Raw genomic sequence first — 56,888 nt, 5'->3', positions numbered from 1 at the left:
AGCCCATGGCCGGACGGCCGGAAGCAGGAAATACCCTGGCGGCAGCCATGCCGGCGTTAGCCGAGGAACCCCAGCCAGCCCATGTGGGCCTGGTGAAGGAAGAAGCTCCGCTGTTTACCGGGGGAGACCGGGGACGGGAAGGCCGGAACCAGTCCTTTGGCAGCAGCACCTTTGCTTCTAGTTCCTTCCCCAAGAACCCGGCTTTTGGCCAGCAGGTGTGGAAAACGCCGGACGTGACCCAGGAGGAACGGGAAAATCTTTATGCGGCCCAGCGTCGGGACGAGTATGCACCCAATAGCAGCCAGCCCCTTCCCAGCGCCTACGAAGCACCTTTGGCCCAAAGCCAGGGAGAGCCCGGGGAAGCACTGCCCCAAGGGACTTCCGGCGTGGACGTCATCTGGCCCCTGGGCCAGGTGGACCGGGTATTTATCATCGCCCAGTCGGAAACGGCTTTGTACCTGATTGACCAGCACGCTGCCCATGAGCGGATTATGTACGACCGGTTTATTCGGCAGCAGCAGGAAATTCCCAGCCAGCAGCTCCTGATTCCCCTGTTTCTCAACGTTACCAAACAGGATGTGGATGCAGTGGAAGAATACCGGGAAGAATTTCTGAAGCTGGGGGTGGATGCGGAGCCCGCTGGGGAAACGGTACTCCGGGTGTCCGCCCTGCCCGCCGATGTGGAAGGCAGCCAGGCGGAGGGCTTTATCGACGATATTTTGAAGCTTCTGTCGGAAAACAAAACCATCCGGCCCAGCGACCTGCGGGAGGAAGTGCTGCATTACGCCGCCTGCCACAGCGCCATCCGGGCGGGAGAAATCCTGAATATCCGGCAGATGCGCCAGGTAATCCTGGAACTGCTCAATACGGAGCACCCCTTTACCTGTCCCCATGGACGGCCCTGCATGATCAAACTGACCAGCCAGGAGCTGTACCATATGTTCAAACGGACGTAAGGAGGCAGCTGTGGACTATGCAGTAACAGTGGGCCGCAAAGGCGGCACGGACCAGGTGCTGGAAGCCCAGGCCTGGGCCAAAGAGCTGCACCTGCCCTTCCTGGAGAGGGAAGGGGGCCTGGAAAAAATGCTCCGCCGGTACGGGCTGAAGGCCTTATTGGCAGCCACCCGGCTGGGACCCCAGGTGTATACGGAGCAGGGGGTTATGCGCTACCATCCCGGCATGGCCATGCTCCGCATCAAAGTGATTAAAAGAGGGGAGCCGGACCATCTGGCGCGAGCCTGCCAGTTAAAGCCCGGAGATCGGTTCTTTGATGGGACTCTGGGCCTGGGGGCGGACGCAGCGGTGGCGTCCTTTTTGGTAGGACCTACCGGGTATGTGCTGGGAACGGAGGCTTCCCCGGTTATCTACAAAATGACCTCCCTGGGTCTTAAAAACTACAGTGAAGGAGAATCTGACTTTTTGGCAGCCCTGCGGCGGATAGAGGTACGTCACGGTATTACGAAAGACCTTTTGCGGCAGCTGCCGGACAATTCTTTTACGGTGGTGTACCTGGACCCCATGTTCCAGCGGCCGGTGGAGGGTTCCTCCAGCATGACTTCCCTGCGGCCAGCTTCCTACAAGCACCCTTTGGACTGGGAAACCGTGGAGGAGGCTCTGCGGGTGGCACCTCGGGTAGTGATCAAGGAGCGCTTCCGGGAAGTATTGGAAAACCTGGGTGCCCAGGAAATCCAGGGCGGCCGCTACAGCAAGGTAAAATACGGAATTGTCAGGAGGAATCATGGAAACTAAACCTAAGGTGATTGTTATCACCGGCCCTACGGCTACCGGCAAAAGCCACTGTGGCATCCGTTTAGCCCAGGAGCTGGATGGAGAAATCATTTCCGGGGATTCCATGTGCGTTTTCCGCCGGATGAATGTAGCTACGGCTAAGCCTACGCCGGAAGAACTGGCCCTGGTGCCCCACCATCTTATTGATATTTTGGAACCCAATGAAAAATATTCGGTGGTGGATTTTCAGCAGCAGGCCGATGCCCTGATTAGAGATTGCCAGGCCAGGGGCAAGATGCCCATTATTGTAGGGGGAACTGGGCTCTACATCAAGGCACTGCTGGAGAAGTACGAATTTTCTTCGGTGGATGAATCTGCCAAGCTACGCCGGGAATTAGAGGAGTTTGCCGAACATAACGGCAATGCAGCCCTTTACCAGCGCTTAAAAGAACTTGATCCACAAGCCGCTGCACAATTGAAGATTAACGACAGAAGGCGTATAATAAGAAGTGTAGAAACCATACTGGGCGGAGACAGGGTTTCGGTGGAAAGGGCCCCGGAAAGCCCCTATGAAGCCGCTGTCTATGGCTTGATTATGCCCAGGGAAATTTTGTACCAGCGGATTAACCGCCGGGTTGACATCATGGTGGAACAGGGTTTGTTTGAGGAAACCAAGGAACTTCTGGAGGAAGGCGTCGAGGGGGATGCCCAATCTATGAAGAGCATTGGCTACAGACAGGTCCTGCGCTATTTTGATGGGGAGTGGAGCAGGCAGGAATGCATTGACAAAATCAAGCAGGCCACCCGCAACTTTGCCAAACGGCAGATTACCTGGTACAAGAAAATGCCCTATATCCATTGGTTTGAACTGACAGAACCACCCTGTTATGAGGCTTGCATCAAAGAAATGATGGAGGACTTGCACCAAAAGAACTTTTACTAAGGGGAGTAAAGAATTATGACAACAACCACCAGCAAACCGCTAAATTTACAGGACAGCTTTTTGAACAAAGTCAGAAGTGAGAAACGGTCCATTGTGATCTATCTGCTGAACGGCTTTCAAGTAAGAGGAAAAGTATGGGGATTTGACAACTTTACTGTCATCATGGAGTCCGAGGGAAAACAGCAGCTGATCTATAAGCACGCTATTTCTACCATCGCACCCTTGGAGGCAGAACCTGTCTTAGTCCTAAAAAAAGGGAATGATTAGGGTGACACTAAAAAACAAGCTGGAAAAAGAGATCGAAACCTTTCTGGACTATCTGACCGTAGAGTTGGGGCTCTCGGTAAATACCAGAGAGTCCTACGGCAGAGATTTGCGCCTGTTTGCAACCTGGACCAAGAAAAGCCTCTCGGAAATTACCCGGGATGATATCGTCCAATATTTGCAGGTGCTGAAAGCTGAAAACTATGCAGCTACTTCTTCCGCCCGGAAACTGGCCGCCCTGAAGTCGTTTTTCCGTTTTATGGTAACGGAAGGCTACATCAAGGATGACCTGTCGGAAGTGGTAGAGGCTGGCAGCCGCGGTATGTTGCTGCCCAAGGTCCTGAGCCTGGACGAAGTAAAGCGTTTGTTTGCCCAGCCCAACCTGAGCCAAAACGAGGGCTTTCGGGACCGGACCATGCTGGAGGTCATGTACGCCACCGGCATGCGGGTCACAGAATTGCTGAGCCTGACGGTCTCCAGCGTAAATCTGCAGACCCATTACGTCATTGCCTATGGCAAGGGCTCTAAGGAACGGCTTATTCCTTTGGGGAAATATGCTGTGTCCTATTTGGAAGAGTACATCAACCGGGTGCGTCCTCATTTTCTGAAGGCGGGCCGGGAATGTGATCTGCTGTTTCTGACGGTGCGGGGTACCGGCATGACGCGGCAGCGTTTCTGGCAGATCATCAAAACCTACGGGCAGCAGGCTGGCATCAACAAGTCCCTGACGCCCCATATCCTGCGCCACTCCTTTGCCACCCATATGCTGGACAACGGAGCGGATCTGCGTACGGTGCAGGAACTTCTGGGACATGCGGATATTTCCACTACTCAGATTTATACCCATTTGACCAACAACCGCCTGAAGGCTGTGTACGACAAGGCACACCCCAGAGCGTAAAGGACAGATTATGAAAAAAAGAGCCACCAGAAGAAGCCAGCGGGGGAAACGGGGTCCCTTCCGCTGGCTGCTGGGACTGGCCGTATGTGCCGTCCTGGTGGGAATGGTGTATGCAGCCACAGGGCGAGGAACGGAGACGGTTCCTGGCTCTGCGGCCAAAACCATTACCGATACCGTGAAAAAGAATCTGCACCCGTCAGAGAAAACCCCGGAAACCAAAACCGAAAAACCACCGGCCAAGAAGACGGAGCCCCAGCAAAAGGCTTCGCCTTCTTCCGCTACAAGGGAGGAAGGTCCCCTGGCAGCGCTGTCCGGTCAAAAATATCACGGGAAACTGGCCGTCATTATCGACGACTGCGGCTACGCCCTGGATCCGGTACGGACCCTGACCAGCCTGCCTTTTCCGTTTAGTTATGCCGTGATTCCCTTTAAACCCAACAGCAGTGAGGCCCTGTCCATCATTAAGGGCAGCGGGCACATTGCCATGCTGCACCTGCCCATGGAACCTGTCAGCGGCGGCAGTTCTGAGACCCGGGCTGTACGGGTGGGGATGACCGCTGAACAAATCCAAAATTATACCCGCGAAGCCATCGACAGCCTGCCAGGAATCCAGGGGGTCAACAACCACCAGGGTTCCAAAGCCACCTCCGATGGGCCTACCATTCGGGCGGCGCTGAAGGTTATTGGCGGGGACGGCCTGTTCTTTGTGGACAGCCGGACCATCAGTACTTCGGTGGCAGAAAAAATTGCCCGGCAGGAAGGGATTCTTACGGGGCATAATAGTATGTTCCTGGATAACAGCAGCGATATTGCGGCCATTCAGGAGCGAATTGCGGAAGCCATCAAAGACGCGGACCGCTACGGAGCCATGATTGTCATCTGCCACGCCCGCCCCAACACGGCGGAGGCCTGGCGGCGCAGCGAAGCCGCAGTAAAGACTTCCGGCATTACCCTGGTCCCGGTAACGGACCTTTTGCAATAGGAGGAATCTGCAATGCTGAAAACGACCCTGCTCATGGGCTTTCTGACAGCCCTGATGCTTTTGATTGGTGATTATGTGGGAGGAACCAGCGGCATGACCTTTATGCTGGCTTTTTCCCTGTTGTCCAACGTACTGATGTATTGGTTCAGTGACAAAATGGTCATTGCCCAGTATCGGGCCAAACCGGTGGACGCCCAAAGTGCCCCCATGCTCTACGGCATTGTAGCCCGTTTGGCTGAGCGGGCTGGACTGCCCATGCCCAAAGTGTACGTGGTGGATACGGCTCTGCCCAACGCCTTTGCTACCGGCCGAAACCCGGAACACGCAGCGGTCTGCGTGACCACGGGCCTAATGGAAACCCTGGAACCCCGGGAAATCGCCGGCGTTCTGGGCCACGAAATGAGCCATGTCAAACACAACGATATCCTGATCAGCACCATTGCGGCCGGCATGGCCGGGGTGATTTCCCTGCTGGCCCGTTTTGCCTATTGGTTCGGCGGCAGCCGGGACGATGACCGGAGAAACCCGCTGGGGGCCATCCTGATTCTGGTGCTGACACCTTTGGCAGCAGCCATTATCCAACTGGCCATTTCCCGGACCCGGGAATATATGGCGGACCATACCGGGGGTGAGCTCTGCGGAGATCCTGACGCCCTGGCGGACGCCCTGGAAAAGATTGACGGCTACGCCCATATGCGTACCATGCCCCGGGCTACGGAAGCTACAGCCCATATGTTTATTATCTCGCCTTTTAGTGCCCGGGATGCTAAGGCCCTGTTCAGCACCCATCCGTCCACGGAGCAAAGAATCCAGCGGCTGCGGGCAGAAGCGAAAGAAATGAAACAAAAGGGCCAGATTGATCCCATTGTTTGAAAAGTACACCATTACAGAATCATTAAGAAAAAATTATAGGTGCAAATCTTCTGATAATTGCATTGAAATTTCATATGCAACATGATACAATAACCCTCAAGAGAAAGTCATGCAACTGGAGCGCTACATGATTTTCCAAAGAGGGTTTTTATTATTAGAGGGGGTATTATTTTATGGGACCTATGGTAATCAAATTATCCATGTTCCACACACTGGCTTTGGCTGTATTGTCTATCTGGTTTGGTAACTGGCTGAGAAGCAAGTTCTCCATCCTGAAGAAATATTGTCTGCCCGGTGCTGTAGTAGGCGGTACGATTTTTGCAATCATTTCTTTGGCACTGTATGAATTTGGCGTTTGTGAACTGAACTTCGATTACAAAGTAGCCAACAACCTGTTCTACTGTATCTTCTTCGCGGCTTCCGGTGCTGGAGCAAGCTTGTCCCTGCTGAAAACCGGTGGTAAGTATGTTGTCCTGTTCTGCATTTCCGCAGCCGTCCTGTCAGCCCTGCAGAACGCTCTGGCCATTGGCCTGGGCCAAGTTCTGCACGTTCCGCCGCTGATTTCTATGATGACCGGTTCCATTCCTATGACCGGTGGTCACGGCAACGCTGCTGCTTTTGCTCCGGTAGCTGTTAACATGGGCGCTCCGGCTGCCCTGGAAGTAGCTATTGCAGCTGCTACCTTCGGCCTGATTTCCGGTTCCATCATCGGTGGTCCGTTCGGCCGTTTCATTATCAGAAGACATCACCTGGAAGATCCTTCCCAAGATGGTAAGGGCCTGTCTGCTGAAGAAACTGGTAATGCTACTGGTTTAGCCATCTACAAAGGGGACGTTATTCAAGCTATGTTCCTGATGATGCTGGCTCTGGGCGTTGGTGACGTTTTCATGGTAATCCTGAAACACTTCTCCATCAACTTCCCGATTCACGTATGCTGCATGTTGGGTGGTATTCTGGTACGTCTGTACTACGATTCCAAACCTGGCAACCATGACCGTCTGTACGAAGGCATTGACACCGTCAGCGACTTCTCCCTGGGTCTGTTCGTAGCTATGTCCATCATCTCCATGAAACTGTGGCAGCTGTCCGGTTTGGGCCTGCAGCTGTTCATCCTGTGCATGGCACAAGCTGTGTTCATCATCTTCTACTGCTACCTGGTAGACTTCCCGCTGATGGGCAAGGATTACGATGCAGCTATCATCTCCGTTGGCCATACTGGTTTCGGTCTGGGCGCTGTGCCTGTATCCATGACCACCATGACCACCGTCTGCGATACCTACAGATACTCCAAACTGGCATTCTTCGTAGTGCCCGTTATCGGCGGTTTCTTGAGCAATATCACCAACGCAGTGATCATCACCTGGTTCCTGAACTTTGCTCACGGCCTGATGTAATCTGGCCAGTTTCGCAGTCTTGGGTTTGCTCCAGAAGGCCTGCCAAGCAGCTATTCCGGTTTTCCGGAATGGCTGCTTTTTTACGTTGGAACCTGGGGAGAAGGGGAAGCCGGCAGTAAACTGCACAGGCTGGGTATTTGTCTGGAGGGTTCCCCGGGGGCGCGCCAGGTACTTTCGCGGGGCCGGGAATGGGAGACGTTTGGCTGGGCTGCGGGAGTGCCTGGCAGGTGACCCGCGCGGCTTTTTTGCAAACCACAAATTATGATTGAATTACTTAATGAATGAATATTCCAAAAATACCGACATAGAAAAATAATTATGCATATTGTATTATGTACACAAGATTGCTAGCTTGTAGAACTATAAGAAAAACTGAGGATTTCGGAAAAGCTGCAGCAAAGGGTCCGATTTGTGGTATCATAGGGAAGGTTATGTGCCGGAACTGGCAATGTGGTCCGGCACAGTATTAAACAACGGGCGAAGGGCTTTCCTGTCTGGGCAGGAGCCTTTTGCCAAAGCAGCGCGGCAGGCTGGGCTGGACTTAGGCCCGTCTGACACGCAGCAGGAAATTTTGAAGGAGGCATGGCATATGTTCATTGCGGGCTGGCAAAAACTCAGTCTGGTGGATTATCCGGATAAGGTGGCTTGCACCCTGTTTACCGGCGGCTGCAACCTGAGATGCCCCTATTGCCACAATAGTGAGCTTCTGGACGCCCAAATCCCGGCCCTTCATATCCCAGATATCCTGGAGTATTTAAGAAAACGACAGGGCATTTTGGACGGTGTGGTGGTTTCCGGGGGAGAACCCTGTATGCAGCCGGACCTGGCAGATTTTTTGGGAGAGCTGAAACAACTGGGGTATCTGACCAAACTGGATACCAATGGCTGCTATCCAGCGGTGCTGCAGGAACTGCTGGACAAAAAGCTGGTAGACTACGTGGCCATGGACATCAAGAATTCTCCCCAGGGCTATGCTGCAGCCAGTGGGGTGGAGCAGGTGCCCTTGGACCTGATTTTGCAGAGCCTGCGGCTGCTCTTTTCTCATAAAACGGCCTTTGAGCTGCGTACCACCACTGTGGCACAGCTGCATACCAAGGAACGGTTTCAGGAACTGCAGAAGGCGTTTTTGCCCCTGGTAGAGGCCTACGGCAGGAAGATTCCCGCCTACTACCTCCAGGCCTTCCAGGACCGGGATACGGTACCCTTTGCCGGCCTTTCTGCTCCCACCAAAGAAGAACTGGAAGCCTATGCGCAATTGCTGCGGCCGGTGGCGGACAAGGTGGCACTCCGGGGCGTTTAGCAGGAACCTGGCGGAGCAGCTGGCGGACAACCGCTGGCTGCTTGACTTTTGTGAAATTATTTTTAGACAGCGAATATTTGTTTATGCTGCTTGGACAGGTGTTTTTGAAAAAATTCGGAAAATTTTCCTCTTGACACAAGATACAGGTCAAGAGGAACGCAAAATTTCTTTTTTCCAGGGACCTGACCTTACACTCAGAACGGGAGAGAACCCATGTACTGGGGCTTTGGGAGATTTCCGTGAAAAATTGTTAAAAAGCGTAAACATACTATATATAGTATTTATTAAAATAAACAATACATCATATTGACAACACCCGGGAAACGGGGTAGAATAAACAAGCACACAGAAATTGCGAAATCGAAATGAAAGAGGGAATCAGCCATGTATTCGGTGGTAAAAAGGGATGGCAAAATCGTAGACTTCGAAATTGCCAAAATCAGTAAGGCAATTACAAAGGCCTTTGAGGCACTGCATAAGAACTATCATCCCAGTATTATCAATATGATGGCTCTGCAGGTGACAGCTGACTTTGACCCTAAGATCAAAAACGACCTGATTGGTGTGGAAAGCATCCAGGACAGCGTGGAAAAAATCCTGTCCGATGCGGGCTATGCTGATGTGGCCAAGGCGTATATCCTGTACCGGAAACAAAGAGAACAGGTTCGCAACGTGAACTCCGCTTTGCTGAACTACAAGGACCTGGTGGACAACTACCTGAAAGTCAACGACTGGCGGGTAAAGGAAAATTCCACTGTGACCTATTCTGTAGGCGGTCTGATCCTGTCCAACTCCGGTGCCATTACAGCCAACTATTGGCTCAACGAAATTTATGACAAGGAAGTGGCGGATGCCCACAAGAGCGCTGCCATGCACATCCACGACCTGTCCATGCTCACCGGCTACTGCGCCGGCTGGAGCCTGAAACAGCTGATCCAGGAAGGCCTGGGCGGCATCCCCGGCAAGATTACTTCTTCCCCGGCCAGCCACCTGTCCACCCTGTGCAACCAGATGGTAAACTTCCTGGGGATTATGCAGAATGAATGGGCAGGAGCCCAGGCGTTCTCTTCCTTTGACACCTACCTGGCACCCTTTGTAAAAGTGGACCACCTGTCCTACAAAGAAGTGAAGCAATGCATCCAATCCTTTATTTACGGCGTGAACACTCCCTCCCGGTGGGGCACCCAGTCACCGTTCTCCAACATTACTCTGGACTGGACGGTTCCCGAGGACCTGAAGGACGTGCCGGCCATTGTAGGCGGCAAAGAATGCGACTTTACCTACGGCGACTGCAAAGCCGAAATGGATATGGTCAACAAGGCCTTTATCGAAAACATGATTGAAGGGGACGCCAACGGCCGCGGCTTCCAGTATCCCATTCCCACGTACTCCATCACCAAGGACTTTGACTGGAGCGACACGGAAAACAACCGGCTGCTGTTTGAAATGGCCGCCAAATACGGTACCCCGTACTTCTCCAACTATATCAACTCCGACATGAAACCCAGCGACGTCCGCAGCATGTGCTGCCGTCTGCGCCTGGACCTGCGGGAACTGAGAAAGAAGTCCGGCGGCTTCTTCGGTTCCGGGGAATCCACCGGTTCCGTAGGGGTTGTCACCATCAACCTGCCCCGGATTGCCTACCTGGCCAAGGACGAAAAGGACTTCTATGGCCGTCTGGACCATATGATGGATATTGCCGCCCGGAGCCTGAAAACCAAGAGAACGGTCATCACCAAACTCCTGGAGGCCGGCCTGTACCCCTATACCAAACGGTACCTGGGCACCTTCAACAACCACTTCTCCACCATTGGCCTGATTGGTATGAACGAAGTAGGCCTGAACGCCAACTGGCTCCGGAAAGACCTGACCCATCCGGAAACCCAGAAGTTTGCCAAGGAAGTGCTGCTGCACATGCGGGAGCGCCTGAGAGACTACCAGGAACAGTACGGCGACCTGTACAACCTGGAAGCAACCCCGGCAGAATCCACCACCTATCGGCTGGCCAAGCATGACAAGGAACAATATCCTGACATCATTACCGCCAACGAACACGGTACCCCGTACTATACCAACTCTTCCCACCTGCCTGTGGGCTACACCGAAGATATCTTCTCCGCCCTGGACGTCCAGGATGAACTGCAGACCCTGTACACTTCCGGTACCGTTTTCCACGCCTTCTTGGGCGAGAAACTGCCGGATTGGAAATCCTCTGCCGCCCTTGTGAAGAAGATTGCCGAAAACTACAAGCTGCCCTATTTCACCCTGTCTCCTACCTATTCCATCTGCAAGGAGCACGGCTATTTGGACGGCGAGCAATACACCTGCCCGTACTGCGGCGGAAAAACCGAAGTCTACAGCCGGATCACCGGGTACTATCGGCCGATTCAGAACTGGAACGACGGCAAGGTACAGGAATTCAAGGACCGGAAGGTTTATGACCTGGCCCATTCCTACCTGCACAAAGCAGAACCCAGTAAGGCAGAACGCCCTGTATTTATGGTAAAGGAAGAACAGGCTCCCAGCACGGCCCAAAGCAACTGGATTCTCTTTGGTACCCATACCTGCCCCAACTGCAAGCGGGCGGTACAGGAACTGAAAGCCAAGGGAGCTGATTTCCGGGAAATCTTCGCGGAAGAACATCCTGAACTGGCAGAGAAATACCAGGTGCAAAGCGCACCCACCTTGCTGGTAAAGAGCGGCGAGGAACTGTCCAAGATTGAAGGCTTTGGCCCCATTCGGGCATTCCTGCAAAAACAAAGCCAGTAAACTTAACTAGGAATGGAAGAAGACCTGCTGCGGCAGGTCTTCTTTTAGACTGGGCAGGGAATTTTATCAGCTTTACAAAATAGGAAATTCCATGCTATAATAAATTATTACAAATACCCTTGGGGATGTACCGGTTTCGACGGGGGTAGATGTGGTGTGATAAGCGAGCTGGGATTCCATCAACCCCATTAAACGGTGGAAACGCGTTATAAACGCAGACGATTCTTACGCTTTAGCAGCTTAAATGCTAACGTCTCCCTTCTTCATTCCTGCTGAAGAAGAGCAGACGACACTTGCAGGATACCCATGGACCAATTCTCGGAGGCCTGTGGGGAAACCCATCGAGATAGCAGCTGATTAGCCCGCCGTTAGGCGATGAGGCTGCGAAATAAAGTATGACGGATGCGCTCGGAGAAAGTTGCATGACAATGCTTTCGGACAGGGGTTCGACTCCCCTCATCTCCACCATCTTTCGGATTGAAACCGTGACGGTTTAGCAAGAACCGCAGCAAGCCTGAATAAGGCTGGCTGCGGTTCTTTTTTGTTTGCGGAAAAGGGGCGCGGAGGAGTATCCTGCCAAAAGTGCACATATTTTGCACACAGGCCATTTCAGGTTTCCCTCAAAAAGTGGAATTGCACACAGCTTGCTGCAGGAACTGACCGTTCTTTTACCCATACTTTCTGCTATACTGATATTAGAAGAGCAAAGAGAAGAAAGTTTATAAGTTCACTAGCACTGCAACAACCAGGGCACAGCAATCAACTGAGGAGCAGTCAAAGGCAGAATATAATCTCTGTAAAGGAGCTGATGCCAACTGGAAAAATTTAAAAGATCGACAGGAGTCGATGTTTAGGAACACGGTTTTTTGAATTCAAGAGATGAATATACTAAAGAAGAAATTGAAGACCATAAAAGTGACAATAGAACAACACAAGAAAGACTGCTTCCAAAAGGGTGAGATATATCGGCAATGAGAATAAAGAAATTGTTGGAAAAACAACAAGATAATTGGCCGATGAGGAAAGAAAGGAGGGTGTGGATATATTATGAACAGCCAAATCTTAAAAGATAGAATCAGTTCTTTATTTACACACGTACTCTTTGATTACAAGGGTATTCATTGTGGGGTAGACCCATTTTCAGCACATGAATTCGACGTGTGGTATGGTGATAAATACGAAACAATGAAAAGCATTGAGGAAGTTATGAACAAACCTTTTTTTGATGGTAAAAGCCTGTCGGAAATATCTTCAGAAATAGAAAATGTTGAGTTATAGAGGCTGTGAAAAAATGAAAATAAACTTCCTCAGTCAGCCGTGCTGGCTGATAACTCCTTAGCAGTTCACCGTATCCAAAGCAGCTACGCACCAAGGTAATTTCTCTTTGGACGGCTGTTGTATGGCTCACATTAGACAAGAGCCTTGTAGTCCCCTGTTATGCTCTAGGATGTGAGCGAAATACTGAAGGGGCCAATTCGTACCCATAAGGTTTCCAGTGTTTATCAATAATAGCACTATAGTTCAGTCAGTAGTTGACCAGCAGGGGCTGTTTTACATATTAGAACTCGATTTATCAATGAAGTGGCATCAGCTATAGTTCACAAGGCCGATATAATCTTTATTGGAAGGAGGGATTTCGATGTCTGTACTGAAGTATTGGAATAAACGAATACCGGAGATTGAAAAATATTGTGCCGAACATCATCTTTCCGTCAAAAAATTTAGAGCCGCAAGAAAGTGTTTTGGGCCAGATGATTATTGCGTTCTTGCTGATACTCCTCCCAATTACGATGTGAATGCTCCCCTGCCTCCTGCATTGATTGTTAGAAGTCAAGGTGATGCGTTGACTTTTGAGCAGACCGAGTATACGCAGAAAACTTTGGGCAATGATGATGAAGACTAAAAATGGAGTGAAGGGTGCTGCAACCATTATTTCGGCGGCAGCGTCGCTGCTGGGCAGGTAAAAGCACTTCTGTTTTGGCAGGGTACGCTTTATGCCTGTATAAAATTTATGAGAAGGGATGATTTCGATGTCAGATGTTAAGTATTGGGAAAAACGAATACCGGAGATTGAAAAATATTGTGCCGAACATCATCTTTCCGTCAAAAAATTTAGAGCAGCAAGAAAGAGTTTTGGACCAGATGATTATTTCGTTCTTGCTGATACCCCTCCAAATTACGATCTGAATGCCCCCCTGCCTATTGCCTTGATTGTTATAAGTCAGGGTGATGCGTTGACTTTTGAGCAGACCGAGTATACGCAGAAAACTTTGGGCTATGACGATGAAGACTAAGAACGGATTTAACGTGTGCCATAATCGTTATCTCGGCGGCAGCGTTGTTGCCAGGCAGCTAAAAGCTCTTCTGTTTTGGCAGAGTACTTTTTAATACCGCAGGCGAAAAAGATTGTGTTTCATTGATTCTGCATGTATTGGAGTAATAAAATCTGATGCCTATTTATTTGCCCTTCATTGGTACAGAAATGCTAATATGAAATTCAATGTTTGATTTAAATCAAAAGTATTAAGAGAAGGTGATGTGCCGTGAAGAAAAAAATTGTTGGAAAAGTGCGTTATGTAGGTCCGGATTTAGGTGTTACTTTATTAAAATCTAATGTGATTTATGATGTGGTAGGCATTGAACCACCTTTCATTCGCGTAATTGATGAGTCAGAGGAAGATTATCTTTACTACATGTTAAGGCCGCAATCCCTTGATAAAGAAGGACTGTACGGGAAATTTGAAATCGTGGAAGATGAAGACGGACTACTTGCAGAGGCAATGGCTAGACAAGAAGAAATAAAAAAAGAGTATTTGAAAACGCACCCGCCTTTAGTGAGAGAAGAAAAATAAGCTGACGATTTTTATAGATGAAGTATAAAAATTAGTTAATAATTTCCATGGAATTGAATAAATTTTGCATAGTAATAACGGAGGATAGAATCGAAGAGGTTATAGAAGACACGGTAGTAGGTAGTTTGCCTTACATAACAACGAGAAGCAGGAACAAAAGGGTTTACAATTTACTACCCAAAGACAGAAACTCATGTCGTATCAAGGCGGGTGGAACGATAATGAAAAACATATATGAATATTTAGGCCGAAACGTGGAAATAATCGACGTGGACGAAAAGAGTTGGAAAGGTCACGTGTCCGGTTACTATCCAGCTGGTGAAATAGAAGATGATGAAGATGAATTTATAGTTTTAGACGTACCAGGAATTGAAAATAAGGGATTCACTTTTTACCCTTCTGAAATAAAATCAATAAGAGAGCTTGATTAAGCCCCTATTTCGGGTAATTGTTGCAGTAGCTGTTGTTGCTTATACTGCGCGGGAACCATTTGACGATATGCCTGCAAACGGGCATAATAAGAGCATAGATACATTTTGGGGGTGAATGGAATGTTGCTGGATGAGGTGATGACAGCTGCGGAAGCAGCGGAAATTTGGGGAAAATCTCCTGTTACGGTGCAGCAGGCATGTACGGGGTATAAAGGAAATGCTCCCCGGTTTTTGCCAACCGAAGCCAGAAAGGCTGGCCGGATTTGGCTGGTGACCCGGGAAGGAATGAACCGGCTGTATGGTGAACCGAAGAAATAAGCAACAAGAAGGGAGTCCCTGCGAGGGGCTCCTTTTTTGTTTGGTTCAAATTGTACTGGGCAGCCGGGAAGAAAACGACAGCAAAACTTCTGGGAGCTTTTTTGACCAGGACATCTGCTATACTGAAGGGAGAAGAAAAACTGGAGGGATTTTAAAAACTGCAAACGTTTTACAGTGTGGCTAGCTGTGAAAGAATCAGATCTTATTCAAGAGGCAAGGTCTTGTTTATGTTTCCAATATGTAAATGTATGACGTGCAAACATTATGCTGTTTATCCAAGGGAAGACATGATAGGCCGTCCTTATTGTGATGCTTTTCCTGAGGGAATCCCTAAGAAAATTTGGTGGGAAGAAATAAAGCACGATAAGCCGTATCCTGGTGATAATGGCTTGCGGTATGATGCTGCTTATGAATATACACGGCAAAAGCGTAATGGCAATAGGGCTTAGGGTGATTACGGGCTGTGGTATGAATCGTATGAGGAGGGGGGAGAAACATGGACAAATATATTTCTTATCTGGCACTGGCAATATCTCTGATTGCACTGGCTTTGGCAATTTTGAAGTAAAGACAGGAGGGATTTGATACTTTGCCAAGAAGCGACAAAATCTGTATAGCGCAGGCACCGAATGCAGGAGGTTTTATATAAGAAAAAAGGTAGTGATGGCGTTGGTGAGTATGCTTATTTTTCCTTCCAGTTATTTTGACCCTAAGAAAGTAGATGAGGAATTGCGAGAGGAGTACCTGGCAGCATTGGGTACTGGATTGTTTCGAGCGACTTTATTTGGGTATGATGCCTGGTTTGAGGAAGGCAGACTGATTCTATCCACTGCTCCCGCAGAGCTTACAAGGGCGGTTTACAGGGGGTGGATGATGAAACCGGAGCAATATGAAAAATTTTATAACCTGCTGCTGAAGGAGAATATCCAATTAATTACCAGTCCGGAACAATATAAGTTGCTGCATACTTTTCCCAATGTGTATCCATACGTGGAGGCAGATACAGCGAAAATGCTGATTTATCCACTTCATGCGGAGATTCCAGTGGCTGAGCTTCAGAAACAGTTCTCCCGCTTCATGGTGAAAGACTATGTGAAGTCAGTTAAGGGAACAAAGTTCCCCAAATATTTTGATGCAGCGGTAACTCAGCAGGAGTTTGATTATTGGATGGGAGAATTTTACAAGTACCGGGGAGACCTGCTGACAGGCGGTATCTGTATTAAAGAGTACCTCCCGCTAAAACGGTATGAAAATCATACAAACGAATATCGAGTGTTTTACATCAACCATATACCGGCATCAATCAGTCGCAATTCGGGCCAAGGAACAGCTACCCCAAGGCCTCCGCAGAAGCTGATTGACCACTATCGCAGGCTGGGCAGCAATTACTACACCGTGGATTATGCCGAGTTAGAAGATGGAAATTGGAAAATTCTTGAGACTGGGGACGGCGGCGTTTCCGGACTACCGGATTCTGTAGACTATGAAACATATTACAAGACGCTATATGAGTGTCTTAATGGCTGCTCTACATAAGGTGGAACATGTGATTGCTTCAAAAAGAAATGTGGATGTAGGGTAGGTATGGGGATTGGGGAATCGGCTTTTTCTATAAAAATTTATTTTAAACCTGAAATTTCCAGGCTTGAAATAAACGAAATGGTATTTTAGACAATTTGGAGGCGAGAGAAATGGGTAAAAACAGCAGCAGAGCGAAAGCGTTGATTGAGGACCTAAAGGATTATAATCCGAGACTCTTAAAAGAGCTGAAACATCCCCAGGCCAGTCTGGAGAAATTCCTTGACGATGTGGAAGAACGGGAACAGGAGACCCTGGAAATCCTGAAACGGGACATTCCGGAAGGGCTGGACGAGCAGGAGTATGCGCGGGAACTGAATTGGAGACGGCAGCAGGCGCAAGAACTGGCCAACGAAGAGATAAACAGCCTTCTGAGGGGCTAATTTTGGGTAAAAGCCGGCGCCTTGTGAGACCCCGGGAAAAAGCGGAAAATCAAAAAAGGCTGCCCAAGTACGGACAGCCTTTTATAGGATTTTGGCTTCAATAGCCCAGATTTTCTCCTACCAGAATCACTTTGATCCGGCCTTTGGGGCCGCCGTTGCGGCGGGTGTGGACCAACTGGTTGCAGATGCTGTCGGGGCTCAGGCAATCGGCACACATGCCATTGACCAGACAGGGTGTTTTGATGGCAAAGCGCTGGGTGTTGATGGGGGCAGCCACAGAACGGGCCCGGGCAATGGCGGCTTCCAGGGTGGGGGCAAATTTATTCATGCCCAAAATGACCAGAACCTGGTTGGGACCAAAACACAGGGCGGCTACCCGGTTGCCGTTGTTGTCCACGTTAAACAGCTGGCCGTCTTCGGTGGCGGCGTTGCTGCCCATAATGTAGGTGTCGCAGAGCAGGGCCTGGCGCATCAGCTCCCATTTTTCCGCAGGATTTTTGGCGGTATCCCGGTCAATCACCTTGTTGTGGGCCTTTACGTAGTCAAGCAGGCCGATTTGGGTGGCAGAAACGGTGCCGCCCCAGGAAACCACATCCGTGGCTGGAATCAGAGAAATGGCCTTGGACAGAGCTTCTTCCTGGGTGGGACAGTAATAGGCTGCAAAGCCCCGTTTTTCAAAATTCTTGGCCACCACAGGGCCCTTTTTGTCATACATGGTATGCATAGTATCAGAACGATCCATTTGAACTCCCCCTTTATAAGATGGATTGTAGCAGAGTGGGGGGCGTAGGGGCAACTGGAAGGCAGTAGAATTTTCAGCATTTTTTTAGATTGTACTTTCTATGTATGAAATGTTACATTTTATTCCAAAAAGCTTCCCGTAGGGGATTATTTTTGGAAAATGGTTCTCCGGGGTTGACAATATTTTCTCCCGTGGTATAATTAAGCCAATTTCAAAAGCCAAAGGTAATGCGAAGGACAAGCTGTCATAGATGCTGTACAGAGAAGTCGGAATGCTGAGAACCGACCCGGATAAGTGGCAGGTAACCACCTTCAAACCATCTGCTGAACCAATAGTAAGCCAGATCGTAATCCTGCGTTAAAGGGTCCGAGAGGGTTCGTATTGTCGAACCAATCAGGGTGGAACCGCGAGCTTAGGCCCGTCCCTATTACAGGGACGGGTTTTTTGTTTTGCCTGGCTAAGAATAGAGGAGGAACTATCATGTCAATGATTCAAGTAAAACTGCTGGATGGCAGTGTAAAAGAAGTTGAAGTAGGCAGCAGCTTGCTGTCCATTGCCAAGAGCCTGTCCCAGAAACTGGGCAAACAAGCCCTGCTGGCCAAGGTTGACGGTGTCAACAAAGATTTGAGCGATACCCTGGACCACGATGCCCAGGTGGAATTCGTTACTCCGGATTCTGAAGAAGGCCTCCATGCCATTCGCCATACGGCTTCCCATGTCATGGCCCAGGCCATTCAGCATCTGTTCCCGGGCACGAAGTTTGCCATTGGCCCTGCCATTGACAAAGGCTTCTACTATGACCTGGACAGTGAACACGTTTTTACGCCGGAAGATTTGGCTGCCATTGAAAAAGAAATGGGCAAAATCATCAAAGCCAACTATCCTCTGGTGCGCAATGAATTGCCCCGGGAAGAAGCTTTGGCCAAATTCAAGGCAGAAGATGAACCCTACAAGGTGGAACTGATTGAAGACCTGCCGAAAGATGCCGTTATCAGCACCTATACCCAGGGCGACTTCACCGACCTGTGTGCCGGCCCGCATTGCCCCTCCACGGGCCGTGTAAAGGCGTTCAAGCTTATGAGCATTGCTGGTGCCTACTGGCGCGGCGATGAACACAACAAGATGCTCCAGCGTATTTATGGTACGGCTTTTGCCACCAAAGAAGAACTGGAAGAATACCTGCATATGATGGAAGAAGCTGCCAAGCGCGACCACCGGAAACTGGGCAAGGAACTGGGTATCTTCATGCTCAGCGATTACGGCCCCGGCTTCCCGTTCTTCCTGCCCAACGGCATGATCATCCGCAATACGCTGATTGATTACTGGAGAGAAGTTCATAGAAAATATGGCTATCAGGAAGTTATGACTCCTATGATCATGAACCGGCAGCTGTGGGAAACCTCCGGTCACTGGGATCATTACAAGGAAAATATGTATTTCACCAAGATTGATGACCAGGATTACGCCATTAAACCCATGAACTGCCCCGGCGGCATGCTGGTTTACGCCAACACGCCCCACTCCTACAAGGAACTGCCCCTGCGGGTGGGCGAATTGGGCCTGGTACACCGCCATGAACTGTCCGGTGCCCTGCACGGCCTGTTCCGGGTACGCTGCTTCACCCAGGATGATGCCCATATCTTCATGATGCCCAGCCAGATTGAAAGCGTTATCCAAGAAACCATCCGGCTGTTTGACGAAGTATACGCTACCTTCGGCCTGACCTACCATGCAGAACTGTCCACCCGTCCGGACAACTCCATGGGTGACGACGCTACCTGGGAAATGACCACCGGCGCCCTGAAAAAAGCCATGGACGACTTCGGCCTGAAGTACACCATCAATGAAGGCGACGGCGCTTTCTACGGCCCCAAGATCGACTTCCATCTGAAGGATTCCATTGGCCGGACCTGGCAGTGCGGCACCATCCAGCTGGATATGCTGCTGCCGGAAAAATTCGATCTGACCTATACTGGCGAAGACGGGCAAAAACATCGTCCGGTTATGATCCACAGAGTGGTGTATGGGTCCATTGAACGCTTCATTGGTATCCTGATTGAAAACTATGCCGGTGCTTTCCCGGCTTGGCTGGCTCCGGAACAGGTTCGGGTAATGCCCATTACGGACAAGTACAATGACTACGCCAAGAAGGTAACGGACAAGCTGCTGGCCCTGAACGTACGGGTACATCTGGATGACCGGAATGAAAAGATTGGCTACAAGATCCGGGAAGCCCAGGTCAAGAAGGTTCCTTATATGCTGGTTATCGGCGAGAAGGAAGTGGAAAGCAACACGGTTTCCGTCCGCAGCCGCAGCGAAGGGGACCAAGGGGCTATGGACGTAGATGCTTTCACGGCCAAACTGTTGGATGAAATCAAAAACAAAAAATAAGAAATACGGTTGACAGTGGGGGGCCTCTGTGGTATTATAATCAAGTAACCAAGTAGAGGCCACCTGCTTCTCACCTTGCGGCAACGCTCGACAGGGTCATTGATACGTATTTTGAACGGGTGGACTTTGGTTCGCCCGTTTTTTATTTTTGAGAATTTGAGAAGTTGTGATTAACTGATGGAGGTGAGCAGTCATAGCGAAAGAAGAACTGCGAATTAATGAAGAGATTCGTGCTAGAGAAGTCCGCGTGAACTCTGCTGATGGTGAACAGCTGGGTATTATGTCCTTGAGTGAGGCCCTGAATCTGGCTGAACAACGGCATCTGGACCTGGTGGAAATTGCTCCGAAAGCAAAACCGCCGGTATGCCGGATTATGGATTATGGTAAGTACCAGTATGAACAGCAAAAACGGGAAAAAGAAGCCCGTAAGCGCCAGAGAGTGATCGATGTAAAGGAAGTTAAACTGCGTATCCGCATCGAAGACCACGATTTTGACGTTAAAACCAAAAACGCCGTCCGCTTCCTGGAAAGCGGTGACAAGGTAAAAGTGACCATTATGTTCAGAGGCCGGGAATTGACCCACCCTGAACTGGGTGAAGAATTACTGAATAAAATGGCGGATAAACTGCAGGAAATTGCTGTGGTTGAAAGAAAACCCAAACTCGAGGGCCGCAACATGATTATGATTGTGGCACCTAAAAGCGCCAAATAACAAGGAGGAAGTCAAATTATGCCGAAAATGAAAACCCGCAGATCCGCTGCGAAACGTTTTAAAGTCACTGGTTCCGGTGAATTCAAACGCGCAAAAGCCTTCAAGAGCCACATTCTGGAGCACAAATCTCCTGCCCGGAAGAGAAATCTGCGTAAAGCCACGCTGGTTCATAAGACTGACCATGAACGCGTAGCAAGAATGCTGCCTTACGCATAAGCACGATTAGAATCCAAGGAGGAGTAAGAGAATGGCAAGAATTAAAGTTGGTGTAACTGCTCATAGACGTCATAAACACATTCTGAAGCTGGCTAAAGGCTACAGAGGTTCCAAGAGCAAGCTGTTCAGAAAAGCTAATGAAACCGTAATGAAAGGCCTGATGTACGCTCGTCGGGACAGAAGAGCAAAGAAACGCGAATTCCGTCAATTGTGGATCGCTCGTATCAATGCTGCTACTCGTGCCAACGGCCTGAGCTACAGCCGTTTCATCTGCGGCCTGACCAAAGCTGGGGTTGAACTGGATCGTAAAGTTCTGGCTGACCTGGCTGTCAACGATGCTGCTGCTTTCGCAAAGCTGGTTGAAACTGCTAAAGCTGCCCTGTAAGACACACAAGATACTGTGGGAAATCCTACAGTATCTTTTTTTATGCCCAAAAAGTCGGAGAAAGGGGCAGAAGCGCTGGGGACGCAAAAAAAACGGCCCCCAGATCCCCGTAGGGACTGGAGGCCATGGTTAGGAGGTGCCTGGAATTAGAATACCTTTACCCGTTCATCAATGGGCAATTTGGTAATGGCATTGGGGGCCTGCAGGGCTTCCCCAAAGGGCATTTCGGCAATCAGCTGCCAGGAATCGGGAACCCCAAAGGTCTTTTTCACTTCTTCATCAATCAGAGGATTGTAATGCTGGATGTTGACACCCAAGCCCAAATCGGTCAGGGCCGTCCAAATGGCGAACTGCATCATCCCGTTGGCTTGTTGGGCCCAGATGGGGAAGTTGTCTGCATAGGCAGGGAATTGTTCCTGCATATTCTTTACGGTAGCTGTTTCGTCAAAGTACAGAATGGTACCATAGGCAGCGGCAAAGCCTTTGATTTTGTCTTCTGTGCGGCCAAAAGCTTCTGCCGGCACGATTTTCCGCAGGGTTTCCATTGTAATGTTCCAGATTTTGTCGTGATTTTCGCCGGTGGCAATGATAATCCGGCCGGACTGCATATTGAAGGCAGAAGGTACTTCATGGACCAGTTTCTGCACGGTTTCTACAACTTGTTCCTTGCTGACAGGGATATTTTTGCCCAGCGCGTAATTGGTACGGCGATTGGCAATGGCCTCTACAAAGTTTCTCATATATATTCCACCTTTCGTAGTTAATAATTATCCTTCTTTAATTATATAGGGTATATTTATAAAAAACAAGGGTGTAGGGAAATTATCTTGTATTTCCCTACACCTTCTGGTTTTTTGCTAGTCACTATGCAGTTTAGTTATGGTTTTGCTGGAGGGCGGCCATGATGCCGGGCCATTGGCTGTTGATGGCTTGGGCCATCAGCTGCTTGCCCCGGAAGTTCAGATGCAGCCCATCGGCAGCCAGACTGGTGGGCAGCTCCTGATTTTCGTCGATAACTCCGGACAGGTCAATGTGGTAGGGCTGGCTGCGGATCCAGTCGTTAACAAGCTTGAATTGGCTTTGCCAGTTGTCCGCCGTAGGCTCATCAAAGGCCTGCTTGATATTGGCCGGGTTGATGGGCGGCAAGGTCATGAAGATGGGAACAATCCCATTATCCGCACATTTTTGCCGGAGGGCATCCAGGTCGCTGATCACGGAATTGCCGCTGACCCAGCCCCGAAGGCTGTTGCTGCCGGTCATGATAATCAGGTATTTTACGTGGAAGGGCAGTACGTCCTTGTCAAAACGGTCCAGGGTAGCTGCGCTGGTATCGCCGCTTTCCGACAGATTGATGGAGTCAAAGTCCAGGTAGTACTGGTAGCTGTATTCCCAGTCGGAAGGGGAGTAGGACAGGTCGCCGCCCCCGTGGGAGATACTGTCGCCCAGGGTACCGATTTCCCAATTGTCATTGGGATTGGTGCGCAGGGGGAGAGGGTCGGTAAAGGGCCCCAGGGGCTTGTCGTTGTCGTCCATGGCCCGGACCCGCCAGTACATGGTATAGGGGGCGTAGTGGGAGCTGTCATCGTACCAGTCAAAGCCGGTGGAGCGGCCCCGCTCAAGCAGCTGCTTGTCCAAAGCCGGCAAGGTAGGGCTTACTTTGTTGGTTTTCAGAACTTCAATCTGGTAGTGGGCAGCGCCGTCCACGGGAATCCAGTTGTATACCGGGTAGAGCAGGGTGGTGCCGTTGCCGGTGTTGAAACGGGTCAGGGGCACCGGGGTCAGGTCCGGCTCCTCCTTGGGATTTACAAAGGAAACCTCTGTTTTGGACGGGGCGGATACCGGGTTGTCATCCAGGTCAAAGCCCTGTACGGTCCAGCGGATATTCCCTTGGGTACCCGGGGGCAGGATTACGTTCAGGCCTTCCACGTAGGCCCTTTGGGTGGGCATTTGGGTGTTGTTGGGCAGGGTAATGGTAAGGTCGTAGTAAACGGCGCCAACTACCTTGTTCCAGGTCAGGAAGGGCCGCAGGGAGGCGGGATCCGTCTGGGTGTAGTGGGACAGGATGGCGGGAATGGGCAGACCCGTAGCCGGGTCCACTTTGGCAGCGGGCTGCAGGGTGCTGTCCGCGTCCGTGGGCACGTCCTCATTATTGTCAGAATCTCCAGCAGGCTGTAAGGGGGCAACAGCTGTCTGCGGGGCAGCCTGAGTGTCAGTTGGCGCCGCAGCCGCTTCTGGAGCCGTCTTTGGGTTAGCCTGGGGCTGTTCTTTGGAGGTACTGGCAGCTTCTGGCTGAACCTCCCCCGGTTTTTCCTTGGCAGGGGGCAGCACCCCGTCTGCCGCTTGGGACGGTGCATCCGTTACCGCTGCGTGGACAATGGAGGGCAGAAGGAATCCTGTTTGGAGCAGAGAAGCCAGTACAAGCGTGGGAATCAATTTTCGTTTATGATAGGTCATAGTATCTTATACCTCAACTTTTTTAGAAATTGCGGGCAGTGTTTGTAAGACGTGTGCGTCAAGTACTGCTTAATATATTGTAGGAAATTTACCGGGAAAAAGCAAAGTTCTCCCCAAATTGTCACAAAATGGGCAAAAGGAGACAAAAAAACAGGCAGCGGCACAAGGCCAGCTGCCTGGAAAAGGGGCTGGAGAAAAGCCTCCAAAGCCTTTTGGCAAAAACTTATTTATTGACTTCAGCGTCTGCTTCCTGGTAGGCCAGGTCTTCTTCTTCGTCCTTGCCAATACAGTAGGAAGCATACAGGGAACCGCTGACATTGTGCCACACCGAGAAGATGGCACCGGCAATACCGCCCACTGCGGTGAAATACATCAGGGCCAGGGTGGAGGCCAGACCAGAATTCTGCATGCCAACTTCAATGGTCATAGCCCGGCATTGGGCCGTATTCAGACCAAAGCGCTTGGCGAAGAAACCGCCCAGCAGCATCCCGCACAGGTTGTGGAGAATTACCACTGCCAGGATTACCAGGCCATTTTCTACAATGGCTTTGCCGGACAGGGATACCACGCAGCCCACGGTGAGAATAACCACCAGCGCGGACAGCATGGGCATAATCCGGATGACCTTCTGGACCTTGGCAGGGAACAGGGTATTCAGGGCTACCCCCAGAATTAAGGGCAGCAGCACCATCTGCACGATGGAAAGCATCATGGAGACAAAGCTGATCTGCACCCAGGTGCCGGCTATCAGCCACACCAAAAAGGGCGTTACCACAGGAGCCAGCAGGGTATTGACCATGGTCATGGATACGGACAGGGCCACATCTGCATGGGCAATGTAGCTGATTACGTTGGAAGCTGTACCGCCGGGGCAGCAGCCGACCAGTACCACGCCAATGGCAATGGCTGGGGGCAGCTGGAACAGGTGAATCAGGACATAGGCTACCAGGGGCATAATGGTAAATTGCAGCAGGGAGCCGATGGCCACGCTTTTGGGCCGGGACAGCACTGCCTTAAAGTCGCTGGGGGTCAGGCTCATGCCCATACCGAACATGATAATGCCCAGGAACAGGGGAATCCGGGGAGCCAAAGGCTTCAGCAAAGCCGGCTCTACAATGCCCAAGATCCCAATGAGGATAACGCCAGCGGACATATAACGGGTACAAAAATGAACGAGTTTATCCAGCATAGGGGTCCTCCTTCCGGGCTCAGCTGATTTCCCGTTCGGCTTCCTGGCCCCGGACCTTTACCGGGTGATTGTTTTCGTCCACCATCACCACTTTGGGCACAAAGCTCCGGGCTTCGGCTTCTTCCATTTGGGCATAGGCGATAATGATTACCGTATCACCTACCTGGGTCAGCCGGGCCGCAGCCCCATTCAGGCAGATGACGCCGGTGCCCCGGGCGCCGGGGATGGTGTAGGTTTCCAGACGGGCCCCATTGTTGTTGTTGACAATCTGCACCCGTTCTCCGGGGAGAATGCCGGCAGCGTCCAGGAGATTCTGGTCAATGGTAATGCTGCCCATATAGTTCAGGTTGGCCTCCGTCACGGTAGCACGGTGGATTTTGCCATGGAACATTTGATACAGCATGACTTAGGCCTCCAATACTACGTTATCAATCAGACGGGTGGTGCCAAATTTCACGGCAACAGCCAGCAGCACACGGCCGGAAATGGTTTCTTCCACTTCGGTCAGGCCGGGCATACCGTACATTTCCACATAGTCAATATTGCTCAGGGGTTCAGCGGAGATTTCGTCTTTTACCTGCTTTAGGAGAGCAGCGCTGCTGCGTTCTCCCTTGTCAAAGGCTTCTTTGGCGTGTTTCAGGCTCCGGGACAGGACCAAAGCGGCCTTCCGTTCTTCCGGAGACAGGTACACGTTCCGGGAGCTCTTGGCCAGTCCGTCGGCTTCCCGGATAATGGGCATAATCCGCAGTTCTACCGGCATAAACAAATCTTCTACCATGCGCCGCAGCACTTCCGTCTGCTGGGCGTCTTTCAGGCCGAAGTAAGCCCGGTCTGCCTGGGACAGATGCATCAGTTTGGAAACCACCGTGGTAACGCCCCGGAAATGGATGGGACGGGTACGGCCGCACAGCACCTTGGTGACATTGCCGGTGACCTCTACCCAGGTCATATCCTTATGGGGGTACATTTCAGCGGGGGAGGGAGCAAACAGCACCGTGGCACCGGCTGCTTCTGCAACCTTGCTGTCCGCTTCCAGTTTCCGAGGATAGGCATCGTAGTCTTCGTTGGGCCCAAACTGGGTGGGATTTACGAAGTCACTGACGATAACCACCTGGTTTTCCTTGTGGGCCGCTGCAATCAGAGATGCATGGCCTTCGTGGAGGGCACCCATGGTGGGTACCAGGCCAATGGATTTCCCCTCTGCCTTACAGGTCTTGACGAATTCCTGAATTTCCTTTACCGTTCGAATCAGCTGCATTTCAAACATCCTTTCTGGTTGGGACGGCCTGGGGGCGAGCCTGCCGATCAGAGTCATTGTGGCTGCCGGTCCAGGCCTCAGTTTTATTTGTGCATTTCGGGAACGCTGCTTTAGAAATACACATTCACGGGTGCTATTGTACAACAAAAAAACAGGTTGTCAAGACAGTAGTTCGGGTTAACCATGCAGTTGTAGTTTACATAACTAAAATTAATACAAAAGGAGCCCTGGTATAGGGCTTCTACGATTGATTTTCAATTTTTTTCCGAACATTATAATCAAATTTTATCTTTTCCCTGGCGCTGGGCTTGAATCTTTGCGGTGGTCTGGGCATCGATGGCTTTTTTGAGCTGGGTCAGCTGGGGGGAAAACTTTACGTCTTCGGCCCCATAGGTGTATTGCAGGTCATATTCCTGGGGAAGCCAGGTATCCAGGTCCGACTCGTTGTGGCTGATTACCGCCTCCAGCCGGTCCAGGGCCTTATAAATTTTGGCTTCCTGCGTTTGTTTCTGCTCCATTTCTGCAAAGAGTTCCGTAAATAGGAGGCGCTGGGCCTGAGGCAGTTCCTGCACCCAGTTAGTCAGGGCAAAGGTTTCCTCGGTCCGGTCCTGCTCTGTCTTTACAAAGGTGGGAATATCTCCGGTAAAACTTTCTCCCAGGTCGTGGATCAGGCACATGGCTATGACTTTGTTCATATTGAGTGAGCTATACGGCGGGTCCTGGGCCAGCAAAAGAGCCATCAGCGCCATGCGCCAGCTGTGGTCCGCCACGCTTTCCTTGCGGCCAGGTGCTGTAAAGCAGTGGCGGGTGGTGGTTTTCAATTTGCCTGCCTGGGCAAGAATCTCCAATAATACTTCGGGTTTCATGAAAAAATAGCCTCCTAGGGAAAATATCTAGGTTAAGTATAAGCCAGCCTGGGCAAATGAACAAGCTCCGGCGGAAATTATTATTGAGTTATCTAAAACTAACTTTTTCGTTGACATTTCCCAGGAACCTACTATAATAAATACAGATACCCCGGGATGGTATAGGGTACCAAATAGTTTGGCCTTTGGGTCACACAAGGAGGATTTCCCATGGTAAAATGTATCGTAGGTGTGGAGGGTATGGCTTGCAGTATGTGCGAAAGCCATATCAACGACGCCATTCGCAATCACTTTAAGGTTAAAAGCGTTTCGTCTTCCCACACGAAGAAACAGACAGAAATCGTCTCAGAACAAGCACTGGACGAGGCAGCGGTCCGTAAGGTTATCGACGCTACCGGGTATCAGGTGACGGACATCAAGACCGTACCGTATGAACAAAAGAAGGGATTCCTGGCTCGTTTGTTCGGATAATCCCTGCCCGCTGCCCGTTGGTCAGAAAGAGGTGCAGTATGTACAAAGAACGCCGCAGGGCGCCTGCTGTCAGCACGGGCAAAAGCCAATTGGCCTTTCCTGACAATTATATTGTAGTGGACGTGGAAACTACCGGTCTTTACCCTGACCGGGACCGGCTTATTGAAATAGGGGCGGAGAAGGTGGTTCAGGGAGAAGTGGTGGATACCTTTTCTTCCCTGCTCCAGCCTAAGGCCCATTTTACAGGCCAGTTCGTTTCCCCCTTTATTACCCGGCTTACGGGGATTACCAACGCCATGCTCCAGGAGGCTCCGGCTGCCCAGGACGTGCTTGGGCAGTTCACCCAGTTTGTCGGAGACGGGCTGCTTCTCGGCTACAATGTGGGCTTTGACGCCCAATTCCTGGCAGCCCGGTCCCAGGCCCTTTTGGGAACGCCCATTTTAAATGACTACGTGGATATCCTGATTTATGCCCAGACCCTTCACCCGGAGGAGCAGGGGCACAGGCTGGCCGACATGGTCCGGCTCTATGGGCTCACCAACGAGAATGCCCACCGGGCCCTTAGCGACGTAGATGCCACCCGGCTGGTGTATGGCCGCCTGCGGGCGGAAGCCCTGGCCAAATTTGGCACGGAAGAAGCCTTTTTCAAGGAAGTCTGCCGGGCCGGGTATCATGCGGAAGAAGAACAATTGTCTTTGTGGTAAGAAATGGTCCGGCGATGCAAAATCATTTTGCATCAGCCGGACTTTTTATGTTAGAATACCTATATTATATTGAAATTCTAGGATTTACTGGGAAAAGAGGGCTTGTTATGGCAAACAAATATAATTTTGACCAGATCATTGACCGCAAAGGCACCAGCTGCCTGAAATACGACTTTGGCCTGCAGCGCAAGGGCCGCACGGACCTGCTGCCCATGTGGGTGGCAGATATGGACTTCGCCCTGCCTGAGGAAATTCTGGCAAACTTCCACCAACGGATTGACCATGGAATTTTTGGTTATACGGACCCGGACGCAGAATACTTTGCAGCCCTGAACCATTGGTTCTCCACCCAGCACGGCTACACCGTTGAACCCCAGTGGGTGACCCTGGGCTGCGGGGTGGTGTACGGCCTGGCTACGGCGGTGAAGGCCTTTTCCCAGCCCGGGGACGCCATCCTGATCCAGCAGCCGGTGTACTATCCCTTTAAAGAAGTCATTGAGGACAATGGCCGGGTGTTTGTGAACAACCAGCTTCATTATGAGAACGGCCGCTACACCATAGACTTTGCGGATTTTGAACAGAAAATTATTGACCACAACGTAAAGGTATTCCTGCTGTGCAATCCCCATAACCCGGTAGGCCGGGTGTGGTCTGCGGAAGAACTCCAGCGCCTGGGAGAAATCTGCCTGGCCCATCACGTGATTATCCTGGATGACGAAATCCATTGCGATTTTATTTATCCGGGTTTCCATTTCACCAGCTTTTTTACCCTGGACAAAAAATTCCACAAGAACCTGGTGGTCTTTACTTCTCCCAGCAAAACCTTCAACGTGGCCGGTTTCCAGCCTGCCAATATCATCATTCCCGATGAAACCCTGCGGCAGGCCTACAAAAAGGCCAACGCTGCTGCCGGCTACAGCCAGGGCAGCATCATGGGTCAGGTAGCCGTGAAAGCCTGCTATACCAAAGGCGCCCAGTGGGTGCGGGAACTGAACCAGTACATTTACCAGAACATGGTATTTGTCCGGAACTTTGTGCAAGAAAACTTCCCCAAGGCCACCTTTGTGGAGCCCGAAGGCACCTACTTGGTTTGGATTGATTTCTCTGGCTATGGCCTTACCGATGAGGAACTGGAACAGCTGGTGGTGGACGATGCCAAACTGTGGCTGGACTCCGGGAAAATCTTCGGACCTGCAACTGCCCAGTTTGAACGGTTCAACCTGGCTTGCCCCAAAGTGGTGGTGGAACAGGCTTTTACCCAGCTGAAAAACGCCTTTACGGCCAAAGGGCTGTAAAAGGGCCAGTAAATAAAAATGCTCCCTTCCGTCAGTTCCTGCACAATAGGACTGGGGAAGGGAGTTTTTTCAGGCTTTTTTCAGCGGCGTCTGCCACAGGGCCAGGACCCAGATGACGACGGCCAGAAGGCCGATAATGGAGTAGGTGTCCGTCAGGCCCCGTGTATCGGCGATTTTACCCAAAAGCGGTGCTACAATGCCGCCGATGCTGACCGCCAGGCCTAGGGTTACGCCGGAAGCCAGACCCATATGGTTGGGCAGGTAACGCTGGCCGGAGAGCACCAGGGAGCTGTAGCACAGGCTGATGCCCATGCCCATGGGTACCAGCAGCAGCCCTGCGGCGAGAACGCTGTGTACCCGGGGAAACAGCATCAGCCCCAGTGCCAGCAGGGTGCAGGAAAACACAATGGTTTTCTTTTCGCCCCACAGGTCCGCCAATTTGCCTCCCAGGAGGGAAGAGGCAGCAGTCACGGCGTAGTAGATGCTTAGCAGGGTGCTGCTGAAGGTGTCTGTCTGGCCCAGCACGTGGATGAAATACAGCACCAGGAAGGTGCTGACCCCGCTGTACACGATGGAGCGCAGGGTTACCAGCACGCTGAGTTTGGCAAAGCTCTTCACATCGTCCTGCTGGGGTGCCTGGTCCTGTCCCCGGGCTGCAGCCGTCCCGGTTCTGGCGTCTGCGGCTTCTTTGGGGAAGAACAGGTGCAGGGCCGTGCCGAAAAGGAGGGGACCCAGCAGGTAGAGCAGGGTTCCCTTCAGTCCCCACAGGGACATGGCCAGGGTGGTGAGAATGGGGCCCAGGGTAAAGCCCAAATTGCCCCCAAAGGAAAAGATGCCCATGCTGACGCCCTTTTTGCCGGTGCGGCTGGTGGCGTTTACCAGCTTGGCCGCCTGGGGATGGAACAGGGCTACCCCAATACCGCTGACCATTACCGCCAGGCACAGGCCGGCAAAATTGGTAACGTAACCGGTCAGGGCCATGCCGCCTGCTGCCAGGGAGACTCCCAGCAGCATAAAGCCTGGCCGGTTCTTCTTGTCAGACATATGGCCAAACACCGGCTGGATAATGGAGCCGGCCAGGTTGGAAACCATGACCAGGGTGGCTGCCGTGGTGTAGCTGTAATGGTGGGCGGCAATGAGAAAGGGCAGCAGGGCTGCCAGGGAGCCCTGGTTGATATCGGAACAAAGATGCCCCAGGGCCAGTACGTAGCGGGCCTTGGAGGTGGGGTTCTCAGCAGAGGAGGGCGGTGCTGCCGCCGTAAGTGTGGACATAATTTTAGCTTCCCTTCATGCAATTTTGATTATTTTATCTTATAATAGAGTATATAGCCCCTTAGGGGGAATCATCCTAGAAACGCAAGCCTAAAGCAGGCGGTATTTCTTTTATTGTAGCAGGCTGAAGGGAAAATCGCACCTGTTTCTTTAGGCTTATCGAGAAAGAGGGAAAATTCTTATGGAACCATTTTGGATTATGGAACAAAGAGAAAAACTGCGGGATATTGGCAAGAAGTATCCCAGCGTCTATGTGTACCACCGGGATACCATCTTGACCCAACTGGATAACCTGCAGCAGCATTTTCCCCGTTTTGGCTTTCTGTATTCCCTGAAGGCCAACCCTTTTCCGCCCCTGGTGAAGGCCATTGCCAGCCAAGGGGTGGGAGCAGACGCTGCCAGCGCCCGGGAAGTGGAACTGGCCGCAGCAGCGGGAATGCCGCCTTCCCAAATCTATTATTCCGCCCCGGGAAAAACCTGGGAGGATTTGGAACGGACCCTGGGCAAGGCCGTCATCATCGCAGACAGTCTGCACGAGCTGGAGCTTTTGGAAGCAGTGGCCGCAGAGCGCAGCACCACCTATGAAGTGGGGCTCCGCATCAACCCCAACTTTGCTTTTACCGGAGGCCCTGGGGTGGCCTCCAAGTTTGGGGTGGATCAGGACCAAGCTTTGGCATACCTGAAAAATCGGAAGCCCGGCCGGATTTCCGTTCAAGGCATCCACGTCCATCTTCGTAGCCAGGAACTGGATCCGAAGCTGTTGGCAGCCTACTATGGCCACGTACTGGAATTGGCCCAGGAGACCGCCAAAACGCTGGGTCGCCCCCTGGCTTTTGTGAATCTGGGGTCCGGCATTGGCATTCCCTATAACCTGTCGGAAAAGCCCCTGGACCTGGACGCCTTGGCCAAGGGGCTGGCACCCCAGGAAGAAGCCTTTGCCAAGGCTATGCCCCAGACCAAGGTGCTCATTGAAACCGGCCGTTACGCCGTAGGCCAGGCCGGGGTGTATCTGACCCGGGTGCTGGATCGGAAGGAATCCCACGGGAAAACCTTCCTGATTCTCAGCAATACCTTAAACGGCTTTATCCGGCCGTCCTTGGGCCAATTGGTCCAGAACTATTCCCCCAATCCGGAACCGGCAGCCTGCGAACCTCTCTACAGCGAGGCCGGCGCCTTCCAGTTCTTTACCCTGCGGGAGAAGCCGGGTGCCCTGGAAACGGTTACCCTGGTTGGGAACCTGTGCACGGCGGCCGATGTGGTGGCTGAGGATTTGGAACTGCCCCGGCTGGAAATTGGGGATGTGGTGGGCATCACCAACGCCGGTGCCTATGGCCGGGTTCTGTCCCCGGACCAATTTGCCAGCGTGGCTGACCTTCACGAAGTACTGTTATAAAGCAAAAAAGGAACCTTCTGTGCCAAACCTGAGGGCTTGGTGCAGAAGGTCCCTTTTATTTTGTCTTTTATTTGTGGCTGCGAATTCCCGTGCCGTCAAACAGGGGAATGAAGTTTTCATCGGCGGAGGCCGCTTCCTGGACGTACCCGTCTTCCAGGGGACTGTCCATCAGATAATTCTCCACGTCTGCGTATTCTTCATCCGTCAGGGTCCGGTTGATTTCCGGGAACTGGTCTGCCTGACCGCAGGGCACGTACTGTCGCATCAGGCTAAACAGCACCTGTCCCGGCCCAAAGGTGTCCGTAACCCAGTCAATAATCCGCTTGCTGTCTTCCGTCTGGCCTGGCAGGATCAGGTGGCGGATCACCACCCCTTGCTGTAAAATGCCGTCCTCATCCAGCTGATAGGGGCCTACCTGGCGGTACATTTCTTGAATGGCCTGGGTGGCAAATTGGAAATACTGCGGAGCGTTGCTGTAGCGGATGGCTGTTGCTTCCCGGTAATACTTCAGGTCCGGCAGGTAGATCTGGACCTTGCCTTCCAGCAGCCGCAGGGTTTCCACCTTTTCGTAGCCGCCGCAGTTAAAGACCACCGGCACTGGCAGTTTGGGCTCCAAAGATTCCAAAAGCAGCGGCACAAACTGGGTGGCTGTAATCAAATCAATGTTGTGGGCCCCTTGGTCAATGAGAGAACTGTAGATTTTCCGCAGGTCCTCCGGGGTAACCTCCCAGCCCTTGCCCTCCCGGCTGATTTCACTGTTCTGGCAGAACTCGCACTGGAGGGTGCAGCCGGAGAAAAATACTGCACCGCTGCCCCGGGTACCGCTGAGGCACGGCTCCTCCCACAGGTGGAGGGCGGCTCGGGCTGCCTTAGGCCGCAGGGCGCAGCGGCAGTAGCCCAGCTGTCCCGGTGCTCCTTCATATTCCGGACGGTTGACCCCGCAGTTGTGGGGACATAAATTGCAGATATACATAAAGACCCTTCTTCCGTTAGCGTGTAGGGCTATTATAGCACAACCCGGCACTTGGCGTCAGGTCCGGTTAGCTGACCGGCAGCTGGTCGTACAGGGCGTCCCGGAGAATGGCCACCGCCTTGTCCAGATCCTTTCGCTCAATGGTAAGGGGCGGGTTAAAGTACAGTACGTCCCCCATGTTTCGCAGCACCAGGCCCTTGTCCATGGCTTTGCGGAAAATTTGCCAGCCCAGCCGGCATTTGCTGGGGAAGGGCTCCTTGGTTTGTTTATTGAGAACCAGTTCCAGGGCGTTGATCAGGCCAATATGGCGGATTTCCCCTACGTTGGGGTGATTGCCCACCGCTTCCTGGAGTCTGGCGTGGAGGTAGGCCCCATTTTCCCGGACCCGCTCCAGCAGGTTGTCCCGTTCCAAAATGTCCAGTACCTTCAGGGCAATGGAGCAGGCCAGAGGATTGCCCGCATAGGTGTGGCTGTGGACAAAGGCCTTTTGGGTGCCGTAGTCATCATAGAAAGCGTTGTACACCTGGTCCGTGGTAATGGTAAGGGACATGGGCAGATACCCGGCAGTCAGACCTTTGGAGGTGCACAGCAGGTCCGGGCTGACCCCGGCATGCTCAATGGCAAAGAGCTTTCCCGTCCGGCCAAAACCGGCGGCGATTTCGTCGTCGATCAGCAGGACTCCGTAGGCATCGCACAATTTACGCAGCTTGATCAGGTAGGCCGGGGGATAGATCCGCATACCGGCTGCTCCCTGGAGAATGGGCTCCACCAGACAGGCCGCCGTTTCGTGCCCGTACTGGGCAAAGGCCCGCTCCGCTGCTTCGAAGCAGTCCGTGTGACAGGTTTGCCGGTTTTCCCCGTAAGGGCAGCGGAAGCAGTCCAGCCCTTCAAAATGTATATTATCCATGAGCATGGGGTGGAACAGGGCTGCATAGTGGTCCAGGGAACCTACGGAAAGGGCGCCGATGGTCTCTCCGTGGTAGGAGCAGGGCAGGCACATAAAGCGCTTTCGTTCCGGGTGTCCCGTCTGCACCTGGTATTGAAAGGCCATTTTCATGGCCGCTTCTACAGCAGAAGAACCGTTGTCGTGGAAGGTAAATTTGGTGAGCCCTTTGGGCAGCAGGGGCTGGAGCCGCTGGGCCAGTTCAATAGCCGGCTTATGGGTGAAATTGGTGAAAATCACGTGCTCCAGGGTGTCCACCTGCTCCTTGACCGCTGCGTTAAGTTCTGGATTGCAGTGGCCCAGCAGATTGCACCACCAGGAAGAAATAATGTCCAAATAAGCCTTGCCCTGGCTGTCGTACAGGTATACGCCCTTGGCATGGTCGATGACCACCGGCGGGAAAATCTCATTGTCCTTCATTTGCTGGGCAGGGTGCCAGATGAGCTCCTTGTCCAGTTGTTCCCAGGATTTTTCCATTAGTTCTTCACCTCCAAAGGCGCAAAGCAGGCTGCCAGGGTTTTGGGGTCGCAGTCCAGCGATGCAGCTCCTGTAGGAATTTTGGCCAGCACCGGTACCCCGGTCATTGCGGGAATCATTTTGAGGTTATCCTCTTCCAGGACACCACCCTGCCAATGGTTCAGCAGCACGCCCTTTACGGGAATCCCCAGCTTTTCACAGTAGGCAGCAGTGGTGACAATATGGTTCAGGGTGCCCAGGCCGGCCTTGGCCACAAGCAGGACCGGCAGCTCCAGCAGCCGGATAATATCCGTTAGGTCGATATGGGCCTTTGCATCCCGGCGGAGGGGGCAGGCGATGCCCCCGGAACCTTCCATTACCAGATAGGGATAGCGGGCCGCAGCCTTTTGAAAATCCCGGTGAATCACCGCAAGGTCCACCGGATTGCCCTCCAGCTGGGCCGCCAGGTGCGGGGATACCGCTGTTTTGTACAGATAGGAAAGCAGCAGGTCTTCCGGTTCCCCAATTTGGGCAAAACGGTTGACGAAACCCGCATCCGACTCCGCCACCGAGTCCGCTCCGCTGATAGCCGCCTTGTAGTAGCCCGTGTCATAACCGCCCTGACGCAGGGTCTTGATCAGCAGCGCTGTAACATACGTTTTGCCGATATCCGTGTCTGTACCGGTAATGAAAAGTCCGTTTGACATCATATATTCCCCCTAAACAGATTGGTGCGGCTCTAGTTGAGCCGCGGTTAACTTTATTTATGATAACGTAAACCAAAATTACAATCAAGGTTAACGGTAAAAAGTTAACGATAAATTGTATATATTAGGTATTGATAACTGTGTACGTTCGTGTTACAATTGAGACAAAATATAGGAAGCACGGTTTGGAGTACCCCCCGGGGAGTCCGCGCTTCAGGCGTTTGCCAGTATTAGGAGGGAATTGTATGACTAGCAGTATTTTTACCCGTGTCAGCGTAAGACGGTATGAGGACCGTCCTGTAGAACAGGAAAAAACCGATTACTTATTGAAGGCCGCCATGCAGGCACCTTCCGCCGGGGACCAGCAGCCCTGGGAATTTTACGTAATCAAGAACCCCATTATTTTGGCCAAACTGGCCCGAATCAGCGAATATTCCGGCGCCGTAGGCCGTGCACCCATTGCCATTTTGAGCGTAATGCGCACCGAAGGACTGCCCTTCCAGCCGGTTGCTCCTGTGGATATGAGCATCTGCATGGAAAATATGTGGCTGGCTTGCAGTGAAGTAGGTTTGGGCGGCGTTTGGATTGGGGTAGCTCCCTTTGAAGACCGCATTGCCAAGGTAAAGGAAATCCTGAACCTTCCCGATACCCTGCAGCCCTTTGCCATTTTGGCCTATGGCTATCCGGACAAGGAACGGCAGCAGCGGGACCGTTGGGATCCCAAGAGAATCCACGTGGTGGAATAAACCGCGTAAAAAGAGACACTCTGCAAAAGCGCAGGGTGTCTTGCTTTTTGTGGGAGTTTTATCACCCAACCCTTTTGCTATACTAAGGTTAGCGGAAGGATTAGCCTAGCAAATGCCCTAGCAGTCTGCGTTGAGGCAAGCTGTCCTGCCCGTCAGCCGGTGTGCCCTGGTACCCGGCAAGCCAGCAGAGGAGGTTTTGCAAATGGGTGATTTTTTTATGGGTTTAATCAAGTTGGGGCTATTTTTTCAATTCGGACTGCCAATTCTGGTGGGAATCCTTGTTCTTATTGTTTCGGCCTTTGCCCCGGGGAGCATCCTGTCCTTTAGCGGCAGGTTAAGCCGGAAAAAATATTTTCTCTATGGTTTGGGGGATTTTGCCCTGCTGATGGTGGGTATGCTCCTGGCCTTTTGGGGAGAAGCGCAGAGCATGTCCGCCGTTATGGATGTGGGACTGATTCTTGCCGTGGTCAGTTTTATTTTTTTCTACTCCCTGGCTGCCAGACGGCTGCACGACTTTGGCCAATCTGCCTGGTGGTGTTTGGCCCTTTTTGTGATGTTTCGCCTGCTGCCCAGCGGGCCGGACATGAAAGATGCTTTGAACCTGATTATCTTTGCCGGTTTGGCACTGATTCCAGGAGACAAAGGGAACAACCGGTACGGCCCGGATCCCTTGGACCCCACCAACTACCCGGAGGTATGGTAGGGCAGGCTTTTGCCAAGCCGCTGCACAAATTACAGATAAAAAGAAAGGTCAGTTTCCCAAAACCGAAACAAGGGAAACTGACTTTTTTGCTGTACCAACGAAATTATGCCCCGGCAAACTGGCTGTTGTATAGGTCCGCATAGGCGCCGCCCTGCTGCAGCAGTTCCTGATGGGTGCCCTGTTCCACAATATTGCCGCCGGCCATAACCAGAATCAGGTCTGCGTCCACAATGGTGGACAGCCGGTGGGCAATGACAAAGCTAGTCCTGTCCTGCATCAGGGTCTTCATAGCCCGGTTGATTTCCATTTCCGTCTGGGTATCCACGCTGGAGGTGGCCTCGTCCAAAATCAAAAGGGGAGGGTTGCAGAGAATGACCCGGGCAATGGTCAGCAGCTGGCGCTGGCCTACGGAAATGGCTTCGCTGTCATTTTCCAGCCGGGTATCATAGCCCTGGGGCAGGGTTCGTACAAAGAAGTCCACCCGGGCTGCCTGTGCTGCCTTGCGGATTTCTTCTGGGGAAGCGTCCGGCCTGCCATAGGCAATGTTTTCACCAATGGTGCCTTCAAACAGCCAGGTATCCTGGAGTACCATGCCAAAATAGGAATGGAGCTGCTGCCGGGACAGGTCGGCAATATCCACATCGTCCAGGAGAATCTTCCCGCCCTGAACTTCGTAGAAGCGCATCAAGAGATTGATCAGGGTGGTCTTCCCGGCACCGGTTTCCCCTACAATGGCCACCTTTTGGCCGGGCTGTACGGTAAAGCTGACTCCTTTCATAATTTCCTTGTCCGGACTGTAGCCAAACCGTACCTGACGAAATTCCACTTTGCCCCGTATAGTAGGAAGCACCGGGGGCTGCGCCGGCTCCGGGCTCAGTTCCGGCTCGTCCAGCAGTTGGTAGACTCGCTCCGCAGAGGCCAGGGCAGACTGCATGGAGGTAATTACGTAGGAAGCATCTGTCAGCGGCTCCGCAGCCTGGTTCATATACTGGAGAAAGGCCTGGAAGGCCCCCACACTGAGGCGTCCCTGAATCAGCAGACTGCTGGCCCAAAGGGCGATGCCCACTTGTCCAAGCCGATTTACCAGACGGATGGCTGGATTCACTACATTAATGAGAAAATCTACCTTTTCAGAAGACCGGGCCAAGGCTTCGTTGGCAGTATGAATATGCTGGGAACTGTCCGCTTCCCGGCTGAAGGCTTTGAGAATTACCCGGCCGCTGTAGTATTCCTCTATCAGGCTGGTGACCCTGCCCATAGCTTGCTGCCGGGCGGAGGCTTGGTTCAGGGTGGCCTGGGAAAACAGTTTGGTAACTCCCAGCGCCAGCAGGGTAAAGAGCCCGAACAGCAGGGTCAGCCGGGGCTGGAAATGGAACATCATAACCAGTGCCCCCAGCACCATGCCGACCGAAGTAAACAGCTCTAGCACCCCATTTTGCAGGGCTTCGGACATTTTGTCCAGGTCGTTGGTAAAGCGGCTGAGGCTGTCTCCCGTGGGCTGATGGTCAAAATACGACAGGGGCAGCCGGTTTAATTTCTGGCTTAGTTCTGTCCGCAAGTGCAGGGACAGGGTCTCCGCAAAGGAGAGCATGGCATAGCTTTGCAGACTATAGAACAGCCAGGCTCCCAGATATAGCAGAAACAAAATTCCGATTTCCCGGCCGCCCTGCTGCCAGGTTACGTGAAATGCCTGTCCCAGGGTTTGGCTTATCTGAATGTCGTTCCACAGATGGTCAATGACCCCGGCACTGTACCAGGGTGCTGCAATCATCAAAATGGTGTAGAAGGTTACGGACAGCAGCACCAGAATAAGCCTTTGGTGGAAGGCCCGGGCTGTTTGCCACAGTCGTTTCAGGGTTTTCCAGGCAGCCTGGGGCTTTTCAAAGGACAGTTCATAGGCCAGGGAAGTGTCCTGTTGGTGTTCAGTTTGCCGGTTGTCCTGTGCCATGGCAGCTGCCTCCTTTCGTTTGGGATTCCACAATCTGTTGGTATGCTGGGCAGCCTTTCAGCAATTCCTGATGGGTGCCCACCCCCACGGTCCGGCCGTCTTCCAGCACAATAATCTGGTCCGCTGTTTCAATGGTGCTGACCCGTTGGGCAATAATCAGAACCGAACTCCCTGCCAGGGTGTTTTTAAGGGCCCGCCGCAGGGCCGCATCCGTTTTGAAATCCAAGGCAGAAAAGCTGTCATCAAAAATGTACAAATCTGCTTTTTTGAGCAGCGCCCGAGCAATGGCCAGCCGCTGCCGCTGCCCACCAGAAAAATTGGTTCCCCCTTGGGATACCTGGGTTTCCAGTCCTTCCGGCAGGTCCTTCACAAAGTCCGCCTGGGCAATGGAAAGGGCCTTTTTCAGGTCCTCCTGGGAAGCTTCTTTCCAGCCCACCCGCAGGTTTTCGGCCAGGGTGCCGGAAAACAGCCAAGCCTTTTGGGGTACATAGGAAATATGTTTGCGCAGCTGTTCCTGGGTCAGCTGGCGAATATCCATTCCCTCCAGGGTAATGGCTCCTTCCGTTACATCGTGAAAGCGGAGCAGGAGCTTGGCCAGGGTGGATTTTCCGCTGCCGGTGCTGCCAATAATGGCGGTGGTTTTTCCCCGGCACAGGGCAAAGTCCAGGTTTTGCAGAGCAGCCTCCGCCGCGTTGGCAAAACGGAAAGTAACGTTATGCAGCCGGAACACTTCGGGTGCAGCCGCAGGCAGTGCTTTTGCCTTCCCATCAGTAATTTCCGGCTGCTTTGCCAAAACAGCACCAATCCGGTTTAGGCATACTTTGGCCCGGGGCAGGAGAATCACCACCATTTGGGCCAAAATCACGTAGAACAAAATCAGAATGGCGTATTCCGTGAGAGCAGTCAGGTCCCCAATCTCCAGCTGCCTTGCGCCAATCTGGTCCGCTCCCAGCCACAAAATGGTACAGATGCATAGGTTCATGACAAAGATGGCCAGGCTTTCCAGGCCGAAAAACAGTCCATTGGCATGAATGGCTGATTCTGCATAGTCTGCAAAGGACCGGTGCAGCCGTTTTTCTTCGTAGGCTTCCTTGTTGAAGGCACGGATAACCCGCACCCCGGTGAGATTTTCCCGAATCAGCACATTGATTTTATCCAGCAGGGTTTGCAGCTTTTCAAAAATGACTGCCGCTTTCCGGGTAATCAGCACGGCCCCGCCCAAAATTACCGTGGTGACCCCAATCATCAGCTTTCCCATTTCCGGGTTCAGGGAGTAGGCCAGCCCCATCCCCATGAGGCACAGGGCAGGTACTGGCAAAATCATCTGAATGGACCAGGTAAAAGCCTGTTGGACCACGCTGACATCTGTCAGGGTACGGGTAATCAGGGAACCGGTGCCAAACTGGTCAAAATCGGTCTCCGAAAAGGCAAGGACGTGGTCGTACAGAGCATTGCGCAGGTCCCGTCCCAGCCTGGCCGACAGCCGGGCGCAGAGAAAACTGCCCACCAGCGTTCCTAGGGCAGAGAGCAGTACCGCTCCCAGCATACAGACACCTTTATGGACCACTTCCGGCCAATTGCCTGTTTCCAGGCCAATGTTGATCATTTCCGCTGCCAGGGTGGGAATATACAGGGTGCCTGCCACATCTATCAAAGTCACCAGTACGGTGAAAAAGCAGAGACATTTGTAGGGCTTGAGAAAATGCAGCAGAACCCTCATGGCGTAGTCCTCCCTTTCCCCTTTTGGCCTGTCTGCGAGGTTTCCTCCAGTTTCTCCACATGGGTCTGGAATGCCAGCTTCAGCCGGTCACTGAGGAAAGCTAGGGCATCAATAAAGGAAGTAGAGTATTTTTCTACCGTTTCCGTAAAAGCCTGGGCTTCCGCCTGATAAATCGGCGCCAGTACCTTTCGGGTGTAGGCTTGTCCCAGGGGGGTCAGTTCAATATGGCATTCCCGCCGTTTGCCGGGAATGGGGGACAGCGTCAGATAACCTTCTGACTCTGCCTGCTTAATGGTGGTGTTCAGCGTACTTTTGGGAAAACCCCATTCTGCACAAATTTCCTTTTGGGAATGGGCCTGGCCGTTATCCAGGGCATACAGCAGCCACAGCAGGGATTCCTTGATGCCAATTTTGGCGGTATCGTTGTAATAGAGCTCGTCAATATTATTTATGGCGATAATCAGCCGGCGCATAGCTTTACGGTCTTGTTCCACTTTGGAAGCCTCCTTATAATCCGAAATCGTATTTTAAACCTGTATTAGATTATAGTACGAAATCGGATTATAATCAACCCGCATTTTTACCTGCTGGGGAGGATGCCGGCAATAGCTGCTGTGATTTTTGCCTTTTGCAGGGTATTTTTTGCCGTTAGCTTGGTCTTTCTTACTCTGAAAAGAATGAGTATTGACTTTTGCACTGCAAAACTGTTTGAATGAAAATAACGAATATTGCGGGTGCTGGCAGCCTGGCAGGCCGCAGAAATCTAATGCTCCTGCCAAGGCGCTGCGGTGTTTTACCGCAAACGGCAGGAGTTATGAAGGACGGGATGGTTATGGAAAAGCAGGAGCAGAAGCTTACCCTGGGAAACAGGAAGGGAGAACAGGAAAGCCTTTTAGGCACCGGACCCATCCATCGTCTCTTTTTCTCCCTGGCCGTACCCGCTATTTTGGCCCAAATGATCAATATCCTCTACAATCTGGTGGACAAGATGTTTATCGGCCATATCCCCGTGGAAGGACCGCTGGCCCTGGCTGGGGTGGGGATTACCACCCCGGTGATTCTGGCCATATCCGCCCTGGCAGCCTTGGTCAGTATGGGCGGTGCCCCCAAAGCCTCCATTATGATGGGACGGCAGAATTACCCGGCTGCAGAGGAAATCCTGGGGACCTGTACCTGGATGATTTTGGTGCTGTCCCTGCTGCTCACGGTGTTCATGCGTTTGTGCGGCCGTCCGGTGCTGCTGCTTTTTGGGGCCAGCTCCGGTACCATTGGCTATGCCTTGGACTATATGAATATTTACTGTCTGGGGACGGTGCTGATTCAGCTGACCCTGGGGCTCAATGCCTTTATCACCGCAGAAGGCTTTACAAAAATCAGTATGCTGAATGTGGCTGTGGGAGCCGTCTGCAACGTGGTTTTGGACTATGTCATAATTAATTTGCTGCACTGGGGCGTAGAGGGGGCAGCTCTGGCTACCATACTGTCCCAGGGAGTTTCTGCCCTTTGCGTGGTAGGCTTTCTTCTGTCTCGGCACAGCACCCTAAAGCTGCGGTTAAAGAATATTGTTTTTCGCCGGGATTTGCTGCTGCCCTGCATCCTCCTGGGGACCAGTCCTGCCCTGATGCAGCTGACGGAAAATATGGTAGCCATTTCCTTTAATACTTCCCTCCAGCGTTTTGGTGGGGATATGGCCGTCAGTTCCATGAGCATCATGAATTCCATTATGCAGTTTGTCATGCTGCTGCTGCCCGGACTGGTTCAGGGAGCACAGCCCATTCTCAGTTATAATCTGGGCGCGGAGAAAATTAACAGGGTTCGGGACTGTTTTCGCGACCTGTTGGTATCCTGTGTTGCCGGCTCCTGCCTCATCTGGGCGCTGTGCATGCTGCGGCCGGACTGGGTGGCAGCCATCTTTACGGACAATGCCCAGCTGATCCAGTACTCTTCAGGGGCTATCCGTATCTACCTGTCCATGCTGTTCCTGTATGGGGTCCAGGTGGCCTGCCAATATAGCTTTGTGGCCTTGGACCAGGCCCCTACTGCCATTTTCCTAACCATTTGGCGGAAAATCATTCTGCTGATTCCCTTGATTTTCATTCTGCCCCATCTGGTGGCAGAACCTGTTACAGGGGTGTTCTTGGCGGAACCCATTGCGGATACTGTAGCGGTTTGCACCACCGGTCCCATGTTTTACCGCTATTTCAGCAGGCTGAAACGGAAATACGGAGTGAAATAAGAGAATAACTGTCTGGAGCTGTGAGAAGCGCTTTTGCTTTTCACAGCTTTTTTCACGAAAAATTTATAAATGCTGGAACCTCTTTTGGCAGGGAAAGGAGTATACTACTCTGTATTAGAGCGATAACAAACAGTTGGCAGGGGAGCTGAGCAGCGTGAAAAACCATAAGGAACGCCGGGTGGAAGAGCCGGCCAAAATCCTCTCCTATTTTAAGGCAGAGGCACCCATTTTGGTCATTGTGACCATTACCGGGATTCTTTATAACGTGGGTATGGGGGCGGGACCCTATTTTGAAGGTCAAATGGCCCAGTGCCTGTACGACATTCTCCAGCACCGGGCTGTCCCCCTGGACATGGTGAAACTGGCACTCAGCTATGTGGCAGTGCTGGCGCTGGTCCAGGTCATGCGGGCAGGGAAGCGCTACAGCGTCCGGATTTTTTCCGCCCAGATTGGTTGGCTCATGCGCCACACCCTGTACCACAGCCTGGTGCATATGGACAGCAAGGAGCTGCGCCGGGAGAATTTGGGGAATCTGATGACCAAGGCCGTGTCCGATGTGGACGCCTGTTCCGAGGGCATGCGGAAATTTACCACTGAAGTTTTTGATACCGGAGTGGTGATGGTGGTGTATCTGGCCCTGCTGCTGGGTTACGACTGGCGGCTGACGCTTCTGGCCTGCCTGGTGATTCCCGTTGCTTACGCCATGGCCAATTGGCTGAAGAAAATTGTCAGCGAAACCAACAGTGCCTACAAGGCCTGCGAAGCCCAGCTGAACCAACTGACCATGGACCGGGTGAGCCATGCCCTGACCTACCGGATTACTGGCCGGGAAAAGAATCGGGATACGGGTTACGAGGCCCAGTTGGCGGCCTATGAACGGGCCAGCGCCCGGGCCAATATTTTTGAAGGCAGTATGATGCCCATCTACGATGCCATTGCCATGTGCGGGATGCTGATCATCTTCTATTTCGGTTCCCGAAACGTGTTGGGAACGGGCTGGGTCCAGTGGGACATTGCCGGCTTTACCACCTATGTGGCCTGCTTTACTAAACTGGCGGTAAAAACCAGCCATGCGGCCAAGCTGTTTAACGCCGTGCAGAAAGCCCAGGTTTCCTGGGTACGGTTAAAGCCGCTGCTCCAGCTTCAGGTAACAGAGCGGGAAAGCAGCAAGCTGGAAAAAGCCCGGCCGGTAACCCTGGTACTGGACCAGGTCAGCTGCCAGTACGATGAGTCTTCTCCCGTACTGCGCCAGATTTGTCTTACTGCCCAGCCCGGGGATATTGTGGGTATTACCGGCAGGGTGGCCTGCGGCAAGAGTATGCTGGGGAAAATCTTTATTGGGGAGGTGCCCTGGGTGGGGACTATTACCTTAAACGGCACGGATTTTCGCGCCCTGTCCCCGGAGAAACGGAAGGCCCTGATTTCCTATATGGGCCACGAACCGGAGCTGATGACCGCTTCCATTGCGGAAAACATCACGTTGGGCGACCCAATCGACGTTTGGTCCTATCTGCGGGCCGTGTGCCTGGACCAGGAAGTGGCCGCCCTGCCGGATAAGGAAAATTCCCTGGCCGGCAGCAGCGGCACCCAGCTTTCTGGCGGCCAGCAGGCAAGAATCGCCCTGGCCCGGACCCTGGCCCATGCCAGGCCCCTGCTGGTGCTGGACGACCCCTTTTCTGCCGTGGACCCCAAGGGGGAAAGCCGCATTTTGAACAATCTTCGGACCCTGTGCCCGGAGGCAGTTATCCTGCTGATTTCCCATCGGCTGCTCCATTTTCCGGAGTTTGACCACGTACTGTTTCTTCATGATGGCACCGGCACCTTCGGCACCCATCAGGAGCTGCTGGATTCCCAGCCGGAGTATGCGGAGCTGTACCAGAAACAGGCAGAGGGGGTGGATTTAGATGCAAAATAAGCAAAGCACCTACGCTCCCGTGATTGCTTCCGTAAAAACTTCCTTAAAGACCCATCCTGGGGCCGTACTGTTGCTGGTAGCCCTGATAGTGGCTTCCGTAGTAACCAGCCTGCTGCCGCCCCTGGTGCTGAAACGGGTAATCAACGAACTGACGGCGGGGAAGGGGATTTCTTTCCGCCTGTCCGCCGGCTATTTGCTGCTGGTAATTGTTTCCGACCTGTTTGAAACGGCTCAGAACAGCGCCATTACCATCTTCGGCCAGAAAATTACCCACGGCATCCGTTCCGTGCTGTGCGCCAAGCTGGACCGGCTGCCCGCCGACTACTTTACCAAACACCCTGCCGGTCAGATTACCAGTGTTTTCGTCAACGATGCCGACACCATTGATACCCTGTATTCCGATGGCATTGTGGGGATGCTGGCCGACAGCTTTAAGCTCATCGGCATCCTGGGCATCATCTTTACCGAATGTCCGGGCCTGGCAATCCTGCTGGTGATTCTTACGCCCTTCCTGTTCCTTCTGACCAGGCATTTTCAGCGGGCAACCCTGGTGGCCCAGCGGGACAACCGGCAGGCCATCGGCCGGGTCAGCAACCACGTACCGGAAACCATCCGGAACATCCGCATGATCCACGTGCTGGGGAAGGAAAAGTACATGGAATCCCGCTACGACGCTTACATCAGCGACAGCTATAACGCCGTAAACCGTTCCAATTTCTACGATGGAATTTATTCTCCCATTATCCAAATCGTCCAGGCTGCCGTGGTGGCAGTCATGATGGTTGCCGCCGTGTCCGGGCTGGAGCTGCAGGGACTGTTTGGCCTCAGCGTAGGGTCTGCGGTAGCCGTGATTTCCTACGTGGGCAAGCTCTTTGCGCCGATTGAGAACATCGGCATGGAGCTCCAGAATATCCAGACCGCCATTGCAGGTATACGGCATATCAGCGACTTTTTAAACGTGCCCGACCGGGTGGTGCCGGAGGCGGAAAAACCAGAGGAGAACGCCCCTGCCGTGGTGTTTGACCAGGTGACCTTTGGCTACGACCCCAGTTTGCCCATTTTAAAACAGCTGTCCTTTACCATTGCTCCTGGGGAACACGTATTCATCCTGGGCCGCAGCGGCGCCGGGAAAAGCACCATTTTTAAGCTGCTGCTGGGTCTGTACCAACCCCAGGGCGGCGCCATCCGGCTTTTTGGGGAAAATCCCCAGGCTATTCCGGATGCGGCCAAACGCCGAGTGTACGGCTGTGTGGAGCAGGATTTCCAGGCTATACAGGGAAACCTGAGAGACCAGATTGCCCTGTTTGACCCAGCCATTACAGATGAGGAAATCTGGGCTGCCCTGCGCCTTTCCCGGCTGGAAGCGGTGGTTCGGGCCCTGCCGGAGCAGCTGGATACACCTATGTCCAGCGGTCTTTTCTCCCGAGGTCAGCTCCAGCTGCTGTCCATTGCCCGGGCTGTGGTTACGTCTCCCAGGCTCTTGCTGCTGGACGAAATCACCGCCAACTTGGACAGCGAAACCGAGCAGAATATCCTGGAAGCCCTGGAAGCTGCCGCTGAAGGCAGAACCGTTCTGTCCATTTCCCACCGGCTGTCTGCCGTTATGAACGACAAACGGAAAATCCATTTGAATTGACGCTTTGCGAAAAAACTCCCTCAGTCCTGACGGGCTGGGGGAGTCGTTTCTTCTCACATACTTGCCGCCAGTTGGCTGAACTGCCTTACTCTTCTGGCCCAGGCCCGGCCCGTTGGTTGGAAAGCCATAAAAAATACCGCCCACTGCGATTGGACGCGCAATGGACGGTATTTTTTTAGGAACGAGAACTCATGGGAAGGCTTATTTGCCCTGTTCCCGTTCTTTTTTAGCCAGTTCAGGCAAAATCAGGCCGATGCCCAGCAGCACCACAGGGGTGATGATGTTCATGGCAAACTGGAAGTACCAGCCGCTGGTACCGCTTTGGACGCCGCGGGGGAACATCCCCATGATGCAGGCGTAAGCGGTGAAGAAGAAGCACCAGCCGCCGAATACCATACCTACGCCTTTGCTCTTTACAAATTGGTAGGTAGCGGCAAATTTGTCGGAGTGTTTCTTCAGCATGATGTAGGCAACAAATACCCACAGATACCGCAGGGGCATGCACACAGCGTTCAGACGGATCAGCCAGTTGTACAGGGTGGTCATATCGCCGATGCCCAGAGCCGGAACAATCAGCAGAATGCTGACCAGTACGGCAGTCAGTTTGTAGCCGGTTACAGGCACGCCGTTGGCATTGATTTTGGTGAAAGATTTGGGAACGAACTGCGGATCTACGTCGCCCAGCAGAATCTTGATGGGCGCATCGATGGAGATGGCCAGGGTGGCGGACTGGCCCAGCACGTTGCAGATAGCATAGATAACCAGGAAGGTTCTGCCCACACCATAGTATTCACCCAGCTTCAGGAAGCTGTAGTAAGCACCGTTCATCATCAGGTCCTTGGGAATGTTGTTGGGGTCGAACATCAGGCCCATGGCAAAGGTTCCCAGGAGTGCAGTGATAGCTACCATGGCAGCCATGAAAATCATGGCCTTGGGGAATTCAGAAGAAGGTTTTTCCAGGTTGTTTACATAAGGAGACAACTTTTCGCAGCCGCCTACGGCAAAGACCAGAATGGCCAGGGTGGTCATGTAGTCAAAGTCGAAGGTGGGCATCAGGGTATTCCAATCCAGGCTGTAGGTAAAGGTCTTGGCGGTGGTCAGATGCGGTGCGGCCAGGGCAAGGACGATATACAGCAGGGACATGACGAACATGGAGGAACCGGCCAAAGCGCCGATGCGCTTTAAGGCTCCAATGCCCCGAGATGCATACCACAGGAAGAAGAAGAAAATAACAAGAGCGGTCAGCTGCAGAGGCAGGGGCGCAATCATTTTGGTGAGCGTGCCGTTGCCTAAGGTTGCCCAGCCGCAGGCGATGATGATGTTCTGAGGTTTCTGTGCCAGATAAGGCATGTGTACGATCCAGTAGGTCCAGCCTGCGAAGTAGGCCAGCTTGGTCGTGGTGGTGGAACGGATCCAGGAAGAAACGCCGCCTTTGCTTTCCTTGAAGGTAGACCCCATTTCGCCTACCATCAAAGCGTAGGGAACAAAGTACAGGGTGAACATCAGGATCCACGATACCACAGCCTTTAAGCCCTGGTTTGCGTAGCCGTTCACCACGTTGCCGAAGCCTCATACGGCTGTGAAGGTCATCAGCGCTAGGGATTTCCAAGATAGGTACTTGTTCGATGTGTTGCTGGATTCATTTTTGTTGTCCAATTGAATTGCCTCCTTTGTAAAATATAATACGGTTGATAATATCTTATCATATTTTTCAATCTTCTTGAATACTTTGCCGAACTATTTTATAATATATTTGTTCAGTTTGTACAACATTTCGGAATAGTTATTATTTCGAGCCAATTCAAGGAGGAATTCCCATGAAACAAAGTACAAAAGCTCTGCTTGACTTCATCCAAACCAGCACGTCCCCTTATCATACGGTACAAACCAGCGAAAAGCTGCTGCAGGACAACGGCTTTGAAGGCCTGTCCCTGACTGAAGACTGGAAACTGGCCGATGACGGCAAGTATTACGTAAAGATTTTTGATTCCGCCCTCATTGCCTTTCGTACCGGCAAAGCCGGGGAACGGGGCCTGAAGATGGCGGCTGCCCATACGGACTTCCCCTGCTTCCGGCTGAAACCGGCTGCGGAAATCAACACCAACGGCTACGGGACCCTGAACGTAGAAGGCTACGGCGGCATGATTGTCAGCACCTGGCTGGATCGTCCTCTGGGCTTGGCCGGCAAGATTGTGACCCGTACGGACAAACCCTTTGCTCCCAAGGTACACCTGGTGGACTTCAAACGGCCGCTGCTCACCATGGCCAACCTGGCCATCCATATGAACCGGGAAGTCAACGACGGCTACAAATGGAATAAGCAAAAGGACGTGCTGCCCCTGGCTACCATGCTGGGTCAGGACGAAAAGGATCCCCATTTCTTCGTGAACTTCCTGGCCGGGGAACTGGGCTGCAAAGCCGAAGACATTCTGAGCTTCGAACTGTCCACCTATCCCTTTGAACAAGGCTGCACCTTCGGCTTGAAGGACGAGTTCATCTCTTCCGCCCGCCTGGACAACCTGACCTCCTGCTTCGCCTGCCTGACCGGCATCATCAACAACGAAGGCAGCGGCATCCGGGTGGCTGCCCTGTTTGACAACGAAGAAGTTGGTTCCAAGACCAAACAGGGTGCCGATTCCCTGGTACTGGACCACCTGCTGCGCCGGGTGTACAAGGCTTTGGGCTTTAATGAGGAAGACCTGTTCGAGGACCTGGCTTCCGGCTTTATGCTGTCCGTGGACGTGGCCCATGCCCTGCATCCCAACCATGTGGACAAATGCGACATCACTAACAAACCTGTGCTGAACGGCGGTCTGGTACTGAAACAAGCCTGCTCCCAGTCCTACGCCGGTGACGCTGAAGCTGTTGCTATTGTAAAGGGCCTGTGCGAAGCCAACCACATTCCCTGCCAGCTGTTTGTGAACCGCAGTGATGTGAAGGGCGGCTCCACCTTGGGCTCCATGGCCTCTGCCCTGACCCCCATCCGCACCATGGATATCGGCGTGGCTCTGTTGGCTATGCATTCTGCCAGAGAAACCATGGGCGCTGATGACCAGGATGCCATCAACGCATTGCTTACCGCTTTCTATAACGGCTGAGAACGGCAAAGCGGAGAGGGACTCCATAGCAGCTGGGTAAATTTTTACCAACTGTGCAAAAGAATACCCACCTGAACACTGGGAAAAATGACAATATCCCCATTGTAAGGCTTCGGCCTGGCAGTGGGGATATTTTTTGGCAATTTCCTCTTATTTTTCCCTGATTCCAAGCTATGTTTTTCAGGGCTTTATGCTAGAATAAAAGCATAGAGAAACGGGAGGGATGGCCATGTTATATCCTTACGGCGAAAAAGAAATCAGCTATCTGAAAAGCAAGGACAAGAAACTGGGGGCGGTCATCGACCAGCTGGGCCATTTGGAATGGGAAGTGATGCCCGGCTTGTACAGCGCTGTGGTCCATCACATTGTGGGGCAGCAGATTTCCGGCAAGGCCCAGGCTGCCATTTGGGGCCGGCTCTCGGCAGCCGCTGGTACTGTCACCCCGGAAAACGTGGCGGCCCTGGGGCAGGAGAACCTCCAGGCCCAGGGGGTCTCCTCCCGGAAAGCCACCTACATTTTGGAATTTACTCAAAAGGTGCTCAGCGGAGAATTTGACCTGGAAGCCTTGACGGAGCTTCCCGACGAAGAAGTCATTGCACGGCTTAGCTCCCTGAAGGGTATTGGCCGGTGGACCGCGGAAATGCTGCTGCTTTTTACCCTGCTGCGGCCCAATGTGCTGAGCTTTGACGACCTGGGCATCCAGCGGGGGCTGCGCATGGTCTACCGCCACCGCCGCATCGATAAGAAGCAGTTTGCCCGGATTCAAAGGCGTTTGTCCCCCTACGGCTCCGTAGCCAGCCTGTACTTTTGGGAAGTGGCCGGGGGCGCCATTCCGGGGCTGACCGATCCGGCACCCAAGAAAAAGAAAGAGGCGAAGAAATAATGCAATATACCTGGAACTATTCCTCTCCCCTGGGGGAAGTGGTGCTGGCCGCCAATGGGGACAAACTGGTGGGCCTGTGGTTCAGCGGCCAAAAGGCTTTTGGCAGTACTTTGGCAGAAAACCGGGAGGAAAAACTGGTGCCCGTGCTGCAGGAAACCTGTACCTGGCTGAATACGTATTTTGCCGGCAAGCAGCCAAAAACAACACCGGCTCTGGAATTTATAGGCACGGCGTTTCAGAAAAAAGTCTGGGAGCAGCTTCTGCAAATTCCTTACGGCAGCACCGTTACCTATGGTCAACTGGCCAAAGCCTTGGGGAAACCCAAAGCCGCCCGGGCCATCGGGGGTGCCGTGGGCAGCAATCCCATTTCCCTGGTAGTGCCCTGCCACCGGGTTATTGGCACGGACGGAAGCCTGACCGGCTACGCCGGGGGCCTTGAACGGAAAACGGCTTTGCTGAAGCTGGAAGGAGCCCTGAAATAATTCCCAGGACCCCTTGTCAGGAAATTCGCAAGGAGTATAATACTAAGACAGTAGGATTACTATATATTAGAAAGAAAGTTTAAGGAGAGTAAAACTTATGTACGAAATGCGACGGAAAGATCGGCAGATTCCCAACGAGGAAGCCATTGCTTTGTTGAAACAACAGCAGTATGGCGTCCTGTCCACCATGGGCAGGGACGGGTATCCCTACGGCGTGCCCATTTCCTTTGTGTACGAGGATCCCGGCCTGATCACCTTCCATTGTGCTGTGGAAGGGCATAAAATCGACAACCTGGCCTATTGCTCCAAGGCCTGCTTTACGGTCGTAGGCCCTACCGAGCCTCTGCCGGAGCAATTCAGCACCCGGTATATTTCCGCCATTTGTTTTGGTACCCTGCGGGAACTCACCGGGGAAGAAAAGGTTCAGGGCCTTTTGAAGTTTGGCACCAAGTACGCACCCCAATTTCTGGAAAAGGGCGCCAAAAATATACCCAGGCCGCTAAAGACAGAACCCGGGTCTATGAGATGCAGGTAGAGCAGCTTACCGGTAAGGCCAGACGCTAAGACAGCAGAAAAAATACGGCTGGAACCGCAGCAGAGCCAGACAGAAGGAAGCCTCCTTTTGCCTGGCTTTTTTGCGCTGAAAAATGGCGTTTTTGGCAGGGAGTCCGCTGAAACTTCCATGCATAAATTGTATAACGCTTTATAAAATATAGGCCTTTTACATACGCCTGCAAAAGGATTATAGTGTACTTGTAAGGAAAAGGAAGCCTGTCAGGCTCCTTTCTTTCTGGCAAATCCTCAAGAAAGCGGGATGCAGCATGACCGAAAAAGAACGCAAAATCAAAATAACGGCAGGGAAACACGTTCTCGTTGCCAAATTGCAGGAAAACGAAGCTGTCCGGGCGCTGTGGAACAAATTGCCCCAGACCTATTCCATGCAGAATTTATATGAACGGGAAATGTGCTTCCGGATGGGCAAGGGCAGCCTGCCTGCCAAAGAAGCCAAGTATACCGGCTACAAAATTGGCGATATTTCCTATTGGCCGCCCCGGGGCAGCCTGGTGATTCTCTATGCCCAGAATGGGGAAATCTTTGAACAGCAGCCCATCGGGCACATTGCTGATGACGTAACGTTTTTCAAAAACCTGGGCGATACCAAAATCAAATTTGAAAGGGTGGAGGAATAATCATGAAAGAACTCAGCGTATTTCCTATTGGCAAGACCAATGATGCCTATGCCAAATATTTTGTAGGACAAAGCTACCTGTATCCCATTTCCAAGGAGCAGGTGCATATTTCCAACGTAACCTTTGAACCGGGCTGCCGGAACAACTGGCATATTCACCATGCGTCCAAGGGCGGCGGCCAGATTCTCATTGTCACCGCCGGCCGGGGCTGGTACCAGGAATGGGGCAAACCTGCCCGGGAACTGAAGCCCGGCGATGTGGTGAATATCCCCGAAGGAGTGAAACACTGGCACGGCGCTGCCCAAAATGAATGGTTCCAGCACCTGTCCATTGGCGTTCCCGGCGAAAACAGTTCCACCGAGTGGCTGGAACCCGTAGCCGCTGAAGACTATAACAAGTTGAAATAGGAGGAAGCAATCATGGCAAAAGTCACTGCAGGCAAAGATCAATTGGGAGACTTTGCACCGGAGTTCGCCCATTTGAATGATGACGTTCTGTTTGGGGAAGTTTGGGCCCGGGAAAAAGAACTGCCCCTGAAGACCCGGAGCATTGTTACGGTAACGGCGCTTATGGCCAGCGGTGTGCTGGACAGCTCCCTGAAATTCCATATTGCCAAAGCCAGGGAAAACGGCGTAACCAAAGAAGAAATGGCGGAAATCCTCACCCAGGCTGCTTTCTACGCTGGGTGGCCCAAAGCCTGGGCCGCCTTCCGCTATGCCAAGGAGGTCTATGCCAAGTGAATATCGTGGTGCTTAACGGCAGTCCCCGGCCCCACGGCAATACCGCCTTCCTGGTGGACGCCTTTAGAGAAGGAGCCCAAGAAGCCGGTCATACCGTGACCGTGCTGCCGGTGGCCTCTATGAAAATTGCCGGGTGCTTGGGCTGTGAGTACTGCCACGGCAGGGGCCAGGGCAAGTGCATCCAAAAGGACGACCACCCCCAGGTTATCGCAGCCCTAGGGCAGGCGGAGCTGCTGGTGCTGGCCAGTCCCATCTATTTTTTTGAGGCTTCGGCCCAGCTGCTGGCAGCCATCCAGCGGATGCACGCCACCGGTATGCCCCGTACCATCCGGGACAGCGCACTGCTTCTTAGCTCCGGTTCTCCCGGGGTGTACGCTGCGGTAGAAACCTGGTACAAAAACGTATTTATCGACTATCTGGGGTGTCGGAACCGGGGCATTTTTACCGCCGCCGGCAGCCAGAACAAAACTGAGAAAATGCGGCAGAAGCTGTATGACTTCGGCCGGAACTTATAGAAAGAAGGAATTACGATGATTTTTGACGAAACCTTACAGCTAGCCAATGGGGTACACATTCCCGTATTTGGTTTGGGTACCTGGTTTATTGAAGACAAAGACGCAGCAGACGCCGTCCGGGCCGCTGCGCAAATCGGCTACCGCCTGTTTGATACGGCCCAGGCCTACGGCAATGAAGCCGGGGTAGGGGAAGGCATCCGCACCTGCGGCATTAGCCGGGATAAGCTGTTTGTGACCAGCAAGGTGGCCGCAGAACACAAGGATTACCAAAGCGCCAAAGCGTCCATTGACGCCACCCTGGAAAAAATGGGTCTGGACTACCTGGATTTGATGATTATCCACAGCCCCCAGCCCTGGAAAGTGGTAAACCAGTCGGAAAACCGTTATTTTGCAGAAAACGTAGAAGTCTGGAAAGCCCTGGAAGATGCTTATCTGGCAGGGAAACTCCGGGCCATTGGCGTGTCCAACTTCCTTCAGGAAGACCTGGACAATATTATCAAGCATTGCGGCACCAAACCTATGGTGGACCAGGTCCTGTGCCATGTGGGCCATACCCCGGCAGCCCTCCTGGACTACTGCAAGACCCAGGGCATCCAGGTGGAAGCCTACGCCCCCATTGCCCACGGAGCAGCCATGAACATTGGCGCCGTGCAGGAAATTTCCCACAAGTACAACGTAACCGTGCCCCAGCTCTACCTGCGCTATGACCTGCAGCTGGGTACGGTGGTGTTGCCCAAGACGGCAAACCCCGACCATATGAAGAGCAATGCCGCGGTGGACTTTACCATCAGTGACGCCGATATGGAAACCTTGAAAAACGTCCATTATGACGATTACGGCGCTGCCGGCAAATTCCCCGTTTTTGGCGGGAAATATAAAGGCTAAGAATTGGCCTTGAAAAAATAAAAAGGAAGAACGGCTTCAGGTACTCCTCAAGCTGTTCTTCCTTTTTTGTTGACCATAGGCGGCTGGCTACAGAATCAGGTAGCCTGCCCCCGCCAAAACGTCCAGGGCCTTCGTAAAGTTTTCCTTCTTAACCAGGATATAATCCGTATTGTAGGTGGATACGGCGAAAATGCCAATGTGATTTTCGGCCAGAATTCCGGACAGTTTGGACAAAATGCCCATCAGGGAAAAATCCAGGACTCCCTGGATGCGGAAAGCCTTCCAGCCATCATCCCGGGGTTCCGCTGCTGCCGGTACATCTTTAGTCAGACAGACCAGGGACAGTTCCTCGTCCGTTTTCCCCACAAAATAAAAATCACTGGACAAAGGCAGCTCCTTGGGAGAAGCCACCTTGCAGACCGTCAGGTCGTAGGGCAGGGGTTTTAGTTCCAAAGCCACAGTCATACTCAGCATCCTTTCTTCATTCAGGTTTATCGTTAGCGATTTTTGTTGATCAGGTCCGCCAGGGCTTTGCTGGATTTTTTGAACAGCAGGAAGCTCACCAGGGATACAATTCCGTATTTAATCAGGTTAAAGGGAAATACCGTCAGCAGCAGAAACCCATTGAGAGAGTGCACGAAAGGGTTGGTGGCGGAGCCCATTTTCACAATGGTATCTAGGGAAATCCCAAACATCTTGACGTACAGGGGCAGGGCCACGTACCGGTTGGCCAGCACCGCAAACAAGCTGGCAAAGCCCGTACCCAACAGCAGCGCAGGAATGGCACTTTGGGTGGTGCGGAACTGGTGGTAGAAATAGGACGCCGGCAGCACATAGGCCAGGCTGCAGAACAGGGCCATCCATTCTCCCACAAAAGCCGTACTGCTGCCGGTGAGAAACACCTTGATGAGAATCTTGATCAGGGCTGTCAGAGCAGCTGCACCGGGCCGCAGAAAAAAGCCCGCCATAATCGCCGCCACATCGGAAATCTCAAATTTCATATACGCCGGGGCAAAGGGCAGCGGAAACTCGAAAGCCATAAGCAGGGAGGACAAAGCCCCCAGCACCCCTATAAAGACCCGGGAACGGGTTTTGTATTCGTTGATCATGCGTAGCGCTCCTTGGTGCGTTTTCTCAGTGCTCCTATCCCAGAGTACTGATATGGAATCATTATAGCACAGATTTCTGCTAAATTGGCTGCGGTTGTAGGGAAACCAGGAACAACGGAGAAAAACTGCTGTTAGGGGAGCTTTTACTAAGAAACGAATGGCCAGCTGCAACACTTTTGCCTGACCAGCCTTTCGGTACCGTCCCAGCCAGGTGCCTATTTTCCCACAAAAAAAGAACGCAGCAAGCCCTGCGCCCTTCTGGCCATGAAGAAGAGAGTACTCCCCAACAAGCTGCTGGTCAACAGGTCCTCATCAGGGTCCAGTCTTCTTCTATTAATAGAAATATTACAAAACAAGCACGTTCCTGTCAAGCTACTAACAAAATTGACCAATTTGCTGGAAAGCCTGCATCGGCTTTTCGTTTCATAAGTGACAAGCTCCTCATTTTACGATACAATAGAATATCAAGTATTCAAATAAGGGCAGGCTTAGATTATGACCAAAAAGTTGATTGTTAATGCCGACGATTTTGGCCGGCATTCCTATATTAATGCGGCGGTGCGCCAAGGGGTGGAGCAGGGGCTTATCCGTTCTGCCACGGTAATGGTTACCGGGGAAGCCTTCCAGGAAGCGGTGGATATTGCCAAAACCCACCCGGAACTGGGACTGGGCATCCATTTCACCCTGGTAAACGGCAAACCGGTGCTGCCAATTAGGGAGATTCCGTCCCTGATTGACCCCAAGACCGGTGAATTCTTCCCCAGCCACAAGGAGTTTGTGAAGCAGTATCTCAGCGGCAAGGTCCGCAGAAGTGACGTGAAAAAAGAATGCAAGGCCCAGCTGGAAGCTTTTTTGGCCACCGGCCTGCGTCCCACCCACGCTGACAGCCACCAGCATATGCACGTGCTGCCGGGAATCATCGACATTATCCTGAGCCTCTGCGAAGGCTGCGGGGTAAAACGGGTGCGGATTCCCGCCATTCCTGTGTCCCTGCTGGCCACCCGGAAAAGCAACCTGGGTGAGCAGGTGGGCCGTATGGGCCTTCATCTGCTGGCAGAGCGGGCCCGGTCCAAGGCCAAGGCCAGGGGCTTTCTTACCCCCGATTACTTTGGCGGCATTGTGGCCGGGGAGGCGGTGGACCTGAGCAATTTCCGGACCATTCTGCTGCAGCTTCAGGAAGGCACCACGGAAGTGATGCTGCACCCGGGCACGGACAACGCAGTGCTCCAGCCAGCTATCCAGTGGGACCACGATTTTGAAGCCGAACTGACCGCAGTAACAGCGCCCCAAAACCTGGACCTGGTGAAAAGCCAGGGGATTTCCGTAATTAATTTCACCGATTTATAAGAACGCGAGGAACTTTTATGATTTATACCGTAACCTTTAATCCCAGCCTGGATTATGTGGTGACCGTGCCCCAGTTTCAGGTGGGGAACATCAACCGGACCCAGGCCGAGGAAATTTTCCCCGGGGGCAAGGGCATCAACGTGTCCATTATTCTTACCCACCTGGGAGTTTCTACCAAAGCCCTGGGCTTTAAGGCCGGCTTTACCGGGGACGAGATTGAACGCCTTTTGGCACAGTACGGCATTCCCGCAGAGCTGCTGCCGGTAAGCAGCGGCTTTTCCCGGATAAACGTCAAGGTGCGGGGCAGCAAGGAAACGGCCATCAACGGCCAGGGGCCCCAGGTGTCCCCAGAGGATCTGTCCCGGTTGGAAGCCCAGCTGGACCAACTGACCCCAGAGGATATGCTGGTGCTTTCCGGGGCCAAGCCCAGCGGCGGGGCCGATACCCTGTACTGGGACCTGACTGCCAAAATGGCGGCAAAGCAGGTCCCCTGCGTAGTGGACGCCACAGGTGAGCTGCTGAAAGCAGCCCTGCCCGCCGGTCCCTTCCTGATTAAGCCCAACCGGGAAGAACTGGAAGAACTGCTCCAGCG

58 protein-coding genes, 1 other RNA gene, 1 pseudogene and 1 other annotated feature (2 of these 61 cut by a window edge) are annotated in these 56,888 nt (G+C 52.5%); of the genes and pseudogenes, 43 read left to right on the top strand and 17 right to left on the bottom strand.

Features of this window, described 5'->3' with window-relative positions:
- The 19 genes from mutL to C7E10_RS01515 all read left to right on the top strand — a co-directional run.
- Positions 1–956: the 3' portion of a DNA mismatch repair endonuclease MutL gene (mutL, locus tag C7E10_RS01610; RefSeq protein WP_105325643.1), read on the top strand. Its footprint begins 985 nt before the window's first position; only the last 956 of its 1,941 coding nucleotides appear in the window; its start codon lies off the left edge, out of view; its stop codon occupies positions 954–956.
- Between the two features lie 10 nt (positions 957–966).
- Positions 967–1,749 (top strand): class I SAM-dependent methyltransferase, encoded by a 783-nt coding sequence (locus C7E10_RS01605; protein ID WP_231085812.1) that lies wholly within the window; start codon positions 967–969, stop codon positions 1,747–1,749.
- Positions 1,739–2,671: a tRNA (adenosine(37)-N6)-dimethylallyltransferase MiaA gene (miaA, locus tag C7E10_RS01600; protein ID WP_105325641.1), complete on the top strand. Its 933-nt coding sequence runs from the start codon at positions 1,739–1,741 to the stop codon at positions 2,669–2,671. Before C7E10_RS01605 ends, miaA begins: the two co-directional genes overlap by 11 nt.
- 15 nt (positions 2,672–2,686) lie before the next feature.
- Entirely contained in the window at positions 2,687–2,938 is a 252-nt protein-coding gene (gene hfq / locus C7E10_RS01595) for an RNA chaperone Hfq (RefSeq protein WP_105325640.1), read from the top strand.
- Entirely contained in the window at positions 2,931–3,836 is a 906-nt protein-coding gene (gene xerD / locus C7E10_RS01590) for a site-specific tyrosine recombinase XerD (RefSeq protein WP_200820175.1), read from the top strand. Before hfq ends, xerD begins: the two co-directional genes overlap by 8 nt.
- 10 nt (positions 3,837–3,846) lie before the next feature.
- On the top strand, positions 3,847–4,818 hold the full coding sequence (locus C7E10_RS01585; RefSeq protein WP_105325638.1) for a divergent polysaccharide deacetylase family protein: 972 nt from the start codon (positions 3,847–3,849) through the stop codon (positions 4,816–4,818).
- A 12-nt stretch (positions 4,819–4,830) separates the two neighbouring features.
- Complete coding sequence (gene htpX / locus C7E10_RS01580) at positions 4,831–5,691, top strand: zinc metalloprotease HtpX (RefSeq protein WP_105325637.1); 861 nt, start codon at positions 4,831–4,833, stop codon at positions 5,689–5,691.
- A gap of 173 nt (positions 5,692–5,864) precedes the next feature.
- Positions 5,865–7,085, top strand: coding sequence for a sodium/glutamate symporter (locus C7E10_RS01575; protein ID WP_105325636.1), 1,221 nt, complete (start codon positions 5,865–5,867; stop codon positions 7,083–7,085).
- Positions 7,086–7,674: 589 nt separating this feature from the next.
- Positions 7,675–8,385 (top strand): anaerobic ribonucleoside-triphosphate reductase activating protein, encoded by a 711-nt coding sequence (locus C7E10_RS01570; protein WP_105325635.1) that lies wholly within the window; start codon positions 7,675–7,677, stop codon positions 8,383–8,385.
- Positions 8,386–8,769: 384 nt separating this feature from the next.
- Entirely contained in the window at positions 8,770–11,154 is a 2,385-nt protein-coding gene (locus C7E10_RS01565; RefSeq protein ID WP_105325634.1) for a ribonucleoside triphosphate reductase, read from the top strand.
- 121 nt (positions 11,155–11,275) lie between these two features.
- Positions 11,276–11,622: a transfer-messenger RNA gene (ssrA, locus tag C7E10_RS01560) on the top strand.
- Between the two features lie 579 nt (positions 11,623–12,201).
- On the top strand, positions 12,202–12,432 hold the full coding sequence (locus tag C7E10_RS01555; RefSeq protein ID WP_105325633.1) for a hypothetical protein: 231 nt from the start codon (positions 12,202–12,204) through the stop codon (positions 12,430–12,432).
- Between the two features lie 361 nt (positions 12,433–12,793).
- Positions 12,794–13,057, top strand: a complete 264-nt coding sequence (locus C7E10_RS01550; protein ID WP_105325632.1) for a hypothetical protein — start codon at positions 12,794–12,796, stop codon at positions 13,055–13,057.
- Between the two features lie 127 nt (positions 13,058–13,184).
- Entirely contained in the window at positions 13,185–13,448 is a 264-nt protein-coding gene (locus C7E10_RS01545; RefSeq protein WP_105325631.1) for a hypothetical protein, read from the top strand.
- 249 nt (positions 13,449–13,697) lie between these two features.
- Positions 13,698–14,006, top strand: a complete 309-nt coding sequence (locus C7E10_RS01540; protein WP_105325630.1) for a hypothetical protein — start codon at positions 13,698–13,700, stop codon at positions 14,004–14,006.
- A gap of 221 nt (positions 14,007–14,227) precedes the next feature.
- Complete coding sequence (locus C7E10_RS11930) at positions 14,228–14,437, top strand: LSM domain protein (RefSeq protein ID WP_146109032.1); 210 nt, start codon at positions 14,228–14,230, stop codon at positions 14,435–14,437.
- A 120-nt stretch (positions 14,438–14,557) separates the two neighbouring features.
- Entirely contained in the window at positions 14,558–14,755 is a 198-nt protein-coding gene (locus tag C7E10_RS01530; protein ID WP_105325628.1) for a helix-turn-helix domain-containing protein, read from the top strand.
- Between the two features lie 663 nt (positions 14,756–15,418).
- Positions 15,419–16,291: an ATP-grasp domain-containing protein gene (locus C7E10_RS01520; RefSeq protein WP_231085844.1), complete on the top strand. Its 873-nt coding sequence runs from the start codon at positions 15,419–15,421 to the stop codon at positions 16,289–16,291.
- Between the two features lie 155 nt (positions 16,292–16,446).
- Complete coding sequence (locus C7E10_RS01515; protein ID WP_105325626.1) at positions 16,447–16,716, top strand: hypothetical protein; 270 nt, start codon at positions 16,447–16,449, stop codon at positions 16,714–16,716.
- Positions 16,717–16,813: 97 nt separating this feature from the next.
- Here C7E10_RS01515 and C7E10_RS01510 read toward each other — a convergent pair whose 3' ends face one another.
- Positions 16,814–17,458 (bottom strand): lactate utilization protein, encoded by a 645-nt coding sequence (locus C7E10_RS01510; RefSeq protein WP_105325625.1) that lies wholly within the window; start codon positions 17,456–17,458, stop codon positions 16,814–16,816.
- Positions 17,459–17,676: 218 nt separating this feature from the next.
- Positions 17,677–17,887, top strand: a binding site (T-box leader).
- 57 nt (positions 17,888–17,944) lie between these two features.
- Here C7E10_RS01510 and thrS point away from each other — a divergent pair.
- The 4 genes from thrS to rplT all read left to right on the top strand — a co-directional run bounded on the left by thrS (position 17,945) and on the right by rplT (position 21,162).
- Complete coding sequence (thrS, locus tag C7E10_RS01505; RefSeq protein ID WP_353937249.1) at positions 17,945–19,849, top strand: threonine--tRNA ligase; 1,905 nt, start codon at positions 17,945–17,947, stop codon at positions 19,847–19,849.
- Between the two features lie 208 nt (positions 19,850–20,057).
- Positions 20,058–20,561, top strand: a complete 504-nt coding sequence (gene infC, locus C7E10_RS01500) for a translation initiation factor IF-3 (RefSeq protein WP_199614478.1) — start codon at positions 20,058–20,060, stop codon at positions 20,559–20,561.
- Positions 20,562–20,579: 18 nt separating this feature from the next.
- Entirely contained in the window at positions 20,580–20,777 is a 198-nt protein-coding gene (gene rpmI / locus C7E10_RS01495) for a 50S ribosomal protein L35 (RefSeq protein WP_105325622.1), read from the top strand.
- Positions 20,778–20,808: 31 nt separating this feature from the next.
- On the top strand, positions 20,809–21,162 hold the full coding sequence (gene rplT / locus C7E10_RS01490) for a 50S ribosomal protein L20 (protein WP_105325621.1): 354 nt from the start codon (positions 20,809–20,811) through the stop codon (positions 21,160–21,162).
- A gap of 146 nt (positions 21,163–21,308) precedes the next feature.
- Here the strand turns inward: rplT and C7E10_RS01485 are convergent, their stop codons facing one another.
- The 6 genes from C7E10_RS01485 to C7E10_RS01460 form a co-directional block, all read right to left on the bottom strand.
- The gene (locus C7E10_RS01485) at positions 21,309–21,902 is read right to left on the bottom strand and encodes a nitroreductase family protein (protein ID WP_105325620.1); all 594 of its coding nucleotides are present in this window, start codon (positions 21,900–21,902) and stop codon (positions 21,309–21,311) included.
- Positions 21,903–22,035: 133 nt separating this feature from the next.
- Positions 22,036–23,616: an SGNH/GDSL hydrolase family protein gene (locus tag C7E10_RS01480; protein ID WP_105325619.1), complete on the bottom strand. Its 1,581-nt coding sequence runs from the start codon at positions 23,614–23,616 to the stop codon at positions 22,036–22,038.
- 223 nt (positions 23,617–23,839) lie between these two features.
- Positions 23,840–24,805, bottom strand: coding sequence for a bile acid:sodium symporter family protein (locus C7E10_RS01475; RefSeq protein WP_105325618.1), 966 nt, complete (start codon positions 24,803–24,805; stop codon positions 23,840–23,842).
- Positions 24,806–24,824: 19 nt separating this feature from the next.
- Entirely contained in the window at positions 24,825–25,208 is a 384-nt protein-coding gene (gene panD, locus C7E10_RS01470) for an aspartate 1-decarboxylase (protein WP_105325617.1), read from the bottom strand.
- A 3-nt stretch (positions 25,209–25,211) separates the two neighbouring features.
- Positions 25,212–26,063: a pantoate--beta-alanine ligase gene (panC, locus tag C7E10_RS01465; protein WP_105325616.1), complete on the bottom strand. Its 852-nt coding sequence runs from the start codon at positions 26,061–26,063 to the stop codon at positions 25,212–25,214.
- A gap of 278 nt (positions 26,064–26,341) precedes the next feature.
- Positions 26,342–26,929: an HD domain-containing protein gene (locus C7E10_RS01460; RefSeq protein ID WP_105325615.1), complete on the bottom strand. Its 588-nt coding sequence runs from the start codon at positions 26,927–26,929 to the stop codon at positions 26,342–26,344.
- 210 nt (positions 26,930–27,139) lie between these two features.
- Between C7E10_RS01460 and C7E10_RS01455 the strand changes: the two genes are divergently transcribed.
- The 3 genes from C7E10_RS01455 (at position 27,140) to C7E10_RS01445 (ending at position 29,399) form a co-directional block, all read left to right on the top strand.
- Positions 27,140–27,400, top strand: a complete 261-nt coding sequence (locus tag C7E10_RS01455; protein ID WP_105325614.1) for a heavy-metal-associated domain-containing protein — start codon at positions 27,140–27,142, stop codon at positions 27,398–27,400.
- A gap of 38 nt (positions 27,401–27,438) precedes the next feature.
- On the top strand, positions 27,439–28,104 hold the full coding sequence (locus tag C7E10_RS01450; protein ID WP_105325613.1) for a 3'-5' exonuclease: 666 nt from the start codon (positions 27,439–27,441) through the stop codon (positions 28,102–28,104).
- Between the two features lie 107 nt (positions 28,105–28,211).
- Positions 28,212–29,399, top strand: coding sequence for a MalY/PatB family protein (locus tag C7E10_RS01445; protein WP_105325612.1), 1,188 nt, complete (start codon positions 28,212–28,214; stop codon positions 29,397–29,399).
- Between the two features lie 69 nt (positions 29,400–29,468).
- Here C7E10_RS01445 and C7E10_RS01440 read toward each other — a convergent pair whose 3' ends face one another.
- Positions 29,469–30,671: an MFS transporter gene (locus C7E10_RS01440; protein ID WP_105325611.1), complete on the bottom strand. Its 1,203-nt coding sequence runs from the start codon at positions 30,669–30,671 to the stop codon at positions 29,469–29,471.
- A gap of 181 nt (positions 30,672–30,852) precedes the next feature.
- On the opposite strand from C7E10_RS01440, the gene C7E10_RS01435 reads away from it, so the two are divergent.
- Entirely contained in the window at positions 30,853–32,064 is a 1,212-nt protein-coding gene (locus tag C7E10_RS01435; RefSeq protein ID WP_105325610.1) for a type III PLP-dependent enzyme domain-containing protein, read from the top strand.
- Between the two features lie 67 nt (positions 32,065–32,131).
- Here C7E10_RS01435 and C7E10_RS01430 read toward each other — a convergent pair whose 3' ends face one another.
- From C7E10_RS01430 to bioD, 3 genes are all read right to left on the bottom strand, one after another.
- Positions 32,132–33,037, bottom strand: coding sequence for a radical SAM protein (locus C7E10_RS01430; protein ID WP_105325609.1), 906 nt, complete (start codon positions 33,035–33,037; stop codon positions 32,132–32,134).
- A gap of 67 nt (positions 33,038–33,104) precedes the next feature.
- On the bottom strand, positions 33,105–34,457 hold the full coding sequence (bioA, locus tag C7E10_RS01425) for an adenosylmethionine--8-amino-7-oxononanoate transaminase (RefSeq protein ID WP_105325608.1): 1,353 nt from the start codon (positions 34,455–34,457) through the stop codon (positions 33,105–33,107).
- Positions 34,457–35,143 (bottom strand): dethiobiotin synthase, encoded by a 687-nt coding sequence (bioD, locus tag C7E10_RS01420; protein WP_105325607.1) that lies wholly within the window; start codon positions 35,141–35,143, stop codon positions 34,457–34,459. The genes bioA and bioD overlap by 1 nt, the downstream gene beginning before the upstream one ends.
- A 245-nt stretch (positions 35,144–35,388) precedes the next feature.
- Here bioD and C7E10_RS01415 point away from each other — a divergent pair, with 245 nt between their 5' ends.
- Positions 35,389–35,889, top strand: a complete 501-nt coding sequence (locus C7E10_RS01415; protein WP_105325606.1) for a nitroreductase family protein — start codon at positions 35,389–35,391, stop codon at positions 35,887–35,889.
- A 202-nt stretch (positions 35,890–36,091) separates the two neighbouring features.
- Positions 36,092–36,592 carry a DUF805 domain-containing protein gene (locus C7E10_RS01410; RefSeq protein ID WP_105325605.1) on the top strand — a complete coding sequence of 167 codons (501 nt, stop codon included), beginning with the start codon at positions 36,092–36,094 and terminating at the stop codon, positions 36,590–36,592.
- Between the two features lie 103 nt (positions 36,593–36,695).
- Here C7E10_RS01410 and C7E10_RS01405 read toward each other — a convergent pair whose 3' ends face one another.
- From C7E10_RS01405 to C7E10_RS01395, 3 genes are read right to left on the bottom strand one after another with little or no spacing between them, the layout of a single operon-like run.
- A complete protein-coding gene (locus C7E10_RS01405; protein ID WP_105325604.1) occupies positions 36,696–38,540 on the bottom strand; it encodes an ABC transporter ATP-binding protein in 1,845 nt (614 codons plus the stop codon).
- Positions 38,515–40,260, bottom strand: coding sequence for an ABC transporter ATP-binding protein (locus C7E10_RS01400; RefSeq protein WP_105325603.1), 1,746 nt, complete (start codon positions 40,258–40,260; stop codon positions 38,515–38,517). The genes C7E10_RS01405 and C7E10_RS01400 overlap by 26 nt, the downstream gene beginning before the upstream one ends.
- Positions 40,257–40,754, bottom strand: a complete 498-nt coding sequence (locus C7E10_RS01395; protein WP_105325602.1) for a MarR family winged helix-turn-helix transcriptional regulator — start codon at positions 40,752–40,754, stop codon at positions 40,257–40,259. Before C7E10_RS01395 ends, C7E10_RS01400 begins: the two co-directional genes overlap by 4 nt.
- Before the next feature lie 365 nt (positions 40,755–41,119).
- On the opposite strand from C7E10_RS01395, the gene C7E10_RS01390 reads away from it, so the two are divergent.
- From C7E10_RS01390 to C7E10_RS01380, 3 genes are all read left to right on the top strand, one after another.
- Positions 41,120–42,496 (top strand): MATE family efflux transporter, encoded by a 1,377-nt coding sequence (locus C7E10_RS01390; protein WP_420837392.1) that lies wholly within the window; start codon positions 41,120–41,122, stop codon positions 42,494–42,496.
- A 154-nt stretch (positions 42,497–42,650) separates the two neighbouring features.
- Positions 42,651–44,411, top strand: a complete 1,761-nt coding sequence (locus C7E10_RS01385) for an ABC transporter ATP-binding protein (protein WP_233547527.1) — start codon at positions 42,651–42,653, stop codon at positions 44,409–44,411.
- Positions 44,401–46,047, top strand: a complete 1,647-nt coding sequence (locus C7E10_RS01380; protein ID WP_105325600.1) for an ABC transporter ATP-binding protein — start codon at positions 44,401–44,403, stop codon at positions 46,045–46,047. Before C7E10_RS01385 ends, C7E10_RS01380 begins: the two co-directional genes overlap by 11 nt.
- A 201-nt stretch (positions 46,048–46,248) precedes the next feature.
- Here the strand turns inward: C7E10_RS01380 and C7E10_RS01375 are convergent.
- A pseudogene (locus C7E10_RS01375) lies at positions 46,249–47,637 on the bottom strand (amino acid permease).
- 227 nt (positions 47,638–47,864) lie between these two features.
- Here C7E10_RS01375 and C7E10_RS01370 point away from each other — a divergent pair.
- From C7E10_RS01370 to C7E10_RS01330, 9 genes are all read left to right on the top strand, one after another.
- Positions 47,865–49,145, top strand: a complete 1,281-nt coding sequence (locus C7E10_RS01370; RefSeq protein WP_105325599.1) for a M18 family aminopeptidase — start codon at positions 47,865–47,867, stop codon at positions 49,143–49,145.
- A 229-nt stretch (positions 49,146–49,374) separates the two neighbouring features.
- Positions 49,375–50,028 (top strand): DNA-3-methyladenine glycosylase family protein, encoded by a 654-nt coding sequence (locus C7E10_RS01365; RefSeq protein WP_105325598.1) that lies wholly within the window; start codon positions 49,375–49,377, stop codon positions 50,026–50,028.
- Positions 50,028–50,510, top strand: coding sequence for a methylated-DNA--[protein]-cysteine S-methyltransferase (locus C7E10_RS01360; protein ID WP_105325597.1), 483 nt, complete (start codon positions 50,028–50,030; stop codon positions 50,508–50,510). The genes C7E10_RS01365 and C7E10_RS01360 overlap by 1 nt, the downstream gene beginning before the upstream one ends.
- Before the next feature lie 97 nt (positions 50,511–50,607).
- Positions 50,608–51,045: a pyridoxamine 5'-phosphate oxidase family protein gene (locus C7E10_RS01355; protein ID WP_200820173.1), complete on the top strand. Its 438-nt coding sequence runs from the start codon at positions 50,608–50,610 to the stop codon at positions 51,043–51,045.
- Positions 51,046–51,331: 286 nt separating this feature from the next.
- Positions 51,332–51,700: a cyclophilin-like fold protein gene (locus C7E10_RS01350; protein ID WP_105325596.1), complete on the top strand. Its 369-nt coding sequence runs from the start codon at positions 51,332–51,334 to the stop codon at positions 51,698–51,700.
- A 2-nt stretch (positions 51,701–51,702) separates the two neighbouring features.
- The gene (locus C7E10_RS01345) at positions 51,703–52,107 is read left to right on the top strand and encodes a cupin domain-containing protein (protein WP_105325595.1); all 405 of its coding nucleotides are present in this window, start codon (positions 51,703–51,705) and stop codon (positions 52,105–52,107) included.
- Positions 52,108–52,119: 12 nt separating this feature from the next.
- A complete protein-coding gene (locus tag C7E10_RS01340) occupies positions 52,120–52,440 on the top strand; it encodes a carboxymuconolactone decarboxylase family protein (protein ID WP_105325594.1) in 321 nt (106 codons plus the stop codon).
- A complete protein-coding gene (locus tag C7E10_RS01335; RefSeq protein ID WP_105325593.1) occupies positions 52,437–52,955 on the top strand; it encodes a flavodoxin family protein in 519 nt (172 codons plus the stop codon). The genes C7E10_RS01340 and C7E10_RS01335 overlap by 4 nt, the downstream gene beginning before the upstream one ends.
- A gap of 15 nt (positions 52,956–52,970) precedes the next feature.
- Positions 52,971–53,840 (top strand): aldo/keto reductase, encoded by an 870-nt coding sequence (locus tag C7E10_RS01330; RefSeq protein WP_105325592.1) that lies wholly within the window; start codon positions 52,971–52,973, stop codon positions 53,838–53,840.
- A gap of 87 nt (positions 53,841–53,927) precedes the next feature.
- Here C7E10_RS01330 and C7E10_RS01325 read toward each other — a convergent pair whose 3' ends face one another.
- Together C7E10_RS01325 and C7E10_RS01320 are read right to left on the bottom strand one after the other, a co-directional pair.
- Entirely contained in the window at positions 53,928–54,293 is a 366-nt protein-coding gene (locus tag C7E10_RS01325) for an ACT domain-containing protein (RefSeq protein ID WP_105325752.1), read from the bottom strand.
- A gap of 44 nt (positions 54,294–54,337) precedes the next feature.
- Positions 54,338–54,949 (bottom strand): ECF transporter S component, encoded by a 612-nt coding sequence (locus C7E10_RS01320; protein WP_105325591.1) that lies wholly within the window; start codon positions 54,947–54,949, stop codon positions 54,338–54,340.
- Between the two features lie 495 nt (positions 54,950–55,444).
- On the opposite strand from C7E10_RS01320, the gene C7E10_RS01315 reads away from it, so the two are divergent.
- Positions 55,445–56,296 carry a ChbG/HpnK family deacetylase gene (locus tag C7E10_RS01315; protein ID WP_105325590.1) on the top strand — a complete coding sequence of 284 codons (852 nt, stop codon included), beginning with the start codon at positions 55,445–55,447 and terminating at the stop codon, positions 56,294–56,296.
- 17 nt (positions 56,297–56,313) lie between these two features.
- Positions 56,314–56,888, top strand: partial view of a 1-phosphofructokinase gene (gene pfkB / locus C7E10_RS01310; protein ID WP_105325589.1) — the 5' portion only. Its footprint extends 331 nt past the window's final position; only the first 575 of its 906 coding nucleotides appear in the window; its start codon is at positions 56,314–56,316; its stop codon lies beyond the right edge, outside the window.

The sequence above is a fragment of the Acidaminococcus hominis genome (assembly GCF_900291475.1).
Taxonomy (GTDB): domain Bacteria; phylum Bacillota; class Negativicutes; order Acidaminococcales; family Acidaminococcaceae; genus Acidaminococcus; species Acidaminococcus hominis.
This window is presented reverse-complemented; position numbering and strand designations above follow the sequence as displayed.

Bases quoted from the DNA above. Each gene is read 5' to 3' on its own strand.
- miaA (WP_105325641.1), top strand. From the start codon at position 1,739: ATGGAAACTAAACCTAAGGTGATTGTTATCACCGGCCCTACGGCTACC.
- hfq (WP_105325640.1), top strand. From the start codon at position 2,687: ATGACAACAACCACCAGCAAACCGCTAAATTTACAGGACAGCTTTTTG.
- xerD (WP_200820175.1), top strand. From the start codon at position 2,931: ATGATTAGGGTGACACTAAAAAACAAGCTGGAAAAAGAGATCGAAACC.
- C7E10_RS01585 (WP_105325638.1), top strand. From the start codon at position 3,847: ATGAAAAAAAGAGCCACCAGAAGAAGCCAGCGGGGGAAACGGGGTCCC.
- htpX (WP_105325637.1), top strand. From the start codon at position 4,831: ATGCTGAAAACGACCCTGCTCATGGGCTTTCTGACAGCCCTGATGCTT.
- C7E10_RS01575 (WP_105325636.1), top strand. From the start codon at position 5,865: ATGGGACCTATGGTAATCAAATTATCCATGTTCCACACACTGGCTTTG.
- C7E10_RS01570 (WP_105325635.1), top strand. From the start codon at position 7,675: ATGTTCATTGCGGGCTGGCAAAAACTCAGTCTGGTGGATTATCCGGAT.
- C7E10_RS01565 (WP_105325634.1), top strand. From the start codon at position 8,770: ATGTATTCGGTGGTAAAAAGGGATGGCAAAATCGTAGACTTCGAAATT.
- C7E10_RS01555 (WP_105325633.1), top strand. From the start codon at position 12,202: ATGAACAGCCAAATCTTAAAAGATAGAATCAGTTCTTTATTTACACAC.
- C7E10_RS01550 (WP_105325632.1), top strand. From the start codon at position 12,794: ATGTCTGTACTGAAGTATTGGAATAAACGAATACCGGAGATTGAAAAA.
- C7E10_RS01545 (WP_105325631.1), top strand. From the start codon at position 13,185: ATGTCAGATGTTAAGTATTGGGAAAAACGAATACCGGAGATTGAAAAA.
- C7E10_RS11930 (WP_146109032.1), top strand. From the start codon at position 14,228: ATGAAAAACATATATGAATATTTAGGCCGAAACGTGGAAATAATCGAC.
- C7E10_RS01530 (WP_105325628.1), top strand. From the start codon at position 14,558: ATGTTGCTGGATGAGGTGATGACAGCTGCGGAAGCAGCGGAAATTTGG.
- C7E10_RS01520 (WP_231085844.1), top strand. From the start codon at position 15,419: ATGGCGTTGGTGAGTATGCTTATTTTTCCTTCCAGTTATTTTGACCCT.
- C7E10_RS01515 (WP_105325626.1), top strand. From the start codon at position 16,447: ATGGGTAAAAACAGCAGCAGAGCGAAAGCGTTGATTGAGGACCTAAAG.
- C7E10_RS01510 (WP_105325625.1), bottom strand. From the start codon at position 17,458: ATGGATCGTTCTGATACTATGCATACCATGTATGACAAAAAGGGCCCT.
- thrS (WP_353937249.1), top strand. From the start codon at position 17,945: ATGATTCAAGTAAAACTGCTGGATGGCAGTGTAAAAGAAGTTGAAGTA.
- rpmI (WP_105325622.1), top strand. From the start codon at position 20,580: ATGCCGAAAATGAAAACCCGCAGATCCGCTGCGAAACGTTTTAAAGTC.
- rplT (WP_105325621.1), top strand. From the start codon at position 20,809: ATGGCAAGAATTAAAGTTGGTGTAACTGCTCATAGACGTCATAAACAC.
- C7E10_RS01485 (WP_105325620.1), bottom strand. From the start codon at position 21,902: ATGAGAAACTTTGTAGAGGCCATTGCCAATCGCCGTACCAATTACGCG.
- C7E10_RS01480 (WP_105325619.1), bottom strand. From the start codon at position 23,616: ATGACCTATCATAAACGAAAATTGATTCCCACGCTTGTACTGGCTTCT.
- C7E10_RS01475 (WP_105325618.1), bottom strand. From the start codon at position 24,805: ATGCTGGATAAACTCGTTCATTTTTGTACCCGTTATATGTCCGCTGGC.
- panD (WP_105325617.1), bottom strand. From the start codon at position 25,208: ATGCTGTATCAAATGTTCCATGGCAAAATCCACCGTGCTACCGTGACG.
- panC (WP_105325616.1), bottom strand. From the start codon at position 26,063: ATGCAGCTGATTCGAACGGTAAAGGAAATTCAGGAATTCGTCAAGACC.
- C7E10_RS01460 (WP_105325615.1), bottom strand. From the start codon at position 26,929: ATGAAACCCGAAGTATTATTGGAGATTCTTGCCCAGGCAGGCAAATTG.
- C7E10_RS01455 (WP_105325614.1), top strand. From the start codon at position 27,140: ATGGTAAAATGTATCGTAGGTGTGGAGGGTATGGCTTGCAGTATGTGC.
- C7E10_RS01450 (WP_105325613.1), top strand. From the start codon at position 27,439: ATGTACAAAGAACGCCGCAGGGCGCCTGCTGTCAGCACGGGCAAAAGC.
- C7E10_RS01445 (WP_105325612.1), top strand. From the start codon at position 28,212: ATGGCAAACAAATATAATTTTGACCAGATCATTGACCGCAAAGGCACC.
- C7E10_RS01440 (WP_105325611.1), bottom strand. From the start codon at position 30,671: ATGTCCACACTTACGGCGGCAGCACCGCCCTCCTCTGCTGAGAACCCC.
- C7E10_RS01435 (WP_105325610.1), top strand. From the start codon at position 30,853: ATGGAACCATTTTGGATTATGGAACAAAGAGAAAAACTGCGGGATATT.
- C7E10_RS01430 (WP_105325609.1), bottom strand. From the start codon at position 33,037: ATGTATATCTGCAATTTATGTCCCCACAACTGCGGGGTCAACCGTCCG.
- bioA (WP_105325608.1), bottom strand. From the start codon at position 34,457: ATGGAAAAATCCTGGGAACAACTGGACAAGGAGCTCATCTGGCACCCT.
- bioD (WP_105325607.1), bottom strand. From the start codon at position 35,143: ATGTCAAACGGACTTTTCATTACCGGTACAGACACGGATATCGGCAAA.
- C7E10_RS01415 (WP_105325606.1), top strand. From the start codon at position 35,389: ATGACTAGCAGTATTTTTACCCGTGTCAGCGTAAGACGGTATGAGGAC.
- C7E10_RS01410 (WP_105325605.1), top strand. From the start codon at position 36,092: ATGGGTGATTTTTTTATGGGTTTAATCAAGTTGGGGCTATTTTTTCAA.
- C7E10_RS01405 (WP_105325604.1), bottom strand. From the start codon at position 38,540: ATGGCACAGGACAACCGGCAAACTGAACACCAACAGGACACTTCCCTG.
- C7E10_RS01400 (WP_105325603.1), bottom strand. From the start codon at position 40,260: ATGAGGGTTCTGCTGCATTTTCTCAAGCCCTACAAATGTCTCTGCTTT.
- C7E10_RS01380 (WP_105325600.1), top strand. From the start codon at position 44,401: ATGCAAAATAAGCAAAGCACCTACGCTCCCGTGATTGCTTCCGTAAAA.
- C7E10_RS01370 (WP_105325599.1), top strand. From the start codon at position 47,865: ATGAAACAAAGTACAAAAGCTCTGCTTGACTTCATCCAAACCAGCACG.
- C7E10_RS01365 (WP_105325598.1), top strand. From the start codon at position 49,375: ATGTTATATCCTTACGGCGAAAAAGAAATCAGCTATCTGAAAAGCAAG.
- C7E10_RS01360 (WP_105325597.1), top strand. From the start codon at position 50,028: ATGCAATATACCTGGAACTATTCCTCTCCCCTGGGGGAAGTGGTGCTG.
- C7E10_RS01355 (WP_200820173.1), top strand. From the start codon at position 50,608: ATGTACGAAATGCGACGGAAAGATCGGCAGATTCCCAACGAGGAAGCC.
- C7E10_RS01350 (WP_105325596.1), top strand. From the start codon at position 51,332: ATGACCGAAAAAGAACGCAAAATCAAAATAACGGCAGGGAAACACGTT.
- C7E10_RS01345 (WP_105325595.1), top strand. From the start codon at position 51,703: ATGAAAGAACTCAGCGTATTTCCTATTGGCAAGACCAATGATGCCTAT.
- C7E10_RS01340 (WP_105325594.1), top strand. From the start codon at position 52,120: ATGGCAAAAGTCACTGCAGGCAAAGATCAATTGGGAGACTTTGCACCG.
- C7E10_RS01330 (WP_105325592.1), top strand. From the start codon at position 52,971: ATGATTTTTGACGAAACCTTACAGCTAGCCAATGGGGTACACATTCCC.
- C7E10_RS01320 (WP_105325591.1), bottom strand. From the start codon at position 54,949: ATGATCAACGAATACAAAACCCGTTCCCGGGTCTTTATAGGGGTGCTG.
- C7E10_RS01315 (WP_105325590.1), top strand. From the start codon at position 55,445: ATGACCAAAAAGTTGATTGTTAATGCCGACGATTTTGGCCGGCATTCC.